The organism is Lysinibacillus sp. C5.1 (assembly GCF_016350185.1).
GTDB classification, from domain to species: domain Bacteria; phylum Bacillota; class Bacilli; order Bacillales_A; family Planococcaceae; genus Lysinibacillus; species Lysinibacillus sphaericus.
The window spans coordinates 1,625,638-1,683,308 of record NZ_CP066226.1 but is presented as its reverse complement, the minus strand read 5'-3'; the positions used below and the strand labels follow the sequence as shown (position 1 = coordinate 1,683,308).

The window sequence follows — 57,671 nt, the reverse complement described above, 5'->3', positions numbered from 1 at the left end:
GATTTATTTATGAAAAAGACCATCTTTTCCCCTCAACTTTGCATAATATTATTTTTCATTTGAATACATACATTCCATTTCGTATTTCTATTCGGTTAGTAACTTGAAGCTATTCTAGAATTAGGTATTTTAGACTATACGCAATTAGAAGTTTCGAGGGCTTTTCGTATAATAATAAGGAGGGCAAAAAATCTAATAAAATCCCCTATAGTAAGTAGTGATACAAAGGTATTTCACTACTAGCTTACATCCATTCAACCGTTCATCACTTCAGCTACTTTACTCTATTATAGTTATATATAACTAAAAATCAATATTTATTATTACTTTTACGAAAAATAAAGAGCACAAAGAATCAATGTGTGTGTCTTTCATTTAGGAATATAGATTTTCAATGAGATAACATCTTTTCTATCAGCATGATTTTTTTAGTGGAATGTTTGATAAAAGGGCTCTCTCGTTGATTGAAGCGGAAATTAATGTATTTCCAACAGGGGTACCGTTATATGTCCATCAAGCTAACGAAACTAATTTCCCAAAAATCGAAAAAAAGCCTATTCTTTCTGTAAAAATATTCGTTTACGAGAAAGGGTGGCGTTTTTGATGAATCCAATCATTTCAAATGAACTACATCTTTTCGCACAAGAATTACAACGCTGTCTCTCCCCAATAATCCTACAAAAAATGGCCAAAAAGTTGGCTTTGTCCAGCGAGCTAGTAAGTAGCAAGCAAACGAACTGATAGCCCTTTGTGAATGGCTTAGTCAGGAAATCGCTAAACTGAGGCTAATTAGTTTAAAAACCCTTATTAACGTTGATAAATCAATGCTTTTATCCCTTTATCTAATCTAGGACTATTAATTTAGTAAACTTAATATTCAAGATCAAAGATTAGTTTACTCCTGGATACCAGTAAACATTACGGGATTGTTCATTAAGCCATTTCATTTAAGGTATATTCTCTTTTTTAAACAGGCAGAAAATCCTCATCTCCTTTTTAAATGGAAATGAGGACTTCTTTTTAATAGAAAAGGATGATTTTTTTCATAAAGCAACTAACCAATTTAATCCTTTCATTATATTTTAAATTTATTAATTTCTTCTTGCACTGTCATTGCACCTTCACTTAACGATTTAGCTACAGCATTGATTTCTTGAATCGTTGCTGTTTGTTCTTCTACAGCTGCAGCAATCATTTCGGATTGTTCTGCGGCGGTAGTTGCAGCAGAAGCCATTTCATTTACTGAAGCGGCCACTTCTTCAGTACTTGCCGAAATTTCTTCAGTAGAAGCAGAAACGTCTTCAATTTGAGAAGTAATTTCTTGAATGGCCTTCATAATAGTATCAAATGATACTTGGGCATTTTGGATAAAGGTAACACCTTCTTCGACATTTTGCACAGTGACACTCACTGCCTTTTCAACTGCATTTGTTTCTTGTTGAATAGATGTTGTTAGGTCAACAATTTGATGAGCAGAAGCTTTTGATTCTTCTGCAAGCTTTCGAACTTCATCGGCAACGACTGCAAAACCTTTTCCATGCTCACCAGCACGTGCCGCTTCGATAGCTGCATTAAGGGCAAGAAGATTTGTTTGCTCCGTAATATCCGTAATAACTTTTATAATTTTTTCTATCTCTGTTGATTGTGCACTTAACTGTTTAATTCGCTCATTTGTCTCATGAGAAGATTGTTGAATAACAGCCATTTGGTTTTCTGCGGTCTGTAATGTTTTTCCGCCTTCATTAGCAATCACTTGTGTGTCTAATGCTTTTGAATTAAGTAGCTGTGTTGCTTCTGCAATTCGTTGTACACCATGGGCAGTTTCATCCATTGCGGTCGCACTTTCTCGTCCCGTTATAGCTGATTGATTAGCACCCTCTGATGTTACCTCTATTCGATTGGCTACTTCATTGGATGAGATAGCTACTTGATCTGTACTGGCTGCTAATTGTTCAGCAGCGGCCGTTGTCTGCTCTACATTTGCAGCAACATTATTAATAATTGAATGTAATCTCCTTTTCATTTCATTAAATGAATCAGCTAATACTCCAATTTCATCGTTTGTTTTCACATTTATATCTTCTCCGCTTAAATCACCCTCAGCAATAACTTTTGCAGTAGCATTTAGTTTATTAATAGGTACAGTAATTAAACGAGTAATAAATACTGAAATGAGAAGAGCAAGAATTGTGGTTACGATAGCAATACCTAAAATGATCAGTGAACTATTATTTGCAATTTTAGTTGCTTCCGTGTTCGCCTTTTCCATCAACTCCTTTTGATAAACAGAAATTTTATTCACCGCAAGTTGAATACCTTCGTTTGCAGGACGCACCAAGACTTGTATTTTTTCAATTGAAGCTTGAACATCTTCTTTGTCATATGTATTGATAATATCTTGCGCACCTTGATTAAATTTTGCTTGGTTTTCTTTTATACTTTGAAGTTGTTTTTGCATTTCAGGATTTTTTATTATTTTTTCTAATTCTGCAGTTTTTTGTTCGATTAGTTCTTCCTGTTTTTCCAGGTTTTTAATTGTTTCATCACTTGGATCAAGTATGTAAGAACGAATGTAAAGACCTTGTAAAGAAGATGCGTTTAATATTGCATCGACTTGTAAAAGTTTATAGACTCTGTCTTCTATAGTAAATGTATACTTGTTATCAACACTACTTAATTGGACAAATGCAATGGTAGAACTAAGTAATAGAAATAACATAATACTCCCAAACCCTAAGTAAATTTTCTTTTTAATTGACATAAATCTAAACCTCCCATATTTTGAAACACCTTTCTTTTAAAAAAGTATATTAGAATAATAATTCAATAATGCATTAACCTTTTAAACTAGTTAATCATTTAATAATAAAGCATTTTAAATTCATCTGGTTATATGAAAATATCCATATGTTAAAGCATGTCTTTTGTTCCTCTCAATCTTCTATAAAAGCCAGTAATCTCACCCTTAAAGCCAGTATTATGCAAATCTAAAACTATTTAAACAGTTCAATCAAATAGCTTAATAATAAAGGTAATGCAGGAATCGCCCTTCTTACAGTAACGAATCTTCCTTGGTATGTCCATAACTTAATTAAATGTTCTTCCGACTTTTTAAACTTGTTATACTCAGAGTCATTATTTAATGAATTAACCTAATTTAATAATTTAGAGTTCACTTTTTATATTAAATAAGTCATTTAGGTCAATGGTGAATTATACAAAATCCCCTCAATTATTGTACTAAATCAATAAAATAATGTGGGGAAATATACATATTACAAGTTAAATCATACTTAAAAGAATTAATATATAATAAATAGTTTTATAATACAGAATGCCTTTTTAATTGTCTTATTAATGTACAGGTTCAGATTTTTCCAACAAATATTTAGCTGTTGTCACTCCAACCACTTCCTCTCCAATTCTGCGTACTTTTTTAGCACCTCCATTTGTTGCTTTAAATAACGGTTTTCCAATGTTAATTTCGTTTGTTCATTGTCCGGTTCAGGACTTTTATTAAAGCTATATTGTTTGCCTACAGGTTGTTTCAAACGATTGACTTCGCCATTTCTATACCAACGCATCCATGTTTCCACCTGTGTTTTATGGCGTATATTTAATTCCAATAAAATCTGTTTGATAGGTACACCTGCTAATCGCATCTCAATGCTTTCATTTTTACATCATAGGGATAACTCACTCTTGTTCCCATAGAAAAAACACCTCCAAATTGAAATTTAAGTATCTATACCCGAATTTCAATCGAAGATGCTTTTTTTATTTGTCTTTACCTATTGGGGTCAGTTCCCCAAGTACATTTTGATTTATATATATTACACCTTTACAGGGAGAGACGAGCATGACATCCTTGGCCGGTTAGTAAGCCCTTGATATAGCTGGGTTCTAGGCTATCGAATTGTGCGAGTAGTGGCCACGTGTCAAGTTGTAATTATTCACGCACTTGTATAGGAAAGTAGTTAATCAATGAAAGTGTAGATGCTCAGACTAGCAAAAATGTACATTGTTATTTCGACATTTACAATCGCGTAACAAATGTTTAGAGGGGATATTCCAAAAGTTCACAAATGGCTTTTAGAGCACCCCTTTTATTTATCTTCATTCAACAGAGGTAGAGGAAAACAGTTGGTGATTAGTAATCCAAGTAATCTGTACTAACCGCTTTCAAGTCAAAGTAAAATTCGACTCCATTTTTAGTATTATTTACGCCAAAGCTACTATGATGACGTTCCAGTATTTGTTTTACAATAGCTAAACCTAAGCCTGAACCACCAAATTCTTTGCTTCTTGATTTTTCTACTCTGTAAAATGGATTCCATATTTGTTCCATTTCTTTATAAGGAATGAATGTGTTCTCATTCTCAATTTTGAACATATATTTGTTTAAACTCTCTAGATAGATAATTTTGATGTTGATACGGTTTTGTTTTGGTGTATATTTTACAGCATTTATAAATAAGTTGGTGATGACTTGTTCAATTCTTTTTATATCCCCACTTACATAAGCTTCGTCATCAATTTCAAACAGAATCTGCAATCCTTTTTCGTCAGCCATTACTTTGAATTTATCGAACACCTTTAAGAAAGTATGCCATAAGTCAAAAGTGCTCTCAATAAGCTGATATGTAGGAGACTCCAGTCTCGAAATATCAAGCATTTCTTGCACCATTTCTGTCATTCTGTCAACTTCATCCAAAATAACATCACAAAATTTTAAGTCGTTTTGGTCGTATATCCCATTTTTTATACCTTTAATATAACCGTTTATTACAGTTAAAGGGGTCTTTAATTCGTGAGATATATTGGCAACAAACTCTTTTTCTTTTTCCTTCAACTTCAACTGTAATTCATAATCTTGTGCAAGTTTTTCATTGGCATGGACTAATTCCGTAATTTTCTGTTCTAGGTTTGTAGAAATTTTGTTCAATGCCTCGCCCATTTGTCCTAGCTCGTCTTTGGAATGGACAAGATATTTTTCGCTGAAATTTTGATTTGCAATCTGATTCGCGATAGTGCTCATTTTAACTAGAGGCTTGGATAATGTCTTAGAGAAAATAATAGCTATTAAAATAACGATAATCATCGTGAAAACAAATAAAATAATATAGTACTGATTTAAATTTCCAATAACCTCATCTACAGATTGAAGAGAAGTGACAGCGAATATTACTAAATCTGTTCCTTCCACATTTTCAGTTAACACTAAATTATTAATGTCTGTCTGTGTATCCCGTACCGTATATATTTGATTTGGAGATACTCGTTCTTCTTTTCTATTCATCATGACAAGCATTTCTTGAATGAGGACATTTTTTTGCGCTATGAAGGATTTACTTTCAGTTGGTTTCGAAATCACTTTCCCTTCAATTGCAATAGGCTTAGGCTGCTGATTTATTAAGTCATTATCATCTATAGTGAATCTTTCAAAAAATATCGAGGATATCTCGGGTGGCACTAAGACTTGGGTACCAATTTTGATTTTATTCGGGAGAACCAAGGATTCCTTATCATCCAGTAAAAGCCCGTCTATGGATATGATGTCTTCTTCATTTATTTCTTTATAGTCGATGGCTAGTAAATCATCTATGATATTATACTTCTTGTTGTCCTTCGTTCTGACCACGAATTGTGTGTAGTTATTGTTTAATGACGATCCGTAATGATGCTGAAGTTGATCATCGATAACCGAAATGATAGCATTATTACTCTCTGACATTTCGGAAATGTACTGATTAATAGCGTCAGTTAGCTCATGATTATTAATCTTTGATTGAATTGCACGAGCAAACTCTTCCATATTTTGTTTCTTGTTATGGATATAATAAGGTTCGAAATAAATCGATTGAAAGACGATTTGGATTATAAATATAGAGGTAAATAATAAGATATGAATTAAAAAAAGCTTATAGGCAATCCCTCTTTTTCGCATTATTCCACCTCGAATTTATAGCCTAAACCAAATATGGTTTTAATTAGGTAGGCTTTATGCTGTAGGTTTTTTCTAAGTTTTTTGACTTGCGCATCAACTACTCTTGCGCTTCCGAAATAATCATATCCCCATACTTCATTTAATATTTGATCTCTAGACAAGACAATATGCTTGTTTTCCATCAAATATAGTAAAAGATCAAATTGTTTTGGCTCTAATTCAATGGACGTGCTATCTATCCATACTTCACGTGTAAGTTTGCTAATCGTGACTCCTTTTAGTGTCAAGGTTTCTTTATCTTTTTCTTCTTTTTTAACAGTATAGATTCTATAGAGAAGAACTTTAGATTTAGCTACTAGAATCTCAGGATTAAACGGCTTAGTCATATAATCGTCCACTTTAAATTCATAGCCCATCAACTGATCTTCTACTTCTGAACGTGCTGTCAGCATGATGATAGGAATGTCTGATTTTTTTCTAATTCTTCTGCACACGGAGAATCCATCGATCTCTGGTAGCATGATGTCAAGAATAATTAAATCGACTGATTCTTCTTCAAACATTTGCAGACCAACCTTACCATCCGTCGCAATTAGGATTTTGTATTCGTTCATGGTAAAATAGTCAGCTATTATATTAGCAATTTTTATTTCATCTTCTATAATTAAAATCGTTCGCTTCATTAATTATCTCCTCAATCAATAAAGTGAAGCTATAATCAGTGGGGGTTACTTAACCCTCTCTCATTAGTAATCTTCACTAATCGGCTTTTACGGTCAGTAAATACTCCCAGCTAATTTCTTTGCATCGCTGAATATTGAGGTCTGAGTCTTGTACCTGACGCTTCGGTTTCACTACAAATAAATTACTACCCGTTAATACGGGATAAAGCAGGCATCTTCATAGTAGATTTACTTGCCGTACGAAGAAGGATGCCTGCTAAATATATGGATACGTTAGTTCACCAATATTTGATACTCTCCGTCTTTTTCTACATACTTGGCATCAAAAATTAATAAATCATCTCTTTGAATCGTAAGTAGTTTATCCTGAGAGAACTCAATATCTTTTTTAGGAATAAATACAATCGTGTAACCCATTATCATTGTTGGATTCATCTTCTCCGGATTTTCCAAACCTTCCAAACCTTCCAGAGGAGCTTCTATGAAAATAGATTTCATTTTATTAAGTTTAATTCGAGTATCTGGAAGAAGAATTTCTCTAGTCGCTGTCTGTATTTCTGCCGGAATCTCTTTATATTGATATTCTACAATCATATCCTCATACATAACTGAAGAGTTTTGGATTGTAACAGGGATTCTAACTGCTACATATTTGTCATCCCTCTGTTTGGATGCTATATCATCTATATAAGATTTTAGCTTACTATTATAAGAATTGTAATAATCAGCGTTAGCTTTTTTAATATTTTGATGACCTTCAGCTTTTTTGCTACCGAATTGAGAATTTAATAATCCTAAAGGAGAAGCTGTTAATATTGTTTTGTCATTAAGGTTCAAGTCAACTGCAGAGGCAATTGCTAAAGCTCCAATATCATAAAATTCTTGACCCTTCATCAAGAGTACTTTTTCTTGCTCTTGATCAGCTGGAATAAAGTTATCTATGATACTTTGTGCAGTCAACTCATTTATTTCTTCTGTAGTTGCGTCTGGATGTTTAATCATCTGATATGCTTTTGCATCTAGATAAGTAGCCATTCCTTCAATATTATCGTAGCCATCCTGCTGCTTATTCTTTTTGTTGCTATTTAGATATAATTCATAAAAATATACTGCTTTTTGAACCTGATTTATTTTTTCATCTTTGTTCTTGCCAATAGCCTCCTTCAGGTACTGGTACATTTCATTTCGGTAATATCTACTGTCAGTATCTTCAGGATATGTTTCAGCTCTTGTACCAAGTCCTTCCACAGAATTTCCAGACTGTAGTAGAATATGAATCCCTTCATGAACAATAAACTTAAACACACGTTCGTATGTTTTCTCACCTGCGTCAGAATACAAGTCTGACGCAAAATCAAGGTTAAATGCATAGGTAGGATGATCGTTAAATGTTGTTAATTGGAAGGGGGTGACTAACAATTGTGTATCCTTAATGGAATCCGTACTGTACTCAATCACCTCGTCTTTAGTTCCAATATCGGTCTTCTGGTTGTTAATCAAATAGGCCATTTTATTTGAAGGATTTAATAATAATATTTGCTTATCATCAGTATTGAACGATGGCCATAGCTTGCTTGCATCGTCTATCAAAATCTTTTTAATATCTTTCACTAATTCAGGCGTTATTTCTCTACTTTTTTTACTATTTTCAATCGGGTTGCTATCCATCGAATCTTCGTTCGTCTTCTGGGATTCTTCAATCTTTTTGTTTTCAGGCTTTTCGGTTGTTTCCTGAATATTGTTGTTGCATGCCGTTAATATGGTTATAATCAAAATCATGAACATTAAACGTACTGTTTTTAACATAATTATCATCCTTTTTTTAATAATTAATCCTGTTTAAGCAGTTGAATCGGATTTAACTTTGCTGCTTGGTTAGCTGGAATCATACATGCCAATACATTAATAACGATGCCAAATCCTATAGTTAACAGTACTGTAAATACATCTATTTGTAACAGCTCGAAATGAATTTTAGCTTCTAGTGCACGATTTAAAATAACCTGAACCACAATGCCTAGAACTGTACCATTGATAGAAGCCATGCCCCCCAACAAAATTGCTTCTGAAAAGAAGATCCAGCGAACTTCTTTGTTCCTGCCGCCAATTGCTTTGAACAAACCGATTTCTTTTCTACGCTCTAAAACACTGATATAAAGAATAATTCCTACCATAATAGAGGAGATTAAGAGAATTAGCATAGAAACTCCAGTAATAGCAAGCTGTATATTTTTAAATGTTTTAGTTAACTCTTTCAATACATTTTCAGGTGTTGTAATGGTATAGCTTTGTTTAAACTGGTTGACAACTGATTTGATTGAACTTTTATTATCCACATACACTTCATAGTTGTTGGTCGTTATTTCTGAGTCTTTTCCGATAAATCTTGAACGTTTAACTACTTCTGTATGGAAATCATAGGGAATATAAGAATATTCTTTTCCAATAAAAGATTGTTCCGTAATGGCAGAAATCTTCAGCTTTTGCGTGTCCCATCTAGAGGGATAGCTTGTAATTTCGTCCATAGACAGAAATTTAATAGTTATCTCTTTACCGATTAATTCTTCCAATTTGCCGCCTTCCTTCAGCATTTTTTTGGCTGTGCTTTCTGACAAGGCTATTCCGTGCTTCCCATCGTTTGGAAGTTGACCATACAATACCTTTGGCGAGGCGTAATCTTTTCTATTTTTTTCTTTATGTAAAGACTTAACATCAAAACTGATGATATCTGGCTTTTTCTCAATTCTTGCCGATAGTTCGAATTCAGGCTGCACTAATTTGATATGCTCATTTTTCTTGAGTTCATAATAATCGGAACTAACCATATAATCTTGTTCTTTTTTAAAATCTAATTTTTTACTATCTATTACTTTATCAGATGAATACTGTATATAGTTGTCTATGCCACTCCCGAACGCCAGAGCCAGTAAAAATCCACATATCCCGATAGAGATACCTATGGATACAAGGAAATAGCGCCACCTTTTTTCCTTAATCCTGTGATAAGAAAGTCTAAATGCCGATTTCAGTTGAAAAGAACGTTTCCGGGGTTCTTCTGTTATCTCCATTTGAACAGCATCCTGAGTACATTGTTTCCTATCCTCGATAATTTCTCCGTCTTTAACTCGAACGATTCTTGAAGCTTGCTCAGCAACCGCCTCATCATGGGTGACTACAACGACCAAGTGGCCTTGCTCAGAAATACTTTTCAATAAATCAATTATCTCTTTAGAAGTATGGGAATCTAAGGCACCCGTAGGTTCATCCGCTAAGATGATGTTTGGCGACTTAACTAATGCTCTTGCAATCGCGACTCTTTGTTGCTGCCCTCCTGACAATTCATTAGCTTTTTGATGAATCGCTTTTTCCAGACCAACTTCTTGAAGGGCTTGTACACATTTTTGGTAAGCTTCCTTTTTCTCATACGAGCTCATAGCCAAAGCCAATTCAACATTTTCCAACACTGTCAGGTGAGGAATTAGGTGAAAATGTTGAAATACAAATCCCACGTTATCTTTCCTGTAATCAGAATACTGATAATCGTTAAACGTCGACATAGGGATTTCATTTATGTACACCTCTCCAGAATCGGGTTTATCCAGACCCCCAAGTGTGTTGAGAAGTGTGGACTTTCCAGAGCCCGAAGCCCCTACAATCGCTACAAACTCACCGTTATCTAATATTAAATTTACCTTTTTCAATGCAGGAATTGGTGTTGATTTATCGGGATAATAGGTTTTACTAACATTTCTAATTTCTATCATTGAACCACCCCTTCTTTTAATTGTTATCTATTAAGATAATGGGTGGTTATGATTACCTTATGAATTCCTTATGACTTTTTTGTGACTATTGGAGAAGATTATCAAGCAGAAAAGATATCCCATAACTCCGTAGTAACTGGAATGCCAAGAAAGCGCAGGATTTTCACCTCAGAATCATCATCTAATACGGTACTCAATTCAATAAGTTTAGAATTGGCATTTACATTGTCATATATTTTAGGTCCCCCTCTTGAAGAATTATTTATTTTTAAATTACGAAAGGAATGAGAAAAATGACAATTATAAAAAAGTTTAGTGTATCCAGTTCTTTAGTTATTATTACTATAGTTGGTGGTTATGGGGATATTAAGTAGAATTCTAAGCTGCATTGTTTTGAAACTTTATGGTCCATATTTCACAATCGGGCGTTTTTCCGAGAAACTATGAAGTGGCCATCTTGTTAAAGATCATATTGTTGAGGAAAGACAATGGGTAAATGGACAATGCAGAGAAGATAATAGAATTTTTTTTGATTCTTTGTATAAAGTATATGAATGGACAGACTCATTGTATCAAGATTTCTCATATCACTTTTTAAAGAAGAAAATGGCGGTTATGCAACAGGAAAACTTTGAAAATTTTATATTATTTAATGTAAAAAATCCAAATGAAACTTATTCTTTTGCCAATGACCTTAAAAATGAAATTATTAAAAGAAGCTCTGAAGAAATGGCGGTTAGCATCTAATAAATAAGAAAAAACAGGCAGGGAATAACGGAGATAAGTATTATGCTGAAACAACAGGTTAAACTATTTATACATAATAACATGGTTGGCAGCATTTCTATTTATCTCTTATATGTTGCAATTTTATATGGAAATCGCGGGCATATCACTTCGAGTGAATATATTTTACTCGGTATTAACTTGATTATCATTTTTATTACTAGCATTTTTATGTACCTAATTTACATATTATCTCTTAAAATATTTAAACGGTTATTGGTCAATAATCATTTCAGTGTGAATGGCGATAGTCCATGATACGGGAACCTATGCGGGCATGATTCTCCAGCAAGGGGGCCAGCTGTATATCAGCATCTCAAGAAAAGCTTAATGCCCGCTATTCTATAAATTGAATAGAGCATAGAAGAGTAGCGTATCCGTATAGAATATAAACAAAAGCAATTTACGTGGTTTTTGTGAAGCTGTCTTCATTTTCATATAATAATCTGATTGTGTAATCATTTGGTTATCCATAATCGTCCTTTATGTTGAATGTGGTCTGGTAACTTCTTTTTACAAAAGAAGACGATTATTTTTGTATAAAAAATGGAAAGAGGCTGCCCCCACGATTTCATTGCAAAGTAGTTTTAATTACAGAAATACGCTAGTTCATCTGTTTAATAAAAAAAGTTTGAGTTAAAAATAAACATCTAAATAGGTTTATTTTGTTTAATTGTCTCCCGTTAGACATCCATAAAGCAGAAAATCAGTGCTACAATACAAAGAATGAAAGATTAATAAGTTCTTTCATGGAGATCAATAGAAAATAAACTGGTTATTAGTCACAACTACTAGTGCTCACGTATATACAACCATTCACCAAAATTATCTGCTAACTGCTGTAACTCATTTAAGAATATACTGGAATGATATCCATCGCAAACTGAATGATGTACTTGCAATGATAAAGGTAAAAATATTTTATTTTCTTGTTCAAAATACCTACCGCTAGTGATTATTGGCAATAAATACCTTCCGTCATTAATAATATTTAGGTTAAACCCTGTAAAACTAACCCATGGAATGCTCGAAATCGGGAGAGTATTTTTTGGCTGAAATTTCTTAGAGGTCATTTCTTTTATAGCACCGTATAGTTCCATATCTTCTAGATAATTTTGATAAAATGTATCAAAATCAGATGAATACTCCGTCCACATATTAGAAAACGTTTTATTATCATTATGGAAAATTGTAAAGCTAGGTATCAATTCATCCCAATATCCAAGTCTATCTTGCTCATCAAAACAAGTTCTAAATTCTTCGTGTGCATTAATAATCCTAGTAACCATATATATAAAAGTAGGATAAAACTTGATGTTCTTTTTTCGTAACTGTTGTAATAGCTGTGTGATGTCTATATTTGCAGTAATACTAAATGTACATGTTGTATGATTTAAAAAATGCTCAAAATAAGGTTTTCTATCCCAATTATCAATATTAATTAAATTAAATTTCATTTATTTACCTCCTCCAATAGTTAAAGTCTAACCTTCTTAAATCATTTTAGGTAACAGTTCTTTACTTTAATGTTTTTAATCCGTATGAATATATCGAAACCCCAATCAGAAAAGAAATGAATATCCTTTTAAATATTGCTATAATTATAGCAATATTTAAGTTTTCAAACAAAGTTTGGAGGTATATGGATGATTAGATTAGAGAAAGTGAACCCTAATAACTACCAAGAAGTTTTTGGTTTAGAACTTGTAGGAGAACAGCAAAATTTTGTTTCGTCAAATATGAAATCACTTGCACAAGCATGGGTATTTTACGATAGGGCCCAGCCCTATGCTATTTATAATGATGATACAATTGTAGGATTTATAATGTTTGACTATAGAATAGAAAATAGGAAAGTAGAAATTTGGCGTTTTATGTTAGGGAGTGCACATCAAGGAAAAGGCTATGGTAAGGAAGCGTTAAATAAAGCTATAGAATTTTTGAAGCAAGAAAACTTATTCGACTATATTCAAATAAATTATGTTGAAGAAAATCTAGTAGCAAAAAAACTTTATCAAAAAGTTGGTTTTTCAGAAACCGGAGAAATGGAAGGAAACGAAGTTGTTATGAAGCTTTCATTAGTTCAAGTTCAATAATGCTTCAAAATTCAATGAAATTCATAAAATCTCTTACCTCCATTTAATGTAATTATATCAACAGTGAATATTATCCTTAATTATTCAAAAGCAACAATCTTTAAGACAACAGCCTTAGACTAAGCACAAATTTAGCCCTCGATTGGACGCTTTATTGGTATAAATCTGACGTGATCCCTTTTAGTAGAAAAAAGATTTTTCACAACTATAGGAAAAGATGGACAAAAAAGGTATTACAGTTAACTATTAGTTTTGGTGAACCGTATTATTAGCAAGCGTGGTTTATGAGAAGAACCACCTAGAACATTGAAGTAATAATGTTTTAGGTGGTTTTCTCTATAGAATGAATAGGAGCGTTATTAGTTTGATAACAATATGGTATGAAAAGATAACTTGTTCTGTGTCTCTTTGTTTCATTTGTAGGCTTATAAAAGTTATATATTCCCCGATTTAATTAAAGTTTACTGACTATAAGTTGTCCTGTCGTTGCATCTATACCAACAATCTGCTGTTTTGTTTCCGATAGTCCCAATCGATATTGTAATACTTCATCATTTTTATTTTCATCATACTGTCTAGACCATTGTAAAAAGGCATCGGCCTTTTTTAAGGCAGGTATTACGTTCTCTATAGGTTGAATAGTTGCAGAATCATAGGAGTAAAGAAGTTCTAGGTCAATACTAGGAGACCTGAATATATCGATGAATCCCGTCGTTTTATTTACGCCAACGTAAAAATGTTCCCATTCTATTTGTAAGCCAGGAGCTACGTGCAGCGGAAAAGTGAAAAATGCACGGTTCGCCTCATTAAAGGATGGTTTCTTGATTTGCATTTGTAAATAAGGAACATATTGTTTAAAATAGGTCGCAATAAATGTACAAGCAATATCGCGACAATCGTCGAACGAAAGATCCAGTTCACCTGTACGCTCTTTAAACCACATGAACTCCTTTAAATTCCTTGAATGCTTATCAACCTTCGCCTTCACCGTATCCTCTATACGTTCAAGCAGGAAATTTTCCATCGATTTATCTTTCGGAGCTTTCCAATCTTTTTTTCGCCATACAATGCCCAGTGTATTTTCGTCTATTTCGATTTCCCGTAGTTTTTCCATACAATCTGTTACACCTATAATATTTTCAAGTGTCTTCTGCTTTTCGAGTGGTTTTACGTAAGGAAACTTGGTGAAGGAAGATACGTCTTCCTCAACTTCCTCTTCAAATAATACTTTTCCATTAATTGCATTAAATGACTGGTATACAATTGGACTCTCGTAAATCGGGTACAGGCCAGATTGTGGAACATAATAATTGTCACTAACTAAATATTTCACCGATAATGTCCATGGGGCTTTAAATACTTGTTGTAAAATCTTGTCCTTGCTGGCAAGCTGCGTAGGGATTTTGGGTGGAGCTTTCGTGTACCCATTGTACTTAAAATTAATAATTTCTCCGTACTTGGAAACGATTATTTCGTGTAATAGCTTTCAAGAGGATAGCCTCCCACAAATTGTTTATATAAAAAATTTGTTCCATCCTCTTTTTCAATGATAGTAGATACAGTTAAATAATCTAATGCTTCAGTGTATTGCGCTGTTAAAAATTGTTCTGCAATGGCTTGCTGCTGCTGCGTTGTGACAAGTGTACCTGTTGTTGAAGGAGGTCTAGTTAAATCTAATAATTTTCCTTTCGGATCAAGTGACACTTCAATTCCTTCTTCTAATTCGTCTGTAGACCACATAAATGTAGCTTGTTCGTTTGAATAATCCTCTATTAGTAATTGATAGTTATCAGGAATTGACACAAAGTTTAACGCTAATTTCGCTAGTTGTTCCTTTAGCATATGTATCACTTCTTTCTGCATGATTGGCTTGTTCATTCGTTGTTCAAGTTGCTTTTTTAATTGGATACGACCACGATGTAAATACATTTTGATCGTATTGATTGGCTTATCTAGAAGATAGGCGATTTCTTGTACTTTAAAATCATAAAAATAAAATAATATAAGTACGGTTTGATAATCTTTTCGAAGTAAAGACAATGCCTCATGGACAAATTCGCAGTTCACTGAAGGTTCTTGTTCAAATAGCTGTTGCTGTATAAGCTCAGTTTCCACTACTAGTGTACGCTTTTTTTGGCGTAGAAAAGCAAAACATTGTCGTAGCAATATCTTAAATAGCCATGTAGAGAAATATTTTGGTTCTTTTAATTGATGCATTGATTTAAAAGCTTGCAGCAATGTCTCTTGTACAATTTCTGATGCGTCTTCTCTGTTACTAACATAGGAGTATGCTTTTGCGAGAAGCTTAGACTTTTCAGCTTCTACTAGCTGCTCAAATGCAGCTTGCTGACCGTCGATAGCTGCTCTTACTAATTGTTCCATCTAAATCCCTCCTATATTGTTAGAGTAACATTTTAGATGAAAAGGTTTCACTAGATAATGAATTTTTATGTTTTTCCTTATATTTTGTAGAGAATTGCCAAAATGGACGACAAAACGACAATTTTATCAAGTCGAATGTATGTGCGCTCTCGGTGAAAAAGTAAAAATTATGAGGGATCGCTTTTTCTATTGCAGCTAAGGGGGCAGATCCTGCGGAAATACGCCCCTAACACTCAACTATTACCAGTTTGTCGTTCAATCTCTCACACAGTTGTACTTAAAATGTCGGCCATGACAGCTTTCACCGTAGACATCGCGTTTTCATTCGACTCCACAGCATAATACATTGGCGTAATGACCTCTTGCTTACAAGCAAACTGCATGTCTTGTAAATCATCGTTTGTAACACATACACTACTTGATCTTAATAAATACGCCAATGTATGGTGTGAAGATGCTTGGAATTGATCAAACTTCGCATCATGTTTTCTTTCTCGATAAACTTCAATTCGTACAAACCTTCTAGTTCTTGTTTGACCTGAATCAAACTATTCTTACCATAGAACACACGTTGCAGCCTTTTATTAAACGTGTACTTAGACTGCTTATATTTATTAAATAACGTGATTTTGTTACGTTTTAACCATTTCTCCTTACGTTTAGGCTCAAAGAGTTATACATAGAGGAATTTGACCGTAATATTGATTGTTGGTAGACCTTCAAGTGACATTGTTATCCAAAGAATAAAAGATAGTCCATAATCCTGCTTCAATTGTTGACAAAAGATACTTCAACTTCCCATCATCTAATAATCCGTTCCAAATAAAATTATGCAACGATTCTATTAAATAGTGGGCAAAACGTAAAAACCATTGCTGAACGATTAGGAAATACTCCAGCAATGATTTATGAAATTTACGGGCATGTAATGAAAGAGTTGGAAGAGCAGTCAATGGAAGTGTTCAGCAGAAGTTTAGAAATGGGTGGGGCTAAAACTGGGGCTAATTAGTTTAAATAACCTTATAAACGTTGATAAATCAATGTTTTTATCATTTATCTAATGCTAGGACTATTAACATTCGAAATTATGTTAACGCTTGTAGTAAAATTAATTACATGATTATCCTAAATTTAAAAAAATGAGGTAAAAAAAGATGTCTACTACACTAGTATCTTCTAAATTAACTATTCCTCTCAATACACCTGATTTGATTGAGCGCAAGCAATTGTTTGATCTTTTACAGAACCAAACTTATAAAAAAGTGACGGTTCTCCGTGCACCAGCAGGTTATGGGAAAACGACTGTTCTAAGTAGTTGGTTCAAATCTAAGAAGGCAACGGTCGCTTGGCTTTCACTTGATGCTGCTGATAATGATCCGATTCGTTTTTGGACGTATGCTGTGCATGCCGTTGCAAAAGCCTATCAATGCCCTATCGATCAAGTACTTGCACCGCTTTTACACACCCAAGACCTAGCTACACTGGAATTTTTTATAAATTCATTTTTAGAGGAGCTCCATGCTTTAGCAAAACCGATTCAAATTGTATTAGATGATTATCATGTAATCGATAATCCGGTAATTCATCAACTTATGACACAATTTATCGAGTACTTACCTGTAGAGATACACGTCTATCTAACGACTCGAACAACCCTAGCCCTCCCTATTGCTAAGTGGCGAGTGAAACAATGGCTACAAGAATTCGATGCGGATCATTTACGCTTTACGTTCCAAGAAACGAAGCAATTTTTTTCTTGCAAACAGGTAACACCACTCAATCAACAATTTTTACAACAAATGTTGGACAAAACGGAAGGATGGGTAGCGGGCCTATTATTAACACGCTTGGCAAATGAACACCAAGTTGACTTATACGATCATATCGCACAACCGTTTATTTCTGAATTTTTATGGCAAGAAATCATTCAAAACCTTCCGACAACAACGCAAAAATTTCTTATAAAGACCTCCCTACTGCACGAGCTAGAACCAGCGATATGTGACCAACTAACAAAGCAGTCAAATAGTCTTGAACTGTTGGAAAGTTTAGAAGCAAAAGGTCTATTTATTATTCGTCTCCAAACAAAAAAGCCTGTTTTTCGCTACCATCATTTGTTTGCCGAAGCTTTACAAGTAGAACTAAATAAACAGTATTCCGTGCAGCAAGTACAGACTATTGTCCAAGAAGTCTCACATGCTATTTATAATCAAGGAAATTATCATTCTGCCATTGAACTTGCACTTAAATATGAACAATATAATCAAGCTGCTTTATGGATTGCAGAACATCTTGTCCAGCTATACGCTTCCGGGCAAACGACAACATTCATGCGCTGGTTGCATCAACTTCGAAGTGCTCAGTATACCGTTTCGTATGAAATGCTTGTTATCGGCTTCCTAACTTCTATAACAACAATGGACACAAAAATAGCTACTTCTCTAATGGAAGAGCTTGAACTGCGACAGCATGTAGAACAATGGATGGCGCAAGAAGAGCATGCTGCAATGGCCTATATATATGAAAGTGCAAAAGCGTATGCCATTGTCGCTTCTGGCGGAAATTTACAATTGGTTGAAGAGATTATGCGCAATTTGCTTGCGAATGGTCCTGCTCCTTCTCGCTGGGATAATGTTCCGATTCCCTATAATATTTTTGAATATAAGATTTCACGTACAAGTATTGGCTCTAAAGGAAAACTGCAACTGTTTGAAGAAGGCGAAGCTGTTAGCAAACTTTTTCGAGAAACAACATTACAAACTGCAAATGTGACAGCATTTAGTTATGGGGTTGCTGCTGAATCTTTATATGAGCGAAGTTTTATAGAAGCTGCCCAAAAAGAGTTGGAAATCGCCATTGCATTAGGTCAACAACATCAAGACCCAGGTTTATATATCCCTATGTATTTACTTAAAGCGAAAATATACGCTCATCAGCAACAGTCAAATACAGCTCGTATCATGTTGTCTCAGGTGTTAGAAGATGTTTCGGAAAAACATTGGCAAACGTCGATTCAAATTATGCAAGCCTATTGTTTTATCGTCGAGGGAGATAGCCAAAACGCAGAGATGCTCTTACTAGCAACAAAAACAAAGCAACCATTTTGGCAGCTCGTTTATGCTCGTTTATTGTTATTAAAGGACACACCTCAGGATGCACTACCAGTAATCATTCAAGTTAAAACAAAGGCACAGCAAGATGATCAAGTTGCAACGATGATAGAAGCAACAGTACTAGAAGTTATTTGTCAGCATCGTTTAGGAAACACTGCTATTGCATTAGATATTTTACATAAAGTATTGCAATGGGCAGCTAAATACTACTATGTTCGGACATTGGCAGATGAAAAAGAGCTACTCCCCCTTCTGGAGCAATATTTTCAATTAGATTCATTGGCAGCTAAGTGGAATCCTTACCCAGACTATTATTTACATTATTTACAAAGCTGTACAACCAATGTAGTTCGTCATGAAGTGTTGACACCGCGTGAAAAAGAGGTATTTGATCTGTTAGCCAAGGGTGTAACCAATCGTGAAATTGCAAACATGCTAAATCTATCGGCTGGTACTATTCGCGTTTATTTATCTACTATTTATCAAAAACTAGGTGTAAAATCCCGTTCACAAGCTATTCTCCTTGCCAAAAAGTAATAAAAAGCAACTAACAGCTCTTGAAAGCTGGTAGTTGCTCTTTTTTGTCAACTTATAGACGACACGCAAAGGCCGCATAATTCATGAATGCACGTCATAAAAAAGAACTGTTCCACTTTGAGAAACAGTTCTGAATATCTTATTTTTGAATAAACATTTGAGACCAATAGTTGCCGTCTTTTACAAAGCCAACTCCGATATGTGTATAGCTTTTGTTTAAAATATTTGCACGGTGTCCTTCACTATTCATCCACGCATTTACGACTTCAGAAGCTGATTTTTGACCTTTGGCGATATTTTCTCCAGCTGCTTTATACGTAATGCCAAATTTCTTCATCATTGCAAATGGTGAACCATACGTTGGGCTAGTATGGTCAAAGTAATTTTTATCATGCATATCTTGAGATTTATATTTTGCTACTCGTGATAGCTCCCAATCTTCTTTTAATGCTGGCAGACCTGCTTTCGCTCGTTCTGCATTGACAAGTTTCACTACTTCTTGCTCTACAGAAGCTTGTTCATTTGTTGGAATATTAATTTTTTGACCTATATTTATTTGATCTGGGTTTGCCAGTTGAGGGTTTGCATCTATTAATTCTTGTACACCTGTTTGTGTTTTTACAGCAATTTTCCAAAGAGAATCGCCTGCTACTACTGTATATGAGTCAGCGGCCATTGCGCTAATTGGTACCAATAAGGATAGTGATAATACGGATGCCATCGCTACTTTTTTTACTTTTCTAAACATGTAAATCATTCCTTCCTGTTTTGCTCTATATTTATGGTAAATAGATTAGTGAAATAATGCATCACTAAATATTTGGAAGGATTTTTACAGTTGTATGACATTTGAAATAATTGACGAATAGATTACGAGTTTATCAGTGTTTATTCTCAACTTGTCAGTAATAAAATTGAAATATAGTTGTAACAGGAATATATTACTACAAGATTTTAAACAGCAAAGGCACCATTCCAGTCATAAACTTCATGATAAATGGAAAACTTCCCGCCCACATTAAATTGTTTGAGTGCCTGGCACTATATTCAGAATTGTTTGGGTGACTGGCACTTTATTAAGGCAATATATAAACAGTCATACATAAAGGTTGCCATAGAGATAATTGTAATAAGTGGGATGCTACTATAGAAATAGAATGCGACGGCTGCAAATAATGTTCCAATCATTTTGCACACTGCAATAGACATAGATTGACCTGCCAGACTCCCCCTTGCAAAAAACAAGCCGATAAATAACCCTGACATCATTAAGTTTTGTATAAACGCAGCATATATCCCTTGCATATCATGAAGTTCATGCGAGAGTGCCAAAATAACTAAAAAGCTTGTTGCCAATGTAAAAAGGAAAGATGTATAAAAAAGTGTGGTAGACATTGTATTTTTAAATTCTTTGCGCCCATATATTAAATACTGCCACATAATTACAAGATCAAGGACAAACCAACTAAACGTAATGATTCTTTGAAAATCATTGTGTGGATATATAAACGTAAAGATAAACTCCCATGAAATATTGGCACAAATTGCAACCATTGGCATACCATATTGCTCATCCTGAAAACCACGTTTTATAATAAATATGTATGTCACTATCCAAAACAGACCCATGCCTATTTGACAAATTAAGAGAAAGTAGTCTTGATTCATAAACACACTCCTTTTTACTTGAATGTTGGTAATGTAACCTCTACTTTGCTACTGTATGATAAGGTATGAATCTATTATGTCTGTTTAAAGAAAGTCCGTTTTTTATAAGTAAACACAGTGAGGTCAAATAGCCTGTAACACCAGATACATATTGCATAAGCTATACATTGGCAATCTAATCCGATATAGTTAAACGGGGTGATGATATGAAAACTAAATTTTATTACAACAATAAGCAATTCATAGCAGGAACTACCTTAAAGGACGATTTGGAACTTGAACAAAATAATATGGCACTACATGTCTGCACAAGTACTGAGGATGTGTTAAGCAATCGAAAGAAATTAGCAGCTTCATTGCAATGTGATATCAATGATTTTATATGTACTCAACAAACACACAGTGCTAATTTTTATCGTGCAACTGTAGCAGATAAAGGTTTAGGCGCGCTGAGGCAAGATACAGCCATTGCCAATACCGATGCACTCTATACATTTGACCAAGATGTAATGCTTTGTACTTTTACTGCTGATTGTGTACCTGTTATTTTTTATAATGAACGTAGTGGTGTCATCGGTGTCATTCATTCTGGCTGGCAAGGAACAGTCAAGGAAGTGACATTGAAACTTTTCCGTCATTTAATAGAACAAGAGCACTGTAATCCACAGGATTTCCATGTTCAAATTGGCATGGCACTTAGCCAGCAAAAATTTGAGGTTGATGGTGATGTCTATGAACAATTTAATCGTCTAGGCTATGCCGATAATTTTATGTATTTCAATGCTGACACAAACAAGTATCACATTGATAATCAGCAAACTGTGAAAAAGCAATGTGAAATTGCCGGCATTCCGTCACAACAAATTACCATTGATCAAACATGTACGTATCTTAGTGAAGAAGGTTTCTCCTACCGCCAAGACAAAACATGTGGCCGACATGTAAGCTTTATTATGCGAAAATCATTCTAAAAAAAAGGCAATTTATCACTTTTTCAAATGATAAATTGCCTTTTTATAGCTTTCTGTTGATTATAGCTGTGAACATATACCCGTCAATAACGGCATTATTTATATTGGTTGACCGTGCTCTTTTCCTGCTTGTGTAATTCTGATGATTCAACTTTCTTCACTGAATCAGTTTATTTTAATGTCCCTGTACTAATGATGGATGTTTTCACCTGTACATCAATTGCTACTTTACTAATAATCTCCCGCTTTTTTTCAGTTGTCCATTTTCCGCGATGGTACATTCGGAAATATTCACTAAGACCACTTGGATCTACTTGCCATTCATTGAGTTTATCTAAAAACTTTTTAATATCTTGCTCCAACTCTTTATTCACGTCTTTTTCTAAATCCGCTAAACTTTCTATAGTAAATAAATCATTTTCTCGTGCACCTTTATATTCACTTAATGTTCCTTTGATTGTTAATGCTATCGTGAGTTTAGGTGAATGCATATTTTTATTACTCTCAATATGCACATCATTTTCCACTAAGTCAATCAATAACTTTTCTTTGCCATGTCCTTGCTCCATTTTAATATCTAATGGCGCAAGATTTTTTCTTCCTTGGATTGCCTGAATAATGAGTGCCTCATTCGGCGTGATCAATTCAATCATCTGGTTACCTTTAAATACAGCAATCCCTTTTATTTCGATTTTATCACTATTTTTATCAATAAACGGTATAGTAGGATCAAATACCGGATTCGAAATGGTATACATAAAATCATGGATGTTCGTATTAGGATTAAATGCTGTATTAATGCTAGGTTGCAATAAATCGTTTAAATAGAAATTAATATTCGGTTTATCAGGATAATTATATTTCAGCATTTCCTCTCCTTTTTCCTTCACAATGGCGATAAGTACTTTATTACCAACTTCGGCATTTCGGTATAAATGCTGAAGCACTTTTCGAATATTGCCTTGACGTGCGAACTCTTCATTAAACAACACAACGCGTAACTGATTAAAAACAATTTTTTTGTCTGAAAGTTTTTCTATTTCCACAATGCCATTTGAAACAAGTTCCGTAGTCACAGAAAAAGTTTGCGTACTTCGTTGCGCTTCAGGTGAATATTGAGGAATGGCGACGGTTAATTTCATACTATCCTTATCAATATAATCAAATGCGATAATGCCCACCATTCCGACATCTTCAAGCGGAACTTTTACTTCTTTTTCCGTACAGGCGGCTAAAACGAATAGTTGGATACAAAGAGTTACATAAAGAAGTTTTCTGCTCATACTTGCACCTGCTTCTTTTTTCGAAGTACATAAACCATCATTAATAATACTGGCCAAAGAATTAACATATAGCCAACATAATTGGCACTTGTAAATAATTTATCTTGAAATTCTCTGGAAGATGGCATTTTTACAACAAAGAAAATAATCGCAACTAAGATGTACAAATAAACATTACTTTTTTTAGATACTAAAGTCTCTACCCCTTTTTTTGCACACCATAAATAGGCGGCCACGGTCGATAAAATTAAAAAAACCCATAATGTAATGCCAAAAATATCAATTCTCTCAATAAACGAAAATTCCCCAGCTTTAAACAAGTTTAGTACTGAAAATTCCACATATTCTAGCTGCCATTCAGAATAATACATAACACTAATCGCTGTCGTAATAAAACAAAGTAAGATACTAATCCAAATGCCAATTAACGAATGACGGAATGCTTTTTTTTGATCGACAATGTAGGGAAAATAAAACATGACTAATTCATAACCTAGAACCGATAAATACCCTCTTTTTAATGCCTCATAAAAGTCATTTACACTAAAAAAATTAAATAGAGGTAAAAAGTGACTCATATGGCCCTTTTCAAATGCCCAATGTGTAAAATATAGAAAACCTATCGTTAGAAAAAGGGTCATGATACAAAAACGGGCAATCGATTTAATGCCTCCACTGACAATATAAATAAGCAATAATAAAAAACAAAAAACAGGCCCCGTAATAGTTTGCTCTTGAAGAGCAGTACTTTGAATTAGATGCATATAATTACTAATAATGCCTGCAATAAAAACGAGAAATTGAATAACGAAAAAAAGATTGATACATTTCCCTAACCATTTACCTAGTAGGATTTCATTGATACGAAATAGGTTGTCATTTGGAAATTTAGAATTAATCCAAATCATTGGGTACAGTGTAACACTTGCAATCACACCAAAAATCAATGGCATCAATGCTTGGCTATAGCCTAAAGAACTAAGTTGCTGAGGCAGGGAGAGAATACCAGTACCAATCATGACGCTTTGTGCTAAAAACACAACATGATATGCATTTAATAACTTTTTCTTGCTCTTACCTGTACTCAACTAAAACCACCTCAAATGCTACAAAAGCTGTTATTTTTTTTGTGCTCTAGAAATACCCTTCTTGGTTTTTAAATATTTTGTTGGAAATCGAATAATACTATCGAATAAATCACTGGCATTACGAGGAACAACCGGTGACATATACGGTGTTCCTAATGAATTTAATCGTAATAAATGAGCAAATAGCCATGCAAATGCTAGCATTAATCCGTATAACCCAAACAGACCAGCAGACAAAATAAAAATATACCGAATAAATCTACTTGTATTACTCAATAAAAAGATCGGTGGTAGAAATGACAGTAAGGCAGATGTCGCAACCAATACAATTAGAATATTACTAAGCAATCCCGCTTCAACAGCTGCTGTACCGATCACGATACCTCCAACGATACCAATCGTTTGACCGACTTTAGCAGGCATTCGCGAACCTGCTTCACGCAGCACTTCAATAATTAATTCAATAAACAATACTTCTATTAGTGGCGGAAATGGAACTTTACTTCTGGATTCCTGAAGATTTAACAAAAGCTCATAAGGTAATACTTCAGGATGAAATGTTAAAGCAGAGATATACATCGGCGTAATCATAATGGTTAGGAAAAAGCCAAAAAATCGAAGCATTCGTAATAATGAGGCTGTTGTCCAACGGTTATAATAATCTTCGACTGAAACAAACATTTCAAAAAAGGATGTAGGACAAACAATCGCAGCCTGACTATTATCCATAAAAATCACGATTCTTCCATCAATAAGATACTGACTAACACTATCTGGTCGTACGCTCATATAATGCTGCGGGAAAGGAGATAACGGATTATCTTCAATCAGTTGCTTGAGCTCTGATATATCTGTAAAAAAAGGGAATTGTATTTGATTGATTCGCTCTCGTAGCGTGTCTAAATTTTCTTTATTTACGATATTGTCTATATATAAAATTGAAATTTTAATATTGGTTTCTGTTCCTACAGTGCGTGTTTCATTTTTTAACTTTGGATTTTGAATCCGTCTCTTTACTAATGAAATATTGGTCTCTAATGATTCAGTAAAAGCATCTTGTGGTCCAATAACTGTTGACTCTGTTTCCGTATTTGTTATCGAACGTGTAGGGGCACTATAGGTGTCAATCACTCGAAGTTGCGCTGTTTTATGGAAAAACAATAAGGTTTGGCCTGCATCTAATTTTTGCAAAATCAAATCCACATCGTCTAATTCTACTGCATCAGATACTTGAAAAATTTGATTAACATGGTTCGCTAACGGTATGAAAACCATCGATTGTAAAGTCATTTTCTCGATAAGAGAAGAGAAATAGATAATTGTCGCATCCCCTGCATCAGTAACCATCTCTTTTATAACGACATCATCAATTTCTTGAACCTTGTCCTTTATCTGGTCAATTACTTGCTGTTCTCTTTCTTCCATGCCATTTCAACCCCCGTTAAACGCCCGTATGTATCATGAACACAACATATTTCTTTATGTAGCTTATCCTTTTTTTGAATAACTATGTATGGAACATCTCTAAAAAATCTTGATTCTACTATAAAAAAGGATGTATCTCAAATTAAAGAGATACATCCTTTTTCGATCATTTAGTACGCTTGTTAGCAGGTCTTTCTTTTCCAATACCAAACACATAATAACTAAGTGTTACAAGTATCAGGAAAGCAATCCCTACAATTAACGAAACACGCGTATCCTCATTAAACCACATACCGATAAGCACCATAACTAAAAACGCGATGGTTGCATAGTTTGTCAAAGGAGCTAAAGGCGTTTTAAATGGGTGATTTTCCATTTGCGCTGCTTTTACTTTTCTAAACCGAATTTGACTAATTAAAATAATAAACCAAGGAATCATCCCAGGAAGTACGCTGGCACTATAAACATAAACAAATAGGTTTTCTGGTGCAATATAACTTAAAATAACACCAATGACTAACCCAACTAATACGCCAGCAGTACCTAAAATCGGAACACCGTTATTTGAAACCTTTGCAAAAAACTTAGGTGCCTGACCATTCATAGCCAGTGTATAAAGCATACGTCCCGCACTGTAAATGCCACTATTACAACCACTCATAGCTGCTGTAATTACAACAAAGTTAATAATACCAGCCGCTGCCGTAATCCCTACCTTAGCAAAAGTAGCAACAAACGGACTACCAATCGTTCCTAACTCATCCCACGGGTAAACCGTTACAATAACAAAAATCGCACCGATATAGAAAATTAAAATGCGCCAAATAATACTTTGGATAGCATTGGTAATTGTTTTTTGCGGATTTTTTGCTTCTCCAGCCGTAATTCCGATAAGCTCTACACCTTGGTAAGCCGCCACGACTAAAGATAATGCAAAGAAGAAACCTGTCCAACCACCTGTGAAGAAGCCACCATGTGACCACAGATTGGATAAACCGATTGGCATACCGTCATTTCCAAACCCAAAGAAAATAAGACCAATACCAGCCACAATCATAAGCACAATTGTAACGATCTTAATCATCGCAAACCAAAACTCGAATTCGCCGAATGATTTAACAGAAATAAAGTTTGCTACACCTAGTATAACCATAGCAATTAACCCAGGAATCCATGCAGGTAAATCAGGATACCAATATTGCATATATGTTCCGACTGCTATAATTTCAGACATCCCAACGATAACCCACTGAAACCAGTTACTCCACGCAGTTAAATAACCCGCCAATGGATGAATATATTTATAACCAAATGTTGCAAAAGATCCAGTACTTGGCTCTACATAGAGCATCTCACCCATAGCTCGCATGATGAAAAATATAAAAATGCCCGAGATAGCATATGCAAGGAGCACGGATGGCCCAGTCCACTGGATAGCGCTAGCGGAACCCATAAATAGGCCTACACCAATCGTACCACCTAGAGCGATCATTTGAATATGTCGCGCCTCCAGCCCTCTCTTTAATTCTTTGTTTGCCACTTGAATACGCCTCTTTCTATCTTAATATAAGAACGATAAATTACTTTATAAATAATAATAAATTCTTCTCAAAAACACAAATGTATTTTTAGGAAAAACAATATTTTTTAAATTTTAATATAATAAATACACGATTTAATATCCTCTTTGAAAACAGTTTTACCTAGACACTACTAAAGAAGTCAACAATCCATATATATCTAGTTAAAAGAACATAATAAATGTGCTAAAGAAACAAAAATTCTTAAAATTCACTACCTGCTTTTCCCATGTATAACGCACGCTCAATTACTATATTAGTAGCGTAATAATATCGTTAAACTTCCTTCTCTTTTTAATAGTATTATTATTTCAGAATATTCATAATTATCATTTTTATACTAAAAAACTTCTTTCTTTTCTTTAGATTTTAATATTTCTTAAAATTCGACCAATTTCACTTCGAATTCGTAAAAATAATTGACCTGAATGTCAAAAAAGTATAAGATTTTTACATATTTCTAAGAAAAAGAGGCTTTCATGTGAGAAATTTATTATTTAGAAGAAAAAATATAGCGGATTTATTGAAAAAGGAAGGAACTATTCAGCTCAAACAATCGTTAGGTGCTTTTGACCTGATTTTGCTTGGGGTTGGCGCAATTGTTGGCACAGGGATATTTATCTTGCCTGGAACGGTGTCAGCTACCCATGCAGGGCCAGGAATTGTTTTTTCATTTATCATAGCCGCTATTGTTTGTGCATTAGCAGGTATGTGCTATTCTGAGTTTGCTTCAAGCGTACCTGTCACAGGGAGTGCCTATACGTATGGCTACATTGTATTTGGCGAAATCGTTGCTTGGCTAGTTGGCTGGGCACTGTTATTAGAGTATGGATTAGCCGTTGCAGCCGTTGCAACTGGATGGTCATCGTATTTAAGTGCGCTCCTTGCTGGCTTTAATATTTCGCTGCCAACAGCAATCTCAGGGTCATTTAACCCTGCCGCTGGTACGTATATCAATTTACCTGCCATCGTTATTATTTTGGCCACAGCCTTTTTCTTAATGCTAGGCATAAAAGAATCCACTCGATTAAATTCCATTATGGTCTTTTTGAAAGTGGGCGTTATTTTACTATTTATTGGCGTTGGTGTATTTTACGTGGAACCAACAAATTGGCAACCGTTTCTACCATTTGGCGTAAGTGGTGTATTAAGTGGCGCTGCTCTTGTATTTTTCGCTTATCTTGGATTTGATGCTGTTTCATCAGCAGCTGAAGAAGTAAAAAATCCCCAACGTAATATGCCAATTGGTATTATTGGCTCCTTATTAATATGTACAGTTCTTTATGTTGTTGTTTCACTTGTATTAACAGGTATGGTGCCCTACACTGATTTAAACGTTAGTGATCCAGTCAGCTATGTTATGCAACTTGTTCATCAAGACTGGATTGCGGGTATTATTTCCCTTGGTGCAGTTGTCGGCATGATGACGGTTATCCTTGTCATGTCCTATGGAGGGACACGCTTGCTATATGCTTTAGGCCGTGATGGTTTACTGCCAAAAAGTATGGCTGAACTGAGTCCTAAGTTTAAAACCCCTGTCAAGAACACTTGGGTATTCGCTATCCTTGTAGCCTTTTGCGCTGGCTTTGTCCCGTTATCGAAGCTTACGGAACTTGTCAATATGGGGACGCTAGTAGCTTTCACAATCGTTTCAATAGGCGTCATTTATTTACGTAAAAACAAAAATATTCCATCAGGTGGTTTTAAAGTACCGTTCTTCCCTGTACTACCGATTCTGTCATTCTTGATGTGCTTATTTTTAATTTCCCAGCTATCTATTCATACATGGATTGCTTGTGGACTTTGGTTTGTATTCGGTTTAATTGTGTACTTTGTATATGGCCGAAAGCATAGCACGATGAACTAAATCGTGCCAGTCACTCAAACAATTTGCAAACAATTTAAAAGCTGTGTTGCCCTTGTGGAAACGCACAAAACGTAAGCCGCAACAATCTGCGTGGTAGCAGAGGTTGCGGCTTACGCAATAGCTATTGCAATAAGGTTTGTTCCTGAAGTTTTGCGGCGAAATATTTGCGGGCATCCGCTGTAAGAATTTGCAAATGTACAACTTCTTCCTGCCGTGCAAACTCTACAAACATACCACTTAAGTTTTCATAGACATATTGTATTTTAAAGCCGCTGTCTAAAAAGTCATCAACTTTCTTTATTTCTTCTGTACTTTGTAAAAAATCTGACATGCGCTCACCCCTTCTCTCTACTAATCAGCACCTTTTATTTCTAAAAGTGGTTCCGTTTGATCTACTGCCTCAACGTCATCTGAGCCAACTGCGGGTTGTGGCACCAAATCTTGCCCAAATAGTTCATCTAAGTTATGACCAGCTGTAATCCCTAAATACTTCGCATCACTTGGATCTTCTAATTCAGCTTGAGGATACTTTTTAAACCACCAGTACTTCGCTAATACATAGTAAACCAACGCTCCAACGATAAAACCCACTAGTGATGAATAAGCAGAGAAAATATTTGCAATGACACCGCCGATAACCCAAGCGATTAAGCCTGCTAAATTAAAGCCATTCATATATTTGAATTGACCGTTTAGCTCATACAAATCTTTGACATTGATGCGTCTTTTTCGAATTAAATAATAATCTGCGTATAAAATACCAACAATGGCTGTTAAAATACCACCTATAATTAAGAGCGCGTTGACTAAAACATCAAATAAGCTCCATGGCTGTGCAAGAATTCCTATTACACCCGCAATTACAACGCCAACCCAGAATGGTACTTTTGGGCCGCCAATATTAGAGAAAATAGTAGCTGCTGGAATCACATTAGCAGACGTATTCGTTGACCATTGCGCTAAAACAATCATTAATAATAAAATTCCAAGTATCAAGCCACTTGCACTTTGCTGTAATGCATTGATTGGATCTGCAGATGCAACCGCCATATAACAAACCGCGCCAATTGTAACGATAAATGTATTCGTGATGGGCATAACAATTAAAGAACCGACCAACTGGGTTTTGTTCCGTTTAAACCAGTTGCGCTCATTTTTAGGTGCATTAAAGAAGCGAGACAATGATGGCATATCAGCGGCTAACGTAGCCCAGAATCCCATATTTGCCATGATAACAATCATAAATGCTGTAAAAGCCGCTACACCCGTAGTTGGCGTCTCAACCCAAGACCAGACATCTTTGCCTTGTATTGTGGCCGCATCTGCTAATGTTATATACATCCAGCAGGAAATTAAAATAATAATGGGCGCCGCTAAATCTGCAAAACGCTCAATTGATTTAATACCTAACGAAGTATTAAATAATTGTAGAGCAGCAAAGACTAGAAAACATAGAAACCAATTATTAAAACCAAAAAGTAAATTAAGAATGCCATTAATAGCCATGGCGCCGAAATAGGTGTTTATACCGAACCAACAGGCTGCTGTTACGCCTCGCACTAACGATGGAATGTGCGTTCCAAAAGTACCGAATGGAGCACGCATATATACAGGAAAAGATAAGCCATGCTCAATCCCGATATCACCAATTAATGTCATAAATACACCGATTAAACAAGAGCCAATCAATGTCGCTAAAATAACCATTGGCAAAGGTAAACTCATAATAGCAGAACCACCAATTGCAAATGCGGCTAGTACAATAGCCATGCCTATCCAAATGACTGCAAAACCGAATGTTCCAATATTTCTTTGTTGATGTGTCACTGGAAGTAAATCAGGGGATTTCAAATAATTCCCGTCATGTTCCATACATTTCGCTCCTTTTTGAATAGATTATGCATCGGCACAAGGAATCCGAATATCATTCGTACCATGTACTGACAGCATGCATTTATCCAGACATCGAATCATTATCCCCTGAAATCTAGCATTTTGTACCAGTTAGCTCTTACATGGGGAAAATGCTCTACTGAATAAACGAGATTTCCGTGACAACTCCATGAGGCTTTCCTCCCTTTTCGAAATCATTCGTAAGGAAGGTGGAAAAACAGTTAATCATTACACAGATGAACCTTTTATTTAGATAGACTATTCATTAACAATTGGCGCTCATTCCAAGTCATTGGCGCAATAGCGGATTGTCTTTCGACCATAGAAATTGCTCCATCAACCGGACAGACAATCGAACATAAATTACAACCAACGCAATCTTCTTCGCGAACCTTTAGCATAGGCTTTCCATTTTCCGTATACAAATCGATACATTGATGGGACGTATCTTCACAAGCAATATGACACTTATTACAGTTAATACATACATCATTATTGATGTCCGCAACAATTTTATAGTTTAAATCTAGATTGCCCCAGTCCGAATATCGAGGCACCGAGCGACCAACTAAGTCCTTTACCGAAGCAATTCCCTTATCATCTAAATAATTATTTAGTCCATCAATCATATCTTCGACAATACTAAATCCGTGGTGCATAGCTGCTGTACAAACTTGCACACCCGTTGCACCCATCAACATAAACTCTGCTGCATCTTGCCAATTGGAAATACCACCTATACCCGATATCGGAACCTGAATGTGAGGATTACGAGCACACTCTGCTACCATATTGAGTGCTATTGGCTTCACAGCTGGACCACAATAGCCGCCATGCGCCCCTTTACCTGCAACATGAGGTATTGTATTCCATGTATTTAAATCAACACCTGCCAAGCTGTTGATTGTATTAATCATACTAATAGCGTCCGCTCCGCCTCTTGTCGCCGCTTCTGCTGTTACTGTTATATCCGTTATATTTGGCGTTAGTTTCACAATAACTGGCGTACGTGCTACTTCCTTCACCCAATACGTTTGCTTTTCCACCAATTCAGGTACTTGACCAGAGGCGGAGCCCATTCCTCGTTCTGCCATGCCATGTGGACAACCAAAGTTAAGCTCAAGACCATCTACCCCCACATCTTCTACGCGTTTGACAATTTCATGCCACTTTTCTTGCTTTGGTTCTACCATAAGGGAAGCAATAATGGCGTGATGAGGAAACCTTTTTTTCGTTTCATAAATCTCTTTTAAATTTACCTCCAACGGGCGATCGGTTATTAATTCAATGTTATTAAAACCTGCCACACGTTGCCCGTTATAACTAACCGCTGCAAAACGTGAAGAAACATTTAAAATCGGTTCACCCAATGTTTTCCAAACTGCCCCACCCCACCCAGCTTCAAATGCACGCTGCACTTGATAGCCTGAGTTCGTAGGTGGTGCGGATGCGAGCCAAAATGGATTGGGTGATTTTATCCCCGCTAAATCTATTCGTAAATCTGCCATGTCACTGCCCCCCTTATGCAATCTCGCTTGGTTTTCTTAAACGTTCATGAATCTTATAAGCAGCATCTTTTCCTTGTTGAACCGCTGTTACAACCATTGCCTCTCCTTGTCCGTTGCCAAAAACAACATCCCCACATGCAAACACTTTTTTATTCGATGTTTGCATCGTCGTTTCATCAATATCAACAACGCCATTTGTATGCTGTAAGCCAAACGCTTCAATTAATGACACAAAACGCGTTTGACCAATTGCTTTAATAACTGCATCCACCTTTAAAATAAAATTGGATCCTGCAACCTCTTCTGGTCTTTGACGACCATCTGCTCCTGCTTCACCGAGCTTCATGTGAACGCATTCAATGCCAATCACTTCACCTGCATCATTGCCGATGATTTTTTTCGGCGCTGTTAACCATTGAAACTCCACGCCATCTTGCTTGGCAAATTCAAATTCAAATTTGTATGCGGTCATTTCTTTTTGCGTTCTTCTATAAAGTATTTTCACATTATCCGCACCTAATCGCACGGCACAAGTAGCACCATCAATTGCGGTATTCCCAGCACCAATAACTGCAACACGTTTCCCTACTAAATCAGTTGGAAGCGCTCCCACTTTTGTTTGTTTTACAAATTCAATGGCATCATGCACGCCTAACAGACCTTCTCCTTCAATACCCAGATGTGGCACAGCCCCCATACCAACTGCTAAAATGACACTGTCATATTGTGCTAATATTTCTTCTGCAGAAATGTCGCTACCTACTGTCGTATTTGTTTGAATGTTCACACCGAGTTTGACAATTTGCTCGACTTCCCAATCTGCTACCTCATTTGGTAAGCGGAACGACACGATACCATAGCTTCCTAAACCACCTGCTTTCGCTTCAGCCTCATAGATTGTGACACTATAACCAAACCGACTAAGCTCACGCGCCGCCGAAAGACCAGCAGGACCCGCCCCAATAATGGCTACTTTCAGTCCATTGCTTTCGCCTTTCTTAAACAGCTGTGCACCTGTCTCCATTGCCCAATCTGTCGCATAACGCTGTAGTTCTCCGATTCTAATTGGCTTTGTTGAGGAATTTAACACACATGCCCCTTCACAGAGCTCTTCTGTTGGACAAACTCTTGCACAACTTGCACCAATTGGGTTTGCTTCTAATATAGTAGTGGCAGAACCCTTCATATTCCCTGATGCAATTTTTTTTATGAAATTTGGGATTTGAATGCTTGTTGGACAAGCTTTAATACAGGGTGCATCATAACAATAAAGGCAACGATTTGCTTCTTCCATTGCCTCATTTTTTGTCATTCGACTTGTTAACTCAACAAAATTACGCTGAAGTAGCTTGGTCATTGCATGCTCTTGCATCGGAACCATTTCCACATCCCCCTCATGTGTTCTTGTTGAACTTGCCATTGTTTAATAGCCGATTGTTTTGTTCTCCAGTCAAAACAATCGGCCATGTATTACCTATTGCTAATTACACCTTTGCATGATTGTTTAAATCCTGCTTGAAAGGTGGTGCTACATTGACTGTGTGACAACAGTGTTGAAGCCACACGAAATATTTGCAAAAACAAGTTAGATTTTTATCGTTTCCGCAGTCGTTTTCAGTTGGCGTTTGATATAGCGACCACTGCCTAGTACACCAACAAATTCTTTCTCTTTAATAACATATTCCCCACGGACAAGCACAGTGACCGGTTCCCCCGTCACTTCCCAACCTTCATATGGATTGTAGTCCACATTCATATGGTGGGTTTTTGCTGAAATTTCGCGTTTTACATTAGGATCAAAAATCACGATATCTGCGTCAGAACCTATAGCAATTGTCCCTTTTTGTGGAAACAGACCAAAAACTTTTGCAGCATTTGTAGCAATCATATCAACAAATTCATTGACAGTTATTTTCCCTTTGGCAACCCCTTCTGAATATAAAATACTAAAGCGATCTTCAATAAACGGTCCACCGTTCGGAATTTTAGAAAAATCATTTAACCCTAATTGCTTTTTGCCGTTAAAACTAAACGAGCATTGATCGGAACCAATTGTTTGTAATTGCTTCGCTTTTAAGGCATTCCATAAATGCTCCTGATGGTATTTCGGACGAAGTGGCGGTGACCATACATATTTTGCCCCTTCAAAGCCTGGTTGTGCTAAAGCAGACTGGTCTAATGTCAAATAAGGTGGACATGTTTCGCCATAGACGTTATAGCCTTTTTCACGTGCTGCAATAATTTCATCCACCGCTTCTTTACAAGTAACATGGACAACATAAAGCGTTGCACCTGCGATATGGGCTAGTTCAATCGCACGTTTTGTGGCTTCTCCCTCTAATTGTGCTGGACGCGTAAGCGCATGATAAATCGGCTCTTTATGTCCCGCACGTCTTGCCTCTTCGACAAGCTCATCGATAACTGAGCCATTTTCACAGTGCACCATAACAATTGCACCAACATCTTTTGCAATTTTGAACGCTTTAAAAAGCGTGCGATCTGTCGCTTGGAATTCTTTTGCATAGGCCATAAAAACCTTTACAGAGGTAATTCCTTCTTGCTCTAGTAACACAGGTAATTCCGCTTCTGTCTGTGGTGTTAGTTCGCCAATCATTAAATGGAATCCATAATCAATTGCAGATTTCCCTTTTGCTTTTTCATGCCATTTTTCAACAGCAGTAGAAAGTTTCTCTTCACCTGCTGTTAAACAAAAGTCTAAAATCGTTGTGGTGCCGCCAAACGCAGCCGCTATCGTACCCGATTTCCAATCATCGTCTGTTACTGTATTATTAAAAGGCATATCTAAATGGGTATGCGGATCAATTCCTCCTGGCATTACGTATTTATCAGTAGCATCAATGATTTCCGCACCTGCAACAGATAAATTTTTACCTATCTGTACAATGATTCCGTTCTCAATAAGAATATCTGCTTCGTAGACATCTGAAGCAGTTGCGATTCGTCCACCTTGAATGATTTTTTTCATACTATCCTACCTTTCGTGGTCGATATTCAAGTAAACTATTTTCACTTTCTTCTTTTAACTTGATTCATTGCAGCATCACTTTGGCAGCTTTCTAGTTAGTAATAGAGACGTAACAATCATGATAAATTTCAAATTTTAATGTAAGCTGTACGTTTGCCCCATACTGTATTTTGTTTGCATCGTTAATACCGTTTCGAGGAGAATATCTGCTCCCTTTGCGCAATCTTCAAATGATGTTTCTTCCTCCTCGCAATGACTCTTTCCATTAATACTCGGTACGAAAATCATTGCTGAAGGTATCATCGTCGCTATATATTGCGCATCATGCCCTGCTCCACTAAACATTCGATGAGCGGTATAGCCAAATCGTTGGCAAGCTGTTTCGATTTCATCACAAATTTGTCGATCAAATAATACTGTGTCTCTTCCCCATAGTTTCACAGCTTCTATACGACAACCTATGTCTTCTGTAGGCAAGTTTTTCAATACTTCCTCGACCTTTTGCATAATAGCAGGATTTTGATGCCGTGAATCAATTGTAAACGTCACTTTATTTGGTATAACGGTATGAATATTAGGTAAAACATGCATCCGCCCAAAGGTATATACTAGTTGCTCATCAATCTTGCCAAGCTGTTCATGTAAAAATACCATTGTTTTTGCGGCAACAATCATCGGGTCTTGGCGCATTGCCATCGGTGTTGTTCCTGCATGATTGGATTGGCCAGTAAAGGTAATTTCATAACAAACCATTCCTAGTACCCCTTCAACAACACCTATTTCCATTTGCTTTGCTTCTAAAACGGGCCCTTGTTCGATATGGAGTTCAATATAAGCAAGGGCTTCCTTTAAGCGATGTTGTTGCTCACCCTCATAACCACTTGCTTGGAGTGCGGCTTGAAAAGTCATGCCATTGTTATCGACAGACAGTAGCATTTGGGCTTTTTCAAATTTTGCAGCAATGACGCCTGAGCTCATCATCGCCGGATCAAAGCGAGCCCCTTCTTCATTCGTAAAATTCACAATCATTAATGGCACATCTAACTCTACGTCATTGTCCTTTAATGTTCGAATCGCTTCTAATGCTGTTAACACACCTAAAACACCATCAAATTTCCCACCCTTTTCAACTGAATCTAAATGAGAGCCCATAACAATTGGCGGAACTTCTTTTTGGCCTGGTAGCATCGCATAGATGTTGGCCATATCATCTACTTTGATTTCCATCCCTAATTCTTCACAACACTTACAAAAATAATTTCTAGCTAAAATATCTTCTTTCGAAAGAGATAAACGCGTGACACCACCGTTTAAAGTAGCTCCAAACTGACTAAATTGTTCAATCGAATCTTGCAATCGTCTACTATTACATTTATACATATGCAAGTCCTCTCTTTCACAGTAGTTACTAAACATTCTAAAATAGATAAATTTTAAGAGATATGGATATAACACTAAAAAAATATGTGCATCTGCACATGATATATGGTAAGTTATGTTCATAATAAGGGGGGAAACGATGGGAACGATTCGCAAAATTGTGGAGGGAGTTCAATTCCCTATGCTTACATTAGTAGCTGGACATAGTGGTGTACATCGAAGAGTTACAGGTATTAACGTAGTAGAGAGCATTGATTTAATTATGTTTTGTCGGCCAAATGAATTGGTCGTCACGACAGGTATTAACTTATCACAGCAGGAAGATTCCTTAGAACAACTCGTTAAGTTAGCTTATAGCAAAAAAGTAGCAGGATTTATTATCAATATCGGCCCTTATATTCCTGCCATTCCTGAATCTATCATCGCTTTTGCTAACGAGCATGATTTCCCTGTTTTTCAAATGCCTTGGCATTGCCGCGTAGCTGATTTATTAAAAACTACTTTTCAATTTATAGCTAACCATCATCAAGAACATTCCATTGAAGAAAGGGTACTTTACAATTTACTTTTTCACTCCAAAAAACAGATGGATACGAGGAAAGTACAACTGGCGCAACTTGGATTCCCACAAGGTAGAGAACTTGCTATTATCACTTGCACAACAATAGGTGCACAATCTAGCATTGACCGCTATGAAGTGATGATCCAATTTGCCTTTCAACATCGTTATAAACGCTTTTTAAAACTAAAACATAAAAATCACCTCATTTTTTTAATTGACCGAGCGCAAATTAATACACCGAACATCCCCTTCTCAAAAGTAGTTGAAGAAATCTATGAAAAAATCAAACAAAAAAATGGCTTTCTCGATATCATTATTGGCAAAGGAAACTATCAAAAAGAACATGAAAATATTCGTAAAAGCTATGAAGAATCGTTAACCGTTATCCAATTAGCACAGCTTCATAACAATCGTTTTTTGTACAAATATAAAGATATCGGTGCCTACCAAATTATTATGGCCGTACAAAACCAACCATTAATGCAATCCTTTAGCCATGATATTTTAGGTCAATTACAACGATACGATGAACTGCACAATACGGATTATATAGCCTTTTTGCGCATATTTCTCGAGGAAAATGGGAGTACAAGTAAAATTAGCGAACGGCAATTTATTCACCGTAATACTGTGCTATATAAAATTAAAAAAATAGAATCAATGTTAGATATGGATTTAACAAATCCATTTACCAAAACCAATCTCTACTTAGCATTTTTAATTGAAGATGTCTTAACACATCAATAATGAATGAGATACTAAGTTTATACACCTCGTTTTATATATCAGAATTTTCTATTAATAGATAACCCTTCTAAATTATTTTTCCTATTCATATAAAGTATTATTGACGTAGCCTTTAAACGTCATAGATTACCCCCACCTGTTGGTATAAGGGAAGTTGCGACAATAGGGTACTAGAAAGTTAAACAGATAAAGCATAACAAAACTACTTATCGTCGTATCGTTTTCACAATGAATAGAGTAAGAATACCTTATGTAATGTTTTTAGTGCATATAAACGAAGGAGGAATAATGAGGATGGTAACGAATACGGACGTAAAAGAATTAGGGCATTTTATTAATGGCACCGTAGTGGCGGGTCAAAGCGGGCGCTTTTCAAATGTCTATAACCCGAGTACAGGAGCTGTCATTGCCCATGTCCCACTTGCTACAAAGGAGGAGGTTCAACAGGCAATCGCTACTGCTCAAAATGCCTTTCCAGCTTGGCGCGCACTTTCAGTTGGCAAACGGGCGGAGATTGTACTGAAGTTTCGACAATTACTAACAGCACGTATGGACGAATTAATTGACATGATTTGTACTGAAAGTGGCAAAACCATTGAGGATGCTAAGGGTGAAATTACCCGCGGTTTAGAGTCAGTGGATTTGGCAATTAATGCTCCTCATTTAGTTAAAGGGGAATATTCGGTCAATGTAGGCGGAAATATTAATGCCTATTCTACAAAAGCGCCCCTTGGCGTTGTGGCGGCAATTTCTCCTTTTAACTTCCCAGTGATGGTGCCACTTGCCATTACAAGCATGGCAATTGCAGTAGGAAATGCCGTTATTTTAAAACCGTCTGAACGTGTTCCTTGCTCTGCCCTCTTGCTTTCAGAGCTGTGGAAGGAAGCTGGCTTGCCTGATGGGATTTGGACGGTCATCAATGGTGATAAAGAGACGGTAACCGAATTATTAGAAAATCCTTCTGTTGAAGCGATTTCTTTTGTCGGATCAACACCAGTTGCTGAATATATTTACGCAACAGGCTCAAAATATGGAAAACGAGTAACAGCATTAGGTGGTGGTAAAAATAATATGGTGGTCATGCCTGATGCCGATTTGGAACAAGCTGCAAATGCCTTTTTAGGGGCGGCATATGGGGCGGCTTCTCAACGTTGTATGGCGATTTCAACAATTATTCCAGTCGGTGATACAACGGCTAACAAGCTTGTTAAAATATTAGCCGATAAAATTGCCAATTTAAAAGTAGGCCCTTACACGGATCCAGAAGTAGATTTTGGTCCTGTTATTACACAACAATCGAAGGACTCCATCATCGGCTTTATCGATCGTAGTCTTCAAGAAGGTGCTACAATCGTGTGCGATGGTCGCCAACCCGATATCTCAAAAAACTCTAAAGGATTTTACTTAGGGCCAACTCTATTAGATAACGTCAAGCCAGGGATGGAAATTTACGAACAGGAAGTATTTGGACCTGCACGAAATGTCGTACGTGTACAAACATTGGAAGAGGCGATAAGCTTAATTAATAACCATGAGTTAGGAAATGGCGTCACGATTTTTACAAATAATGGTGCTGCTGCGCGTAAATTCACTTCTGAAATAGAAGTTGGGATGGTAGGCGTTAACGTACCTATTCCAATTCCCGTTGGCTACCATAATTTTGGTGGCTGGAAACGTTCAAAATTTGGCGAAGGTCATATGTTTGGGCCTGATCAAGTACGCTTCTTTACAAAGGCTAAAACAATTTCCGAAAAATGGTTTGAGGATACGAACGAGTCTGCATCCTCTTTTGCCTTCCCAAGTAATAACGACTAATAGGAGGAGCCGTTTCTTTTTTTGAGGCGGCTTCTTGTTATTAAAAAACTGACGCACCCAAAGGGCCATCAGTTTTAAAAAGCTTACATTTTTTTATTTCCTGAATCCTTTTTCTTCGCTTTTGGCACGTCTGTAAAATCGGCTTCTTCCCCAGCTTCCATACCATAACTCGGATTGTTGTGAATACGAGTATGTGCATCGAAGTCTTCTTCCTCATCTAAACGCTTCATAAGGATTGGGATTGATATAAGCCCAGCAATTCCGACAAGTGCATAAATCCATCTCGACAATACGGCTGTTTGACCGCCAAATAAATATGCGACTAAATCAAATCTAAAAAATCCTATTAGTCCCCAGTTAATTGCACCAATAATTACGAGAACTAAGGCAATCCTATATACTACACCCATTTGTAGCACCTCCTTCCTTCTGTTGTTCCAGCGAAGCAATCATTGTATGGTAATGACAAACCTTTACCATTCTTAAACGCAACACTGTTATAACTGTCTTGGCGATAACGCCAAAATTACTTGCCATTTCTTGAATGTGCAATGTAAATTTTTTACAACACTCATGATGACGGTCTTATTTTTTGCAATAACCGTTTTTTTATACAAAGAGCAATTTCAGCTCGTCGAGAAGAAATTGTTTTCATCAAAATTTTTTGCAATACAAAAATGCACTAATAAAATTCATTAGTGCGTAAATGCCATTTAAAATGATGTTCATTTCATCTAACGAAAGATTTACGTTACTATCCATTAAGTACCTCTTCTTTTTCAGCAATTTTTATAAAAATGATGTATTCTCTGTCTCCACTAATCATGTTGCATTTTTTAGGATACTTCATCCTAAAATGCTGGAAACGTTGAACACCCCTCGTTCCTCATTCTTTTCTTATGGTCTAAGGTAACATTCGATAATATAAAAATCATGTATTTTATTGGTAAATTCAGAAAATAGCAAATAAAATATGGTATATTACTTAAGGTATATTCTTCTTAAGGAGCTAATACCCTAAGTTGCTAAGTATTACGTATCATTCTATTACGATTAATTGAATGACTTATTTATGAAACGTAGGTGAAAGAAAAATATGAAAAAGAAAATTGTAATAAAAGTTATCGTTATGATTGCAATGTTCGCGACATTAAGTACGGTAATGCTATTTCCTTTAAAAAGTTATGCCACAGAACTTTCAGAGCCTATTGTATTAGGGCAATACTTTGATATTTTTCGTGATCCTTCAAAATCCATTACAATTGAGGACATCTTATCTGGTGATTATGATCAATCCTTTGAGACAAGTAACCAAAATTATTTGTTTTTTTGGCATACAAACGATACGATTTGGCTAAGGCTCCATACCGCAGAAATTATGGATAATAAACAAGGGCCCTATTGGCTAGAATCTATTGATAAACTAGACAATGTTGAATTGTTTTTAGTAAAAGAAGATGGTTCTTATGACCAACAAAAGAGCGGAGTTGCCCATATAAACGAGCAAAAGATTGACTACCGTTCGAATGTCTTTACTATAACAGACCCATCTACTACAGCTATTTATGTAAAGTTAGATGGCGTTCTTCCAAAAAGTTTTATGTCCTATTTGTATACAACAGAGGGCTTTTTAGAAAAAATCATTTCATATAAATTTTTCTCGGGTATGTTTTATGGCTTTATGTTTGCCTTATTAATATATAATTTATTTTTGTTTTTTTCTTTAAAAGAAAAAGCGTATTTTTATTATGTCTTGTATATGCTAAGTTTTATTTTTTATCAAGCGACGATGAACTCCTTAGATTTGGAAATTGCAGGTCATTTCTTGCCAGAATGGTTTTTTATCCGATCGTTAGTGATCAGTAGTAATTTTTTACTGATATTTATGATTTTATTTTCCAAAGAGTTTCTAGAGTTAAAAACATATTTACCGAAGTATCACTTACTCGCAAATATTTTATTATGGCTTTCAATTTTATCACTTATTGCCGTATTTATTATTCCAGATGTTGCTATTGTCAATAATTTCACAACCATTTTTGCAGTCGTAGTACTTTCCTTTCTTTGGTTATCTGGACTCCTTGTATGGTTAAAAGGACAAAAAATGGCTCGTTTTTATTTGATTGGTTGGTCAGTTTTACTAGGGTCTGTTATTGTTCAAGCGTTAGCCTTTTTAAGTATCATTCCATTTCATCCAAGAATATTCGAGGATATACCAGCAATTGGAGCTACTTTTGAAGCAATCTTTTTATCACTAGCACTCGGGGATAAAATTAATCTTATTAAAAAAGAACATCAAAAAATGCAGCAAATGTTAACTGAAACGCTTGAATATAAAGTACAGGAACGAACGCAAGAGTTAGAAAAAGCAAGGCAAGAGCTTGAAAATATCGCCAATACTGATAAATTGACGCAAATACCAAACCGAGTCCGCTTAGATGATGTATTGGATGAAGCATTAAAGCAAGCACAAAATCATGCAACGCCTCTTTCTATTATTTTGCTCGATATTGATTATTTTAAAGCCGTAAATGATGAATTTGGTCATCAAGTTGGGGATATTGTATTGATTAATGCAGCGGAGTTATTTAAAAAATCTATTCGGGAACAGGATACAATCGGTCGATGGGGTGGTGAGGAATTTTTAGTTATTTGTCCTCAAACCACATTACATGAAGCACTTCAACTTGCTGAGCAGCTCCGACATCAACTAGAGAATTATCAGTTTCCAATCGTAAAGCAAAAAACGAGTAGCTTTGGTGTAACCACTTATGTACATGGGGATACGCTTACAACATTATTAACAAGATGCGATCAAGCATTGTATCAAGCAAAAAATAATGGACGTAACTGTGTCGCGTATTTACATAATGAAGAAACGACAGTTCCCCATTTCATTTAAAAAATCCCTTCTAGCCTCATGCTAAAAGGGATTCTTTTTATTTCTGCCAATTACTTAATTCCTTCAGCAATTCAGGCAATTGGAGTTTCTTGACATCTATAGGCGGTAATGCATGAATAAATTCTTTGCCATAAGATTTTGTGCTAATACGGCGATCTAGCACAATAAATGCGCCCTTATCTTGGGATGATCGAATTAAACGGCCAAATCCTTGCTTAAAGCGCATAATTGCTTCCGGTAAAGATAGCTCCGTAAAGGAGTTGTGCCCTTGTAATGTTAGATGTTTGGCTCGTGCCTTGAACACTGGCTCCTCTGGTGAAGAAAACGGTAGTCGTACAACAATGACAGAAGAAAGTGCATCACCAGGAACGTCTACCCCTTCCCAAAAGCTGTTTGTGCCAAATAGCACTGCTTGGTTGAACTTCTGAAATGATTTAAGAATGCGCATTCGACTACCACCTGTGACACCTTGTGCAAAGAGCATATAGTCATCGAGAAGCTCACTATCTTGTATCAGCTCAACTGTTTTTCTTAACATATCTTGGGCAGTGAATAACACAAAGCAACGTCCTTCTGTCATGCGAACCGTGCGTGTAATCGCATGTGCCACTGCTTCAATATAATCTGCCTGCGTCACCTGTTGAATATCTGGCATATCTGTGACAATAAACGCTTTTGCACCAGAATAATATGATGCTGGTGCTTGTAACTGCATAACTTGGACACTATCTGAAATGCCAAGCTGACGTGTAATAAAGCGTTCATTTCCTGGTACCGTTAAAGTGCCTGAAGTCCAAACGATACTTGCTTGTTTACGAAGTGGCGCCATTACTTTTTCTATAATTGGTGTAACATTAACTGGCTTCTTATAAACATGCAGACTGCCAGGGACACTGCGTAAATCAAATTCAAACCAAACGGAATGTTCGTCCTGATGTAAAAGGAAAATTTCCTCCCATTCCGCAATTCTTAGCTTCAACTCTCGAATCCAATAGTGCCACTCAGATAAAATAAAAACCTCATTTTTGTCTAACTGTTCAATATTATTTTCAAAAGCTTTACCAGCTTCCACCGCGAGATCAAGCCAGTGCTGTAATAGTTTGCTGACTTGTAAAAGCGGCTCTTTTGCTAGTGATACATCCTCTAAGAACAGGGTCCATTTGCTACTAGCCTGTTTGCCTCGAACTTGCTGTTGCATTTTTTGTACAGCATGCCCAATGGTGTCATCGAAAACGCGCTGTAATCGAATAAATTGTTTGTCAAGTTGCTGTAAACTTTGCATTGGGATGCGCTGTTTCTTTTTAGCTGCCTGACTGAATTGTTGAAAGAGCGCTGTATCTTCCATTGTTCCAATTTGGCCAAAAATATATTTCCATTGTGTGTAGGAAAAGACGGTTTCATCTTGTTGCATAGCTGCTTGAATAACTTGATGCGCTTCATCGATAATCCACCCATCGATTTGTCTAAAGATTGGTGTTTGACGAACTAAATCACTAATGACCATCGAATGATTTGTCACGATGCAATCCGCTGTCGTACTATTTTTTAATGCTTGCTCATAAAAATCAAAGCCCTTTGTCGGTTTCTCCTCAGGCAATTTGCGAATTTTTTCTAAAAAAAGCTGTCCCCCACCGGAAACATTAAGTTCACTTAATACGCCTGTCTGCGTTTTTGTCAGCCAGACAAGCAACTGTAAAATGGTAAATGTATCATCATATGATTCATCTGCATATGCCATACACTGTTCAAAGCGAGCAAGGTCGATATAATGTTGCATGCCTTTCAGTACAGCAACGTTTACTTTTGTATCAAGAATTTTTTCGATTTTTAGTAGTTCTTCTTCTACAAGTTGCTCTTGTAGATGTGCTGTATACGTACTAATCGCAATTTTTTTATTGTTAGCCCGCGCATATAAAATACTAGGTAAAAGATAACCGACTGTTTTGCCTATGCCTGTCGAAGCCTCAATCACACATTCTTCTTTGTCATTTAATGCTTGCCAAATCGTATCCATCATCGTAAACTGCGCAGGTCGTTGCTCGAAGTTGGGCATAGCTTTTGTCATCAGTGCTTCTTTTTCATTTATTGTTTTTGGATAAGGTGCTAGCTCGGATTTTAGAACCCGTTTTTGACGACCATCACAAATTGCAATATTGCGATAGTACGTAATATTTTCATCAGTTGTTCTATGATGACGTTTAAGTTGTAATGCTTCAAAGAAAAGCTGGGACAAATTAGATTTTAAACGGAATGAACGTTTATGCATTTGTTCGAGCGTTAGTTGTGGAAGGCTTAGAAGCTCTTTCCAACTACGTTTAAAAAGTTCAGCCGTTGCCAGCGCATCATCATCCGCTCTATGCGCATTTTCAAGTTCAATATTTAAGTCTGCGGCTAAATCACCTAGCTTAAAGCTAAGAGACATGGGAAATAAAATTTTTGCTAGTTCAACTGTATCCATTTTCTTACCATGCCATTTTGGTAAACCCGCTCGTTTAAATTCTGCTTGTAAAAAGGATAAGTCAAAATCCGTATTATGCGCGACAAAAACACAATCGGAAATTAATTCGTATATGTAGTCGGCATGTGCCTCGAACGGCAAGGCATCTTTCACATCCTCGTCCGTTATATGCGTTAAATCTTGAATAAAGGACGGAATCGATTTCCCTGGATGAATAAATTTTGTATAGGTGCGTTCTATTTTCCAATCCTTCATAATGACAATGGCAATTTGAATCATTCGGTCACCATTTGCTGGAGAATGACCTGTCGTCTCCAAATCAACTATTGCATACTTTTGACTTTCCATCATACATCTCAACTCACAGTTCACATTAGATAGATGAATTTTATCATAAATACATCTCGCAGGTCATCCTTGCGCCATTTCAATAAAAAAATGCACGAGAATCATATGAATTATGCGAATTTTGCGAATCGTTCTGGTGACTGGCACCCAAAAAAATCCACTTCGCTTTCTGCGGATACACCGTTAGCGAAGTGGATTTTACTAAAAGAATTGTGTGGGTGACTGGCACTACAATACAGTTGCTTCTGGCTCGTAGGCAATCATTTCTTTAATGGTATTGCCTTCTCCCATAATGGCTACTGTCGGTTTATGGTCCTTAGCCTCTGCATTATCCACATAAACATAAGAAATAATGATTACAATATCTCCACGTTGTACGAGGCGCGCTGCTGCCCCATTGACACAAATCACGCCTGATCCGCGCTCACCTGCAATAATATACGTTTCAAAGCGCGCTCCATTGTTATTATTCACAATATGCACTTTTTCATTTGGTAACATTCCAACGGCATCTAAAATATCCTCATCAATTGTAATCGAGCCTACATAATTTAAATCCGCTTCCGTTACAGTAGCACGGTGGATTTTACTATTCATCATCATTCGTAACATGTTATTTTCCTTCTTTCACATTAAAAATACAATTATCAATTAAACGTGTTTGGCCGATGTAGACGGCGGCTGCCAAAAGAACTTGTTCCGTTTGGGCTGTTACAGGCAGAAGATCCGGATAAGCCAATAATTCTATATAGTCAATTTTGCCATGTGTGCGTGCTGCGATATGAGCTTTTGCCTTTGCAAGGGCTGCTGTTGCATCACCATTTGCTAAAAAGCTATGTTGAGCCAGTTGCAAAGCCTCATAAATCGCCGGTGCTTCTGTGCGGTCCACCTCGTTCAAATATACATTACGAGAAGACTTCGCTAAGCCATCTTCCTCTCGGACAATTGGTACAACACGAATCTCTAAAGGAAAATGGTAATCTCGCACCATCGTAGAGATAAGTGCCACTTGTTGGGCATCCTTTTGTCCAAAGTAAGCACGTGTTGGCTGTGTTAAATGAAACAATATTGAGACCACCTGTAAAACACCATCAAAATGCCCTGGACGGCTTGCTCCGCATAGAAGCGTTGCCTGCTCACCTGCGCGGATACGAATACCACCATCATGCGGATATATCTCTTCCACACTTGGTGCAAAGATTATGTCTACACCGACAGATTGTGCTAAAGCAGTGTCCCTTGCCAAATCACGAGGGTAACTTTCAAAATCCTCATTTGGCCCAAATTGTGTTGGGTTAACAAAAATGCTCATCACAACAAGGTCATTTTCTGCACGAGCTTTTGATGCTAATGTTAAGTGACCTTCATGTAAAAAACCCATTGTTGGCACTAGTCCAATTGTTTTTTGTGCTCGTTTAGCTGCTTGAATTTCTGATGTCAGTGCTTTGATTGTAGTAATGACTTTCATTTACTTTACGCCCCCGTATAACTGATCCAATGCTTCTTCTTTCATCGTAAAGGAGTGGTTTAATGTTGGAAATGTCCCTGTCTTCACAGCATTAACAAAACTTGCAATGCCGCTGCTGGCTTCACTTCCCATATCAGCAAATTGTGCTACAAATTTTGGCACATGGTGCGAACCATAGCTCAGCATGTCATGGAAAACTAATACTTGTCCATCAGCCTCAATACCCGCCCCAATACCAATTGTCGGAATCGTAAGTGCTGCGGATACTAAATCCGTTAGTTGATGTGGAATACATTCTAAAACAACTGCACATGCGCCTGCCGCTTCACATTGTTTGGCATTTTCAATAAGTTGAGCTGCCTGTTCCGCGGTTTTCCCTTGCACCTTATAGCCTCCAAGCACACCTGCTAATTGCGGTTGCAAACCTAAATGTGCAACGACTGGAATACCTGCTGATGTTAATTTACTAATCACTGGCACGACATCTCCTGCACCTTCAACCTTAAGGGCATCTGCACCCGTTTCTTGCATCATAGATACCGCTGTTTTTAACGTGTCATTGACATCCCCGTGATAAGAACCAAATGGCATGTCCACGACAACAAACGTATTTTTTGCCCCACGACGGACAGCTTTTGCATGATGAACCATATCGGCTACTGTCACTGGCATCGTAGAAGAATAACCGAGTACAACCATTCCAAGTGAATCTCCCACTAAAATCATATCAACGCCGGCTTGCTCGGCAAATGTTGCGGAAGGATAATCGTAGGCTGTTAGCATCACGATTTTCTCCCCATTTGCTTTCATCTTTAAAAAATCTGATGTTGTCTTCATTGTGTAGTCCTCCTTTTTTAAGGAAAGAAAACAAAAAAGACCTTTCTATTCCTAAATTTGGACAGAAAGGTCATGAGTTCGTTCAGTACCGTTTTTTCCTCAGATGCATGATGAGGTTTTAACGTTAATTAGGCAGATAAAAACTAGTCGCGACTTATCATTTGCGATTAGGTTCCCCACTCAATCAAGTTAAATTTTGAACGTATCGTTTTCTTCCGTCCCTGTCTATAAAAGATCAAGGCAGATATTTGTTGTAAATTGTAAAACGCTGTTGAAGGTGCCGTTCACAAGGATACTGCCCTTCAGCCATTACTATAACAGATTCACTAGCTAATCTTCAATTAGTTTTTTCTAGCAATTCACTACAAGGAGCATTTATTTGTAAAGATAATGGTAAAAAAAATTGACAAGTATATACTATACGTCATATACTATCCACATACTATACAACATATAATATAAAACCTTGTATAGGTAATAGAATGTGAGGTGGAAAGATGACATTTCAGCTTGGCTCCGCATTACTTGACGCTTGTGTACTTGCCATTGTCGATAAAGAGGATGCATACGGTTACTCGTTAACACAGCAAGTGCAATCTGTGATGGATATATCCGAATCAACGCTGTATCCGGTATTACGTCGTTTACAAAAAGCTAATTATCTAACAACGTATGACCAACCCTATCAAGGACGAAATAGACGGTATTATCAAATTACCGAGCAAGGGCGTAAACGATTGCTCGAGCTTTTACAGGAATGGCAAATGTATAAACAAAAAGTTGACTGTGTACTTTTAGGAGGGAAATTAGATGGATAGAGAAAGCTATTTAAAAAAGCTACGAGGGAAATTACGGCGTCTTCCAGCGCATGAACTAAATGCAGCGCTTGTCTACTATGAAGAGTATTTTGATGAAGCAGGCGTAGAAAATGAGCAACAAGTTATACAACAACTAGGCTCTCCTTCTGTTGTGGCCTCACAAATAATGGCTGATTTTGCCTTAAAGGATTTAGATGCGACACCCGCTTCTACAAAGAAAAATATGACGGCTATTTGGCTTATTATTCTTGCAATCTTGTCGGCACCACTATCTTTACCATTACTTGCCGTAGCGGTAGCACTTATTATATCGGTTGGAGCAGTTATTTTTAGTTTTGTTATTGCAATCGTTGCAATGGTATTAAGTATTTTTTTTGGCGGTATTGTAGCACTTATTTCAGGAGTGCTCGTATTAACTGAACACTGGCCAACCGCATTACTCTTTATAGGCATAGGATTAGTAGTAACAGGTTTAGGCGTCCTGCTTTTCCCAATCGTTGCCCGCTTACTAAAGAAAATTGGTATGGTTTGCGTGGAAGTATTAGCAAAATTGTTCCATAAAATGACGAAAAAGCACAAGGGGGGACTATAGATGACTTCACGACATAAGCTCATCGCTTTTAGTATGATTACTTTAGGGATTTTACTTGCCGTCGTTGGTTTTACCTCTGGTGGTAAATGGGTAATTGTAAAAGGGGATAACGGCTTCTCTGTACCAAGTAATATTGGGCTCGAAAAGAATTCCCATACAATCGAAGCATTTTCAGATATCCATGTAATAAACAACTATGGAGATGTTGAAATACTTCAGGGCGATAGCTACACATTAGAAACAAATGTTGTTAAAAACACAGATGTATCTTACAGCATGGATAATGGTACATTAACAGTTGAAACAAAAAGTAAAGGAAAAAATGGCGTCACATTTGGCATTGGAACGTTTCAAACACCTTCTATCATCATTACTGTGCCAAAAGATGCAAAGTTAAATTCGCTTATAGTAGACAGTGATTTTGGCGATACGATGCTTCAAGGACTACACTACCAACAGCTAACTATCAAAGGGGATTATGGGGATATCCTACTCCAAAATATTACTAGTGACAAAACGGAGATTACACAGGCTTTCGGGGATTTGACACTCGAACAATTCATCAGTAATGGCTTTGTTGTTGAAAGCGAGCATGGAGAAATTGATATAGAAGGAACACTTAACGGTCAATCACAAATCACTTCTAACTTTGGGGATACAACGTTAGACTTGCAAAATAAAAAAAGTGAACTAGGCTTTGAGTTAAAAACAAGCTTTGGGGAGATTACAGTGAATGATCGTGAGCACAATAGCAAGGCTTCACAACCTCTTGAAGGACATAATCAGCTAAATGTGTCTCTGTCACATGGGGATTTAGAATTATCCTTAAACTAAACGTCACATAGCCTCAGCGCTCATCATGAAACGTTATCTTACTTAAAAAACAAGAGAATGGGACAAAACTATAAAAATTTAAGGAACAGAGGAAAGCTGTTCATAAATTTTTGCTATATGGGGACCTTAGCTATTCTTGCTTTTGCAATTAAAAAAATTAGAAGTGTTCACTAGTTGTTGGTAGCGGAGGTGGTGACTCCAGCTCCGAACAGCACATAATGTAAGACGCGGGCAACAACCGCATAGCAAAAAAGTGTTAGATTGATTGGGGGGACTGACCCCGATATATAAGACACTAAACAAAAAAGCATTACCCAACCCGTTGTCGATATTGAACCGGCGACTGGTTGTTTAGTTTCGTTTGAATTCGGTTATTGTTATAATAGTTTATATAGTCTTTGACAGTTTGTTCTACGATGGCCGTCGTAGTACTGTTCAAATTGTCTAAGTAGAATGTTTCAGACTTTAACACAGAATGAAACGATTCGATTGGGGCATTATCAGCGGGCGTACCTTTACGGGACATGCTCATGGTAATGCCTTTTGCTTTTACGGCCTGTTGATAATCATACGATGTGTATACCGCCCCTTGGTCACTGTGCAACGTACACCCTTCGGGCAAATGATGAAGTTGAGCTAATGTATCCAGCACAAAATCAGTATCTTGGCAGTCTCCAATCGAATAGGCAATAATTTCACCATTATATAAATCTTGAATACTTGAAAGATACAACTGTTTTTGACCAAATGGCAAGTAGGTAATATCAGTTACGAGCTTCTGTAACGGTGCGGTGGCTTCAAAATCGCGATTTAATAAATTTGCTGCGATTGCATAAGGTTGTCCTGTTCGTTTCCGTTTTTTCACTTTCACGCGACATTGCCAACCATATTTTTGCATGATACGTTGAACCACTTTATGATTGACGCACATTTCTTGACGTAAAAGTGCTGTAATTTTTCTGTAGCCATAGCGAAATTTATTTGCTCGACAGAGTTCACCGATACGTCTCTCTATTGCTTGACGAGACCTTGCATCGGTTGATGCCTGTTTCCAACGATAGTAGGTAGATCGTGCAATCCCAAAGTGTTTACAAATGTCCTTTACAGACATCATGCTTCTTAGTGACGCAACTAACTGTACAGCTACTTCTCCAACCACTTCCTCTCCAACTCTGCGTACTTTTTTAGCACCTCAATTTGTTGCTTTAAATAACGGTTTTCCAATGCTAATTTCGTTTGTTCATTGTCCGGTTCAGGACCCTTATTAAATATATATTGTTTGCCTACAGGTTGTTTCAAACGATTGACTTCACCATTTCTATACCAACGCACCCATGTTTCGACCTGTGTTTTATGACGTATATTTAATTCCAATAGAATCTGTTTGACAGGTACACCCGCTAATCGCATCTTAATCGCTTTCATTTTTAATTCATAGGGATAACTCACTCTTGTTCCCATAGAAAAAACACCTCCAAATTGAAATTTAAGTATCTATACCCGAATTTCAATCGAAGATGCTTTTTTTATTTGTCTATACCTAATGGGGTCAGTTCCTAGGTTCAATCTAACACTTTTTCTCTTATGTCCCATCCTCTTTCATTTTTTATAAAATTTTAATATCACCTGAATAAATCGTTCGTATTGTCCCATCGTTTTGCGTTAGCTGAAGCACGCCATCATCTGTAATACCGCTAGCAATTCCTTCAAAGCGTTCTCTTAAAGTTGTCACTTCGATGCGTTGACCAATCGTGCACGACATCTGCTCCCAAAGCGCTTTAATACTAGAGAAGCCCTGTTTCACGTATAGTGCAGTAAACTGCTCCAAATATTGCAAAATTGTTGCGACAAGTGCAGCACGGTTAATTTCCTCCCCTGCCGCAATACGTAACGATGTCGCAATATCTGCGATGTCTGGTGAGAAATCGTTTTCTAGCTGGTTGGCATTGATGCCGATTCCTACAAGTAATGCTTGTACAAGATCTGCCTCTGCCTGCATCTCTGTTAAAATACCTGTGCATTTCTTACCGTTTATCAGTAAATCATTTGGCCATTTAATAGCAGGCTCTACATGTTTATACAATGTTTTAATCGCCATTGTAACCGCAACCGCTACGACAAGTGTGAACGAAGATGCTTGCTGTGGTGAGACATCTGGTCGTAAAATAATGGTCATCCAAATACCCGTACCATTTGCTGATTCCCATGGTCTTGCCATACGTCCACGCCCTGCTGTTTGTTCTTCACTAATCACAATTGTGCCATCTGGAGCACCTTCCTGTGCAAGTTTATGGGCAATGGTTTGTGTGGAATCGACTACATCAAAATAGTGGATTTCTCGCCCAAAACGCTCTGTATTTAAAAATAATTCTATTTGTGTGGGACTTAAGCTATTCGGTACACCAGTCAACATATAACCTTTTTTCTTAACGGTTTCAAAAGTATAGCCTTCCTCTTGCAACGTCTGCATATGCTTCCAAATAGCCGTACGTGAAACCCCTAGTGAATCTGCCAACTCCTGTCCTGAAACCGCCTCACCGCTAGATGCTAATAATCTTTTTAAAATTTCATCCTTCATGGACATACTCATACTCAAACCAATCCTTTAGTATTTTTCTTCATTGCAAACCTTAACCCATAACCTATCTCATTAGCACGAAATGCGAATAAGATTTACCATTCATGCTTTAAAATACTGAATAAAAGAGAATCTCGCCAGCCGTCTTTTAGTAGCAAATCTTGCCGTATTCTACCTTCGTAAGTCATACCGATTTTTTCTAACACTTTTGCCGAGCCTAGATTTCTTGGGTCACAAGTAGCAAAAATACGGTGTAAATTGAATGCACTAAATCCAAATTCAATCAGAAGCTTTGCTACTTCAGTAGCGTATCCCTTTGCCCAATCATCTGGATGAATAATATAACCAATCTCACCTTGTCTATTGGTAAAATCCCGAATATTCATTTCTCCAGCACCGATGACTCGATTCTTTTCCATAACAGCAAAAACGAAGCGACTTCTCGGAACGTTAGCCGCCTCCAAAACTACTTGTGTTACAAAATCCTGTGACTCTTTCTCGGAATTCGGACCCCAAGGTTGATATAGGCAAACAATTGGTTGCGATGCATATGCATGCACAGCGCTCCAATCTTGTTGTTCCATTTCTCTCAGTATCACTCTCTCACCTTTTAAATGGTTCATGTCAATCATCACCCAAACACCCCTTGATTGAAATTTACTTCACGATTTATGTATAAAGTGTGTGCTATGTCCCAAAAAAGATAAAGCAAGTGACCCTTTTAATGACGTATTTTCATGGTCACTTGTTGTCACTTGCTTAATTTACTTTATATCAACAATGATTCATCCTTTATGGACATACGCACGCTCAAACCAATCCTTTATGTGGTTTCGCTCATTTATTAGCTCCCCGTTAACAACAGCCGTTAGAATCCTTTGCAACGCTTCTTTTAACCATGGACCACGTTTTTGTTCAGACCATTGTAGTAAATCCATTCCATTGACTACAAGCTCTTGGCGATTTTTTATTGGTAATCTTGCCTGCACTTCACGTATACTGTGCTGCGAAATGGTAACTTGCTCTTTCAATTGTGCAAAGTAGTGTGCTGTTTCAAGCTCCTCAAGCGAATACGTAAAATAGTCCATGCTCGTCCAGCCATTCTGTAAGGCATGGAACGCACTTAAAACAGCCTTCACAAATGCCATTTCCTTATTCGATAAACGATAAGCACGCAACACTTCCTGCCAATTTTCTTTTTGTCCAAGAGCAAAATACGCCCAACCGCAAGTTGCATTTTCTACAGCAAAACCACGCCAATGGTCTACTTGGAAATCCCCTTGTAAATAAGACACAAGTCCACTTTCTTCAAGCTTTTTAATGCCATTATATACATCTTTTCCTAGCCATAGCTTATCAAGTTCAGCCTTCATGCGCTCTTTGGCAACCCATGCAATATCGGGGGCCTTTTGCTGCATTGCCTGAAGGGTAGCCACTTCAATCGAAAAGCCAAGCTGTGCTGAAAATCGCACAGCTCTTAACATTCGTAAGGCATCCTCGGCAAAGCGCACCTTCGCCTCCCCTACAGCTCGAATCACGCTAGCCTCAATATCACGTTGTCCACCGTAAAAATCAACAAATGACCCATCTCTACGCATGGCTATAGCATTCATCGTAAAATCACGGCGCTGTAAATCTTCTTTCAAGGAACGTACAAAATGAACTTCCTCAGGTCTTCGATGATCTGTATACTCTCCATCTGTGCGATAAGTTGTTACTTCAACAGGCCCTTCTGGCACAATGACAAGTACAGTTCCATGTTGAATACCGATATCAACGGTACGATTAAAAACAGTTTTAACTTCTTGTGGCAATGCATTTGTCGCTACGTCAACATCATGTGCAGGACGATTTAAAATTGCATCTCGCACAGCGCCACCTACGACAACTGCTTCAAAGCCAGCCTCCTCCAATTGCTCAATAACTGTGAAGGCTGCTTGCCATTCTTTAGTGTTTTGCATGGTTTATTTCCGCTACCTTTTCATACAGTTGTTCATACTGCTCGACAATTTTAGATGAATGGAATTTTTCATTGACTGCGCGCATTGCTGCTTCACGGAAACGAAGTAATTTATCTTCATCATTTAATAATTCTACAGCATACTCAGCTACTGCATCTGTATCGCCTAATTCTACTAAGTAGCCATCGACACCATGATCAATGACTTCTGGTATTCCACCAACGTTCGAACCGATACATGGCACACCACAAGCCATTGCTTCTAGCAGTACAAGGCCAAAAGATTCCTGTTGAGACAGTAATAGCTTTAAATCACTAATAGCGTATAATTCAGCTAAATTTTCTTGCTTGCCTAAAAATAAAACATCCTTCACATATGGACTTTCCTTTACTTGGTCCATCACACGATGCTTTTCAGGTCCATCTCCTACTAACAATAGTTTCGCTTTCATATTAGCGCGGATTTTCATAAAGGCATCGACAATATGAGGAAGGTTTTTAATTTTACGGAAATTTGACACATGAATGATAACTTTTTCATCAGCTTGAATACCAAACTGTTCTTTTAAGTTACCAGCGTCAAGTGGACGATATTCACGCTCATCTACAAAGTTATAAATTGTTTCAATTGGTTTTACTGTATCAATTAGTTTGTAAGTTTGTTCTTTGAGTGACTGTGATACTGCTGTGACAATATCAGATTTATCAATGCCGTATTTAATAGCTTGTGAAAGCGTTGAATCCTGTCCAAGCACGGAAATATCTGTGCCGTGTAGCGTTGTCACAATACCTATATTTTGCCCACTCATTTCTCGGGCTAGCACCGCACATACAGCATGTGGGATAGCATAATGTACATGGAGTACATCTAGCCCTTCATCTTTAATCACGTCCGCCATTTTACTCGCTAATGCAATATCATACGGCGAATACTGAAATACTGAATAATTGTTTACTTCTACTTCATGGAAAAAGACGGTCGGATAAATTTTATTCAATCGAAATGGTACGCTGGAGGTGATGAAATGTATTTCGTGTCCTCTCTCTGCAAGCATTTTTCCTAATTCTGTTGCAATCACACCAGAGCCTCCAACAGTTGGATAACAGGTAATGCCGATTTTTAGCTTTCTCATTCGATGATCATCCTTTCTAAAATCACGTCTTTTAGTCTCGTCTTTCTTGAATCAGTCTCCAATCCACAAAGCCTTCTTGTAGGCCTTTTAGTAATATTTCTGCAGTTCCCATATTTGTTGCCAGTGGCACTTGGTAAACATCACAAAGACGGATAAGTGCAGAAACATCTGGCTCATGTGGTTGTGCTGTTAATGGATCACGGAAGAAAATCACCATGTCCATATCATTGTTGGCAATCATAGCGCCAATTTGTTGGTCTCCTCCAAGAGGACCTGAGCGAAAACGTGTAATTTCTAAGCTCGTAGCTTCCATCACACGTTGCCCTGTTGTACCTGTAGCATAAAGCGTATGCTCATTTAAAATATCGCGGTAAGCAATAGCAAACTGTACTAGATTATCTTTTTTGCGATCATGTGCAATCAATGCAATTTTCATAAGTATTCCATCCGTTCTTTAGATGATGTTTTCTAAACCATAAACGAGCTGATCCATTTTCATAACTTCTTCTACACAAAAAGCAACGCCAGACATAAAGGAATTACGATTTAATGAGTCATGACGGATTGTTAACAGTTGGCCGTCTCCTCCAAATAATACTTGCTGGTGTGCCACTAAACCAGGTAAGCGAACAGAATGAATGCGCATGCCATCAAAATCTGCTCCTCTTGCTCCTTCAATCGTTTCTTTCTCCTCTTGATGACCTTGCATTTTTTGTGCACGCACCTCTTGGATCATTTGTGCTGTTTTAACCCCTGTACCAGATGGTGCATCTAACTTCTGGTCATGGTGCATCTCAATGATTTCTACATCAGGTAAATATTTTGCTGCTTCTTTAGCAAATTTCATCATCAGAATCGCGCCAATCGCAAAGTTTGGTGCAATAATACAACCTAACTCCTTCTCATTCGCAAGTGCTGATAATTCTTCTAGTTGTGCATCTGTAAAACCTGTTGTACCAATCACTGGTCGTACATTTAAATTTAATGCTTCTTTTGTATGATGATATACTGCATGTGGATTCGTTAAATCGACTAAAACATCAGGGGCCGTTGCCTCTATTAGTTCATGCATATCTGTAAATATTGGTGCTGTATAGCTTGCTGGGAACATTTCTAAATCAGCTAATGTATGACCAACCTCTTTATAATCTAGTACAGCTACTAACTCCATTTTGGCATGTTTCATGACTGTATGTACAGCTTCTGCTCCCATTTTTCCTCTTGGCCCTGCAATGGCTACACGAATCGACATTATTCCTCTTCCTTTCTTGTCCAGCGATCCTTATCTCTCGTCTCAAATTTATGTATGACACGCAACAGTGCCTCATCTAATTTTATACCTTGTGCATTAGCAAAGCATACTAAAACAAAGAAAAAGTCACCTAGTTCTTCTTCAATACTATTCGTTTCTTCTGTGCTCTTTTTCTTTTTTTGACCGTAAACGTCCTGCACTTCGCGCGACAGTTCTCCAAGCTCTTCCGTTAAACGTGCGAGTAGTTCAAAAGGTGGGAAATAACCTTCCTTAAATTGCCCAATGTAATCATCCACACGTTTTTGCAAGGCTTGCATCGTAATCTGTTCTGTCATCTAATATCACACTCCTAATTACCATCGTATAAAATTTACACCATTGTTGTCAAAAACAATAAAATGACAGATAAT

At 36.8% G+C, this 57,671-nt stretch carries 46 protein-coding genes and 2 pseudogenes (1 of these 48 running past the window's edge); 13 read left to right on the top strand and 35 right to left on the bottom strand.

Translation table 11 applies throughout. The features are described from left to right. Positions 1-23, bottom strand: partial view of a methyl-accepting chemotaxis protein gene (locus I5435_RS07890; RefSeq protein WP_108030436.1) — the 5' portion only. Its footprint begins 1,705 nt before the window's first position; only the first 23 of its 1,728 coding nucleotides appear in the window; the start codon lies at positions 21-23; the stop codon falls past the left edge of the window. Between the two features lie 580 nt (positions 24-603). Here I5435_RS07890 and I5435_RS23155 point away from each other — a divergent pair. Continuing rightward, a pseudogene (locus I5435_RS23155) lies at positions 604-836 on the top strand (IS4 family transposase); the annotation flags it as partial. Positions 837-1,075: 239 nt separating this feature from the next. Here the strand turns inward: I5435_RS23155 and I5435_RS07885 are convergent. The 6 genes from I5435_RS07885 to I5435_RS07860 all read right to left on the bottom strand — a co-directional run bounded on the left by I5435_RS07885 (position 1,076) and on the right by I5435_RS07860 (position 10,394). Further along, complete coding sequence (locus tag I5435_RS07885; protein ID WP_337983549.1) at positions 1,076-2,761, bottom strand: methyl-accepting chemotaxis protein; 1,686 nt, start codon at positions 2,759-2,761, stop codon at positions 1,076-1,078. Positions 2,762-3,398: 637 nt separating this feature from the next. Further along, positions 3,399-3,584, bottom strand: coding sequence for a hypothetical protein (locus I5435_RS23150; protein ID WP_108030434.1), 186 nt, complete (start codon positions 3,582-3,584; stop codon positions 3,399-3,401). A gap of 566 nt (positions 3,585-4,150) precedes the next feature. Continuing rightward, the gene (locus I5435_RS07875) at positions 4,151-5,947 is read right to left on the bottom strand and encodes a sensor histidine kinase (protein WP_337983548.1); all 1,797 of its coding nucleotides are present in this window, start codon (positions 5,945-5,947) and stop codon (positions 4,151-4,153) included. Then, positions 5,947-6,630 carry a response regulator transcription factor gene (locus I5435_RS07870; protein ID WP_337983547.1) on the bottom strand — a complete coding sequence of 228 codons (684 nt, stop codon included), beginning with the start codon at positions 6,628-6,630 and terminating at the stop codon, positions 5,947-5,949. Before I5435_RS07870 ends, I5435_RS07875 begins: the two co-directional genes overlap by 1 nt. Before the next feature lie 273 nt (positions 6,631-6,903). Further along, positions 6,904-8,436 (bottom strand): hypothetical protein, encoded by a 1,533-nt coding sequence (locus tag I5435_RS07865; protein ID WP_337983546.1) that lies wholly within the window; start codon positions 8,434-8,436, stop codon positions 6,904-6,906. Between the two features lie 23 nt (positions 8,437-8,459). Further along, complete coding sequence (locus I5435_RS07860) at positions 8,460-10,394, bottom strand: ABC transporter ATP-binding protein/permease (RefSeq protein WP_337983545.1); 1,935 nt, start codon at positions 10,392-10,394, stop codon at positions 8,460-8,462. Positions 10,395-11,009: 615 nt separating this feature from the next. Here I5435_RS07860 and I5435_RS07855 point away from each other — a divergent pair. Then, positions 11,010-11,141 (top strand): hypothetical protein, encoded by a 132-nt coding sequence (locus tag I5435_RS07855; RefSeq protein ID WP_337983544.1) that lies wholly within the window; start codon positions 11,010-11,012, stop codon positions 11,139-11,141. 830 nt (positions 11,142-11,971) lie between these two features. Here the strand turns inward: I5435_RS07855 and catA are convergent. Next, positions 11,972-12,637, bottom strand: coding sequence for a type A chloramphenicol O-acetyltransferase (catA, locus tag I5435_RS07850; protein WP_108030428.1), 666 nt, complete (start codon positions 12,635-12,637; stop codon positions 11,972-11,974). Positions 12,638-12,826: 189 nt separating this feature from the next. Here catA and I5435_RS07845 point away from each other — a divergent pair, with 189 nt between their 5' ends. Next, entirely contained in the window at positions 12,827-13,276 is a 450-nt protein-coding gene (locus I5435_RS07845) for a GNAT family N-acetyltransferase (RefSeq protein ID WP_108030427.1), read from the top strand. A 454-nt stretch (positions 13,277-13,730) separates the two neighbouring features. Here I5435_RS07845 and I5435_RS07840 read toward each other — a convergent pair whose 3' ends face one another. Continuing rightward, on the bottom strand, positions 13,731-14,609 hold the full coding sequence (locus tag I5435_RS07840) for a YcdB/YcdC domain-containing protein (RefSeq protein ID WP_337983543.1): 879 nt from the start codon (positions 14,607-14,609) through the stop codon (positions 13,731-13,733). A gap of 134 nt (positions 14,610-14,743) precedes the next feature. Beyond that, entirely contained in the window at positions 14,744-15,658 is a 915-nt protein-coding gene (locus tag I5435_RS07835) for a sigma-70 family RNA polymerase sigma factor (RefSeq protein WP_337983542.1), read from the bottom strand. An 829-nt stretch (positions 15,659-16,487) separates the two neighbouring features. Here I5435_RS07835 and I5435_RS07830 point away from each other — a divergent pair. Together I5435_RS07830 and I5435_RS07825 are read left to right on the top strand one after the other, a co-directional pair. Further along, positions 16,488-16,667: pseudogene (locus I5435_RS07830) on the top strand (site-specific integrase); the annotation flags it as partial. 145 nt (positions 16,668-16,812) lie between these two features. Then, the gene (locus tag I5435_RS07825) at positions 16,813-19,308 is read left to right on the top strand and encodes a winged helix-turn-helix domain-containing protein (RefSeq protein ID WP_337983541.1); all 2,496 of its coding nucleotides are present in this window, start codon (positions 16,813-16,815) and stop codon (positions 19,306-19,308) included. A gap of 139 nt (positions 19,309-19,447) precedes the next feature. On the opposite strand, the gene I5435_RS07820 is transcribed toward I5435_RS07825, so the two are convergent. Both I5435_RS07820 and I5435_RS07815 read right to left on the bottom strand, forming a co-directional pair. Continuing rightward, the gene (locus tag I5435_RS07820) at positions 19,448-20,056 is read right to left on the bottom strand and encodes a CAP domain-containing protein (RefSeq protein ID WP_025219101.1); all 609 of its coding nucleotides are present in this window, start codon (positions 20,054-20,056) and stop codon (positions 19,448-19,450) included. Positions 20,057-20,355: 299 nt separating this feature from the next. Then, complete coding sequence (locus I5435_RS07815) at positions 20,356-20,976, bottom strand: transmembrane-type terpene cyclase (RefSeq protein WP_337983540.1); 621 nt, start codon at positions 20,974-20,976, stop codon at positions 20,356-20,358. Between the two features lie 206 nt (positions 20,977-21,182). On the opposite strand from I5435_RS07815, the gene pgeF reads away from it, so the two are divergent. After that, on the top strand, positions 21,183-21,947 hold the full coding sequence (gene pgeF / locus I5435_RS07810) for a peptidoglycan editing factor PgeF (RefSeq protein ID WP_024364227.1): 765 nt from the start codon (positions 21,183-21,185) through the stop codon (positions 21,945-21,947). 170 nt (positions 21,948-22,117) lie between these two features. On the opposite strand, the gene I5435_RS07805 is transcribed toward pgeF, so the two are convergent. The 4 genes from I5435_RS07805 to I5435_RS07790 all read right to left on the bottom strand — a co-directional run bounded on the left by I5435_RS07805 (position 22,118) and on the right by I5435_RS07790 (position 27,283). After that, positions 22,118-23,230, bottom strand: coding sequence for a Ger(x)C family spore germination protein (locus I5435_RS07805; RefSeq protein ID WP_024364229.1), 1,113 nt, complete (start codon positions 23,228-23,230; stop codon positions 22,118-22,120). Next, a complete protein-coding gene (locus tag I5435_RS07800; protein ID WP_337983539.1) occupies positions 23,227-24,318 on the bottom strand; it encodes a GerAB/ArcD/ProY family transporter in 1,092 nt (363 codons plus the stop codon). Before I5435_RS07800 ends, I5435_RS07805 begins: the two co-directional genes overlap by 4 nt. 30 nt (positions 24,319-24,348) lie before the next feature. After that, positions 24,349-25,743: a spore germination protein gene (locus I5435_RS07795; protein WP_337983538.1), complete on the bottom strand. Its 1,395-nt coding sequence runs from the start codon at positions 25,741-25,743 to the stop codon at positions 24,349-24,351. 166 nt (positions 25,744-25,909) lie between these two features. Beyond that, on the bottom strand, positions 25,910-27,283 hold the full coding sequence (locus I5435_RS07790) for an amino acid permease (protein WP_324255187.1): 1,374 nt from the start codon (positions 27,281-27,283) through the stop codon (positions 25,910-25,912). A gap of 521 nt (positions 27,284-27,804) precedes the next feature. Between I5435_RS07790 and I5435_RS07785 the strand changes: the two genes are divergently transcribed. Next, entirely contained in the window at positions 27,805-29,190 is a 1,386-nt protein-coding gene (locus I5435_RS07785) for a branched-chain amino acid transporter BcaP (RefSeq protein WP_337983537.1), read from the top strand. A 121-nt stretch (positions 29,191-29,311) separates the two neighbouring features. On the opposite strand, the gene I5435_RS07780 is transcribed toward I5435_RS07785, so the two are convergent. From I5435_RS07780 to I5435_RS07755, 6 genes are all read right to left on the bottom strand, one after another. Next, positions 29,312-29,521 (bottom strand): hypothetical protein, encoded by a 210-nt coding sequence (locus I5435_RS07780; RefSeq protein WP_069511721.1) that lies wholly within the window; start codon positions 29,519-29,521, stop codon positions 29,312-29,314. Between the two features lie 20 nt (positions 29,522-29,541). After that, a complete protein-coding gene (locus I5435_RS07775; RefSeq protein ID WP_337983536.1) occupies positions 29,542-31,062 on the bottom strand; it encodes an NCS1 family transporter in 1,521 nt (506 codons plus the stop codon). 266 nt (positions 31,063-31,328) lie between these two features. Further along, complete coding sequence (gene preA, locus I5435_RS07770; protein ID WP_024364236.1) at positions 31,329-32,591, bottom strand: NAD-dependent dihydropyrimidine dehydrogenase subunit PreA; 1,263 nt, start codon at positions 32,589-32,591, stop codon at positions 31,329-31,331. A 13-nt stretch (positions 32,592-32,604) separates the two neighbouring features. Continuing rightward, entirely contained in the window at positions 32,605-33,972 is a 1,368-nt protein-coding gene (locus I5435_RS07765) for an NAD(P)-dependent oxidoreductase (protein WP_337983535.1), read from the bottom strand. A gap of 204 nt (positions 33,973-34,176) precedes the next feature. Beyond that, positions 34,177-35,577, bottom strand: coding sequence for a dihydropyrimidinase (gene hydA / locus I5435_RS07760; protein WP_337983534.1), 1,401 nt, complete (start codon positions 35,575-35,577; stop codon positions 34,177-34,179). A gap of 135 nt (positions 35,578-35,712) precedes the next feature. Continuing rightward, the gene (locus I5435_RS07755; RefSeq protein WP_337983533.1) at positions 35,713-36,957 is read right to left on the bottom strand and encodes a Zn-dependent hydrolase; all 1,245 of its coding nucleotides are present in this window, start codon (positions 36,955-36,957) and stop codon (positions 35,713-35,715) included. Positions 36,958-37,096: 139 nt separating this feature from the next. Between I5435_RS07755 and I5435_RS07750 the strand changes: the two genes are divergently transcribed. Both I5435_RS07750 and I5435_RS07745 read left to right on the top strand, forming a co-directional pair. Then, complete coding sequence (locus tag I5435_RS07750; RefSeq protein WP_337983532.1) at positions 37,097-38,266, top strand: PucR family transcriptional regulator; 1,170 nt, start codon at positions 37,097-37,099, stop codon at positions 38,264-38,266. A gap of 294 nt (positions 38,267-38,560) precedes the next feature. Further along, positions 38,561-40,081, top strand: coding sequence for a CoA-acylating methylmalonate-semialdehyde dehydrogenase (locus I5435_RS07745; RefSeq protein WP_025219091.1), 1,521 nt, complete (start codon positions 38,561-38,563; stop codon positions 40,079-40,081). Between the two features lie 83 nt (positions 40,082-40,164). Here the strand turns inward: I5435_RS07745 and I5435_RS07740 are convergent, their stop codons facing one another. After that, positions 40,165-40,491: a DUF378 domain-containing protein gene (locus I5435_RS07740; RefSeq protein ID WP_024364242.1), complete on the bottom strand. Its 327-nt coding sequence runs from the start codon at positions 40,489-40,491 to the stop codon at positions 40,165-40,167. A 686-nt stretch (positions 40,492-41,177) separates the two neighbouring features. On the opposite strand from I5435_RS07740, the gene I5435_RS07735 reads away from it, so the two are divergent. Then, positions 41,178-42,983 carry a sensor domain-containing diguanylate cyclase gene (locus I5435_RS07735; RefSeq protein WP_024364243.1) on the top strand — a complete coding sequence of 602 codons (1,806 nt, stop codon included), beginning with the start codon at positions 41,178-41,180 and terminating at the stop codon, positions 42,981-42,983. A 37-nt stretch (positions 42,984-43,020) separates the two neighbouring features. Here I5435_RS07735 and dinG read toward each other — a convergent pair whose 3' ends face one another. The 4 genes from dinG to panB form a co-directional block, all read right to left on the bottom strand. Continuing rightward, positions 43,021-45,792, bottom strand: coding sequence for an ATP-dependent DNA helicase DinG (dinG, locus tag I5435_RS07730; protein ID WP_337983531.1), 2,772 nt, complete (start codon positions 45,790-45,792; stop codon positions 43,021-43,023). A gap of 225 nt (positions 45,793-46,017) precedes the next feature. Continuing rightward, a complete protein-coding gene (gene panD / locus I5435_RS07725; RefSeq protein ID WP_024364245.1) occupies positions 46,018-46,401 on the bottom strand; it encodes an aspartate 1-decarboxylase in 384 nt (127 codons plus the stop codon). Between the two features lies 1 nt (position 46,402). Then, positions 46,403-47,257: a pantoate--beta-alanine ligase gene (gene panC / locus I5435_RS07720; protein ID WP_024364246.1), complete on the bottom strand. Its 855-nt coding sequence runs from the start codon at positions 47,255-47,257 to the stop codon at positions 46,403-46,405. Continuing rightward, entirely contained in the window at positions 47,258-48,094 is an 837-nt protein-coding gene (gene panB, locus I5435_RS07715; RefSeq protein WP_024364247.1) for a 3-methyl-2-oxobutanoate hydroxymethyltransferase, read from the bottom strand. Positions 48,095-48,591: 497 nt separating this feature from the next. Between panB and I5435_RS07710 the strand changes: the two genes are divergently transcribed. Genes I5435_RS07710 through I5435_RS07700 form a run of 3 tightly spaced genes read left to right on the top strand, consistent with a single transcriptional unit; the run spans position 48,592 to position 50,338 of the window. Continuing rightward, on the top strand, positions 48,592-48,912 hold the full coding sequence (locus I5435_RS07710) for a PadR family transcriptional regulator (protein ID WP_024364248.1): 321 nt from the start codon (positions 48,592-48,594) through the stop codon (positions 48,910-48,912). Then, positions 48,905-49,504: a DUF1700 domain-containing protein gene (locus I5435_RS07705; RefSeq protein WP_108030412.1), complete on the top strand. Its 600-nt coding sequence runs from the start codon at positions 48,905-48,907 to the stop codon at positions 49,502-49,504. The genes I5435_RS07710 and I5435_RS07705 overlap by 8 nt, the downstream gene beginning before the upstream one ends. Then, positions 49,505-50,338, top strand: coding sequence for a DUF4097 family beta strand repeat-containing protein (locus tag I5435_RS07700; RefSeq protein ID WP_337983530.1), 834 nt, complete (start codon positions 49,505-49,507; stop codon positions 50,336-50,338). Positions 50,339-50,648: 310 nt separating this feature from the next. Here I5435_RS07700 and I5435_RS07695 read toward each other — a convergent pair. From I5435_RS07695 to I5435_RS07660, 8 genes are all read right to left on the bottom strand, one after another. Next, positions 50,649-51,799, bottom strand: a protein-coding gene (locus I5435_RS07695) for an IS3 family transposase (RefSeq protein WP_337982768.1) whose coding sequence is annotated in 2 segments (ribosomal slippage) — positions 50,649-51,526 and positions 51,526-51,799 — 1,152 coding nt in all. Because the reading frame shifts where the segments join, the coding sequence is not laid out codon by codon here. Between the two features lie 145 nt (positions 51,800-51,944). Continuing rightward, positions 51,945-52,928, bottom strand: a complete 984-nt coding sequence (locus I5435_RS07690) for a biotin--[acetyl-CoA-carboxylase] ligase (protein WP_337983529.1) — start codon at positions 52,926-52,928, stop codon at positions 51,945-51,947. Positions 52,929-53,011: 83 nt separating this feature from the next. After that, entirely contained in the window at positions 53,012-53,548 is a 537-nt protein-coding gene (locus I5435_RS07685; RefSeq protein ID WP_443136939.1) for a GNAT family N-acetyltransferase, read from the bottom strand. Positions 53,549-53,701: 153 nt separating this feature from the next. Beyond that, on the bottom strand, positions 53,702-54,877 hold the full coding sequence (locus I5435_RS07680; RefSeq protein WP_337983528.1) for a CCA tRNA nucleotidyltransferase: 1,176 nt from the start codon (positions 54,875-54,877) through the stop codon (positions 53,702-53,704). Continuing rightward, the gene (gene bshA, locus I5435_RS07675) at positions 54,864-56,009 is read right to left on the bottom strand and encodes an N-acetyl-alpha-D-glucosaminyl L-malate synthase BshA (protein WP_024364254.1); all 1,146 of its coding nucleotides are present in this window, start codon (positions 56,007-56,009) and stop codon (positions 54,864-54,866) included. The genes I5435_RS07680 and bshA overlap by 14 nt, the downstream gene beginning before the upstream one ends. 31 nt (positions 56,010-56,040) lie before the next feature. After that, entirely contained in the window at positions 56,041-56,445 is a 405-nt protein-coding gene (gene mgsA / locus I5435_RS07670) for a methylglyoxal synthase (protein WP_024364255.1), read from the bottom strand. Positions 56,446-56,463: 18 nt separating this feature from the next. Next, positions 56,464-57,261, bottom strand: a complete 798-nt coding sequence (gene dapB / locus I5435_RS07665; RefSeq protein WP_337983527.1) for a 4-hydroxy-tetrahydrodipicolinate reductase — start codon at positions 57,259-57,261, stop codon at positions 56,464-56,466. After that, positions 57,261-57,596 carry a nucleotide pyrophosphohydrolase gene (locus I5435_RS07660; protein ID WP_024364257.1) on the bottom strand — a complete coding sequence of 112 codons (336 nt, stop codon included), beginning with the start codon at positions 57,594-57,596 and terminating at the stop codon, positions 57,261-57,263. Before I5435_RS07660 ends, dapB begins: the two co-directional genes overlap by 1 nt. Positions 57,597-57,671: the final 75 nt, after the last annotated feature.

Bases quoted from the DNA above. Each gene is read 5' to 3' on its own strand.
- I5435_RS07735 (WP_024364243.1), top strand. From the start codon at position 41,178: ATGAAAAAGAAAATTGTAATAAAAGTTATCGTTATGATTGCAATGTTC.
- I5435_RS07700 (WP_337983530.1), top strand. From the start codon at position 49,505: ATGACTTCACGACATAAGCTCATCGCTTTTAGTATGATTACTTTAGGG.
- I5435_RS07855 (WP_337983544.1), top strand. From the start codon at position 11,010: ATGCAACAGGAAAACTTTGAAAATTTTATATTATTTAATGTAAAAAAT.
- dapB (WP_337983527.1), bottom strand. From the start codon at position 57,261: ATGTCGATTCGTGTAGCCATTGCAGGGCCAAGAGGAAAAATGGGAGCA.
- I5435_RS07775 (WP_337983536.1), bottom strand. From the start codon at position 31,062: ATGGAACATGACGGGAATTATTTGAAATCCCCTGATTTACTTCCAGTG.
- I5435_RS07780 (WP_069511721.1), bottom strand. From the start codon at position 29,521: ATGTCAGATTTTTTACAAAGTACAGAAGAAATAAAGAAAGTTGATGAC.
- I5435_RS07660 (WP_024364257.1), bottom strand. From the start codon at position 57,596: ATGACAGAACAGATTACGATGCAAGCCTTGCAAAAACGTGTGGATGAT.
- I5435_RS07795 (WP_337983538.1), bottom strand. From the start codon at position 25,743: ATGGAAGAAAGAGAACAGCAAGTAATTGACCAGATAAAGGACAAGGTT.
- bshA (WP_024364254.1), bottom strand. From the start codon at position 56,009: ATGAGAAAGCTAAAAATCGGCATTACCTGTTATCCAACTGTTGGAGGC.
- I5435_RS07745 (WP_025219091.1), top strand. From the start codon at position 38,561: ATGGTAACGAATACGGACGTAAAAGAATTAGGGCATTTTATTAATGGC.
- panC (WP_024364246.1), bottom strand. From the start codon at position 47,257: ATGAAAGTCATTACTACAATCAAAGCACTGACATCAGAAATTCAAGCA.
- I5435_RS07845 (WP_108030427.1), top strand. From the start codon at position 12,827: ATGATTAGATTAGAGAAAGTGAACCCTAATAACTACCAAGAAGTTTTT.
- I5435_RS07815 (WP_337983540.1), bottom strand. From the start codon at position 20,976: ATGAATCAAGACTACTTTCTCTTAATTTGTCAAATAGGCATGGGTCTG.
- I5435_RS07835 (WP_337983542.1), bottom strand. From the start codon at position 15,658: ATGGAACAATTAGTAAGAGCAGCTATCGACGGTCAGCAAGCTGCATTT.
- dinG (WP_337983531.1), bottom strand. From the start codon at position 45,792: ATGATGGAAAGTCAAAAGTATGCAATAGTTGATTTGGAGACGACAGGT.
- I5435_RS07690 (WP_337983529.1), bottom strand. From the start codon at position 52,928: ATGAGTATGTCCATGAAGGATGAAATTTTAAAAAGATTATTAGCATCT.
- I5435_RS07875 (WP_337983548.1), bottom strand. From the start codon at position 5,947: ATGCGAAAAAGAGGGATTGCCTATAAGCTTTTTTTAATTCATATCTTA.
- panD (WP_024364245.1), bottom strand. From the start codon at position 46,401: ATGTTACGAATGATGATGAATAGTAAAATCCACCGTGCTACTGTAACG.
- I5435_RS07740 (WP_024364242.1), bottom strand. From the start codon at position 40,491: ATGGGTGTAGTATATAGGATTGCCTTAGTTCTCGTAATTATTGGTGCA.
- I5435_RS07680 (WP_337983528.1), bottom strand. From the start codon at position 54,877: ATGCAAAACACTAAAGAATGGCAAGCAGCCTTCACAGTTATTGAGCAA.
- I5435_RS07885 (WP_337983549.1), bottom strand. From the start codon at position 2,761: ATGTCAATTAAAAAGAAAATTTACTTAGGGTTTGGGAGTATTATGTTA.
- I5435_RS07755 (WP_337983533.1), bottom strand. From the start codon at position 36,957: ATGTATAAATGTAATAGTAGACGATTGCAAGATTCGATTGAACAATTT.
- I5435_RS07750 (WP_337983532.1), top strand. From the start codon at position 37,097: ATGGGAACGATTCGCAAAATTGTGGAGGGAGTTCAATTCCCTATGCTT.
- pgeF (WP_024364227.1), top strand. From the start codon at position 21,183: ATGAAAACTAAATTTTATTACAACAATAAGCAATTCATAGCAGGAACT.
- I5435_RS07860 (WP_337983545.1), bottom strand. From the start codon at position 10,394: ATGATAGAAATTAGAAATGTTAGTAAAACCTATTATCCCGATAAATCA.
- I5435_RS07825 (WP_337983541.1), top strand. From the start codon at position 16,813: ATGTCTACTACACTAGTATCTTCTAAATTAACTATTCCTCTCAATACA.
- I5435_RS07805 (WP_024364229.1), bottom strand. From the start codon at position 23,230: ATGAGCAGAAAACTTCTTTATGTAACTCTTTGTATCCAACTATTCGTT.
- panB (WP_024364247.1), bottom strand. From the start codon at position 48,094: ATGAAGACAACATCAGATTTTTTAAAGATGAAAGCAAATGGGGAGAAA.
- catA (WP_108030428.1), bottom strand. From the start codon at position 12,637: ATGAAATTTAATTTAATTAATATTGATAATTGGGATAGAAAACCTTAT.
- I5435_RS07765 (WP_337983535.1), bottom strand. From the start codon at position 33,972: ATGGTTCCGATGCAAGAGCATGCAATGACCAAGCTACTTCAGCGTAAT.
- I5435_RS07820 (WP_025219101.1), bottom strand. From the start codon at position 20,056: ATGTTTAGAAAAGTAAAAAAAGTAGCGATGGCATCCGTATTATCACTA.
- I5435_RS07865 (WP_337983546.1), bottom strand. From the start codon at position 8,436: ATGTTAAAAACAGTACGTTTAATGTTCATGATTTTGATTATAACCATA.
- hydA (WP_337983534.1), bottom strand. From the start codon at position 35,577: ATGAAAAAAATCATTCAAGGTGGACGAATCGCAACTGCTTCAGATGTC.
- I5435_RS07870 (WP_337983547.1), bottom strand. From the start codon at position 6,630: ATGAAGCGAACGATTTTAATTATAGAAGATGAAATAAAAATTGCTAAT.
- I5435_RS23150 (WP_108030434.1), bottom strand. From the start codon at position 3,584: ATGCGTTGGTATAGAAATGGCGAAGTCAATCGTTTGAAACAACCTGTA.
- I5435_RS07685 (WP_443136939.1), bottom strand. From the start codon at position 53,548: ATGATTGACATGAACCATTTAAAAGGTGAGAGAGTGATACTGAGAGAA.
- I5435_RS07705 (WP_108030412.1), top strand. From the start codon at position 48,905: ATGGATAGAGAAAGCTATTTAAAAAAGCTACGAGGGAAATTACGGCGT.
- I5435_RS07710 (WP_024364248.1), top strand. From the start codon at position 48,592: ATGACATTTCAGCTTGGCTCCGCATTACTTGACGCTTGTGTACTTGCC.
- mgsA (WP_024364255.1), bottom strand. From the start codon at position 56,445: ATGAAAATTGCATTGATTGCACATGATCGCAAAAAAGATAATCTAGTA.
- preA (WP_024364236.1), bottom strand. From the start codon at position 32,591: ATGGCAGATTTACGAATAGATTTAGCGGGGATAAAATCACCCAATCCA.